The 56,652-nt window shown below is 70.8% G+C and carries 57 protein-coding genes (2 of these 57 only partly in view); 40 read left to right on the top strand and 17 right to left on the bottom strand.

Annotated features, from left to right (window positions below; translation table 11 throughout):
* The 9 genes from AC1MEY_RS19715 to AC1MEY_RS19675 form a co-directional block, all read left to right on the top strand.
* Positions 1-187 carry the end of an ABC transporter permease gene (locus tag AC1MEY_RS19715; protein WP_480227105.1) on the top strand. The gene continues 803 nt to the left of window position 1, outside the view, so only the last 187 of its 990 coding nucleotides appear in the window; its start codon lies off the left edge, out of view; it ends in the stop codon at positions 185-187.
* Between the two features lie 2 nt (positions 188-189).
* Entirely contained in the window at positions 190-1,212 is a 1,023-nt protein-coding gene (locus AC1MEY_RS19710; RefSeq protein WP_480227104.1) for an ABC transporter ATP-binding protein, read from the top strand.
* A 2-nt stretch (positions 1,213-1,214) separates the two neighbouring features.
* Positions 1,215-2,252, top strand: coding sequence for an ABC transporter ATP-binding protein (locus AC1MEY_RS19705; protein WP_480227103.1), 1,038 nt, complete (start codon positions 1,215-1,217; stop codon positions 2,250-2,252).
* Between the two features lie 22 nt (positions 2,253-2,274).
* On the top strand, positions 2,275-2,997 hold the full coding sequence (locus AC1MEY_RS19700; protein WP_480227102.1) for a sulfite exporter TauE/SafE family protein: 723 nt from the start codon (positions 2,275-2,277) through the stop codon (positions 2,995-2,997).
* A 37-nt stretch (positions 2,998-3,034) separates the two neighbouring features.
* Positions 3,035-3,859 carry an IclR family transcriptional regulator gene (locus AC1MEY_RS19695; protein WP_480227101.1) on the top strand — a complete coding sequence of 275 codons (825 nt, stop codon included), beginning with the start codon at positions 3,035-3,037 and terminating at the stop codon, positions 3,857-3,859.
* Between the two features lie 91 nt (positions 3,860-3,950).
* The gene (locus AC1MEY_RS19690) at positions 3,951-5,303 is read left to right on the top strand and encodes an enolase C-terminal domain-like protein (protein WP_480227100.1); all 1,353 of its coding nucleotides are present in this window, start codon (positions 3,951-3,953) and stop codon (positions 5,301-5,303) included.
* Positions 5,304-5,305: 2 nt separating this feature from the next.
* The gene (locus AC1MEY_RS19685) at positions 5,306-6,286 is read left to right on the top strand and encodes a 2-hydroxyacid dehydrogenase (protein ID WP_480227099.1); all 981 of its coding nucleotides are present in this window, start codon (positions 5,306-5,308) and stop codon (positions 6,284-6,286) included.
* Between the two features lie 35 nt (positions 6,287-6,321).
* Complete coding sequence (lhgO, locus tag AC1MEY_RS19680) at positions 6,322-7,512, top strand: L-2-hydroxyglutarate oxidase (protein ID WP_480227098.1); 1,191 nt, start codon at positions 6,322-6,324, stop codon at positions 7,510-7,512.
* A 439-nt stretch (positions 7,513-7,951) separates the two neighbouring features.
* Positions 7,952-9,277, top strand: coding sequence for an acyltransferase family protein (locus tag AC1MEY_RS19675; protein WP_480227097.1), 1,326 nt, complete (start codon positions 7,952-7,954; stop codon positions 9,275-9,277).
* Between the two features lie 28 nt (positions 9,278-9,305).
* Here AC1MEY_RS19675 and AC1MEY_RS19670 read toward each other — a convergent pair whose 3' ends face one another.
* The gene (locus tag AC1MEY_RS19670; protein ID WP_480231572.1) at positions 9,306-9,821 is read right to left on the bottom strand and encodes a 2-oxo-4-hydroxy-4-carboxy-5-ureidoimidazoline decarboxylase; all 516 of its coding nucleotides are present in this window, start codon (positions 9,819-9,821) and stop codon (positions 9,306-9,308) included.
* A 157-nt stretch (positions 9,822-9,978) separates the two neighbouring features.
* Positions 9,979-10,467 carry an inorganic diphosphatase gene (locus AC1MEY_RS19665; RefSeq protein ID WP_480227096.1) on the bottom strand — a complete coding sequence of 163 codons (489 nt, stop codon included), beginning with the start codon at positions 10,465-10,467 and terminating at the stop codon, positions 9,979-9,981.
* Between the two features lie 160 nt (positions 10,468-10,627).
* Here AC1MEY_RS19665 and dacB point away from each other — a divergent pair, with 160 nt between their 5' ends.
* From dacB to AC1MEY_RS19640, 5 genes are read left to right on the top strand one after another with little or no spacing between them, the layout of a single operon-like run.
* Positions 10,628-12,001, top strand: a complete 1,374-nt coding sequence (gene dacB / locus AC1MEY_RS19660) for a D-alanyl-D-alanine carboxypeptidase/D-alanyl-D-alanine endopeptidase (RefSeq protein ID WP_480227095.1) — start codon at positions 10,628-10,630, stop codon at positions 11,999-12,001.
* A complete protein-coding gene (locus AC1MEY_RS19655; RefSeq protein WP_480227094.1) occupies positions 11,998-13,047 on the top strand; it encodes a zinc-dependent metalloprotease in 1,050 nt (349 codons plus the stop codon). The genes dacB and AC1MEY_RS19655 overlap by 4 nt, the downstream gene beginning before the upstream one ends.
* Positions 13,026-13,988 carry a tRNA lysidine(34) synthetase TilS gene (gene tilS / locus AC1MEY_RS19650; RefSeq protein WP_480227093.1) on the top strand — a complete coding sequence of 321 codons (963 nt, stop codon included), beginning with the start codon at positions 13,026-13,028 and terminating at the stop codon, positions 13,986-13,988. The genes AC1MEY_RS19655 and tilS overlap by 22 nt, the downstream gene beginning before the upstream one ends.
* Positions 13,989-14,048: 60 nt before the next feature.
* Complete coding sequence (hpt, locus tag AC1MEY_RS19645) at positions 14,049-14,636, top strand: hypoxanthine phosphoribosyltransferase (RefSeq protein ID WP_480227092.1); 588 nt, start codon at positions 14,049-14,051, stop codon at positions 14,634-14,636.
* A gap of 16 nt (positions 14,637-14,652) precedes the next feature.
* The gene (locus tag AC1MEY_RS19640; protein ID WP_480227091.1) at positions 14,653-16,917 is read left to right on the top strand and encodes a molybdopterin-dependent oxidoreductase; all 2,265 of its coding nucleotides are present in this window, start codon (positions 14,653-14,655) and stop codon (positions 16,915-16,917) included.
* A gap of 87 nt (positions 16,918-17,004) precedes the next feature.
* On the opposite strand, the gene AC1MEY_RS19635 is transcribed toward AC1MEY_RS19640, so the two are convergent.
* Complete coding sequence (locus AC1MEY_RS19635) at positions 17,005-17,751, bottom strand: SIMPL domain-containing protein (protein ID WP_480227090.1); 747 nt, start codon at positions 17,749-17,751, stop codon at positions 17,005-17,007.
* Positions 17,752-17,936: 185 nt separating this feature from the next.
* On the opposite strand from AC1MEY_RS19635, the gene ftsH reads away from it, so the two are divergent.
* The 10 genes from ftsH to AC1MEY_RS19585 all read left to right on the top strand — a co-directional run bounded on the left by ftsH (position 17,937) and on the right by AC1MEY_RS19585 (position 27,598).
* Positions 17,937-20,345 (top strand): ATP-dependent zinc metalloprotease FtsH, encoded by a 2,409-nt coding sequence (gene ftsH / locus AC1MEY_RS19630; protein ID WP_480227089.1) that lies wholly within the window; start codon positions 17,937-17,939, stop codon positions 20,343-20,345.
* 17 nt (positions 20,346-20,362) lie between these two features.
* Positions 20,363-20,974 carry a GTP cyclohydrolase I FolE gene (folE, locus tag AC1MEY_RS19625; protein WP_480227088.1) on the top strand — a complete coding sequence of 204 codons (612 nt, stop codon included), beginning with the start codon at positions 20,363-20,365 and terminating at the stop codon, positions 20,972-20,974.
* 50 nt (positions 20,975-21,024) lie between these two features.
* Positions 21,025-21,825, top strand: a complete 801-nt coding sequence (folP, locus tag AC1MEY_RS19620) for a dihydropteroate synthase (protein ID WP_480231571.1) — start codon at positions 21,025-21,027, stop codon at positions 21,823-21,825.
* On the top strand, positions 21,822-22,199 hold the full coding sequence (gene folB / locus AC1MEY_RS19615; RefSeq protein ID WP_480227087.1) for a dihydroneopterin aldolase: 378 nt from the start codon (positions 21,822-21,824) through the stop codon (positions 22,197-22,199). The genes folP and folB overlap by 4 nt, the downstream gene beginning before the upstream one ends.
* On the top strand, positions 22,196-22,714 hold the full coding sequence (gene folK, locus AC1MEY_RS19610; RefSeq protein WP_480227086.1) for a 2-amino-4-hydroxy-6-hydroxymethyldihydropteridine diphosphokinase: 519 nt from the start codon (positions 22,196-22,198) through the stop codon (positions 22,712-22,714). Before folB ends, folK begins: the two co-directional genes overlap by 4 nt.
* Complete coding sequence (locus tag AC1MEY_RS19605; RefSeq protein WP_480227085.1) at positions 22,711-23,187, top strand: DUF3180 domain-containing protein; 477 nt, start codon at positions 22,711-22,713, stop codon at positions 23,185-23,187. Before folK ends, AC1MEY_RS19605 begins: the two co-directional genes overlap by 4 nt.
* Before the next feature lie 77 nt (positions 23,188-23,264).
* Complete coding sequence (locus AC1MEY_RS19600) at positions 23,265-24,809, top strand: DUF6779 domain-containing protein (protein ID WP_480227084.1); 1,545 nt, start codon at positions 23,265-23,267, stop codon at positions 24,807-24,809.
* Positions 24,810-24,889: 80 nt separating this feature from the next.
* Positions 24,890-25,819, top strand: a complete 930-nt coding sequence (locus AC1MEY_RS19595; protein WP_480227083.1) for a Rossmann-like and DUF2520 domain-containing protein — start codon at positions 24,890-24,892, stop codon at positions 25,817-25,819.
* Positions 25,813-26,757: a pantoate--beta-alanine ligase gene (panC, locus tag AC1MEY_RS19590; RefSeq protein WP_480231570.1), complete on the top strand. Its 945-nt coding sequence runs from the start codon at positions 25,813-25,815 to the stop codon at positions 26,755-26,757. Before AC1MEY_RS19595 ends, panC begins: the two co-directional genes overlap by 7 nt.
* 37 nt (positions 26,758-26,794) lie before the next feature.
* Positions 26,795-27,598 (top strand): type III pantothenate kinase, encoded by an 804-nt coding sequence (locus AC1MEY_RS19585; RefSeq protein WP_480227082.1) that lies wholly within the window; start codon positions 26,795-26,797, stop codon positions 27,596-27,598.
* A gap of 16 nt (positions 27,599-27,614) precedes the next feature.
* On the opposite strand, the gene AC1MEY_RS19580 is transcribed toward AC1MEY_RS19585, so the two are convergent.
* Positions 27,615-28,853, bottom strand: coding sequence for an alanine racemase (locus tag AC1MEY_RS19580; protein WP_480227081.1), 1,239 nt, complete (start codon positions 28,851-28,853; stop codon positions 27,615-27,617).
* Between the two features lie 23 nt (positions 28,854-28,876).
* Here AC1MEY_RS19580 and lysS point away from each other — a divergent pair, with 23 nt between their 5' ends.
* The 6 genes from lysS (at position 28,877) to AC1MEY_RS19550 (ending at position 35,559) form a co-directional block, all read left to right on the top strand.
* A complete protein-coding gene (gene lysS, locus AC1MEY_RS19575; protein ID WP_480227080.1) occupies positions 28,877-30,385 on the top strand; it encodes a lysine--tRNA ligase in 1,509 nt (502 codons plus the stop codon).
* A gap of 108 nt (positions 30,386-30,493) precedes the next feature.
* Positions 30,494-30,835, top strand: coding sequence for a histone-like nucleoid-structuring protein Lsr2 (gene lsr2 / locus AC1MEY_RS19570; RefSeq protein ID WP_163795297.1), 342 nt, complete (start codon positions 30,494-30,496; stop codon positions 30,833-30,835).
* A gap of 265 nt (positions 30,836-31,100) precedes the next feature.
* Entirely contained in the window at positions 31,101-33,638 is a 2,538-nt protein-coding gene (clpC1, locus tag AC1MEY_RS19565; protein ID WP_480227079.1) for an ATP-dependent protease ATP-binding subunit ClpC, read from the top strand.
* Positions 33,639-33,955: 317 nt separating this feature from the next.
* Positions 33,956-34,171: a CbtB domain-containing protein gene (locus AC1MEY_RS19560; RefSeq protein WP_163795295.1), complete on the top strand. Its 216-nt coding sequence runs from the start codon at positions 33,956-33,958 to the stop codon at positions 34,169-34,171.
* 26 nt (positions 34,172-34,197) lie between these two features.
* Positions 34,198-35,001, top strand: a complete 804-nt coding sequence (locus AC1MEY_RS19555) for a CbtA family protein (protein WP_480227078.1) — start codon at positions 34,198-34,200, stop codon at positions 34,999-35,001.
* Between the two features lie 6 nt (positions 35,002-35,007).
* Positions 35,008-35,559: a histidine phosphatase family protein gene (locus AC1MEY_RS19550; protein ID WP_480227077.1), complete on the top strand. Its 552-nt coding sequence runs from the start codon at positions 35,008-35,010 to the stop codon at positions 35,557-35,559.
* Here AC1MEY_RS19550 and AC1MEY_RS19545 read toward each other — a convergent pair.
* The gene (locus AC1MEY_RS19545; RefSeq protein WP_480227076.1) at positions 35,549-36,853 is read right to left on the bottom strand and encodes a serine hydrolase; all 1,305 of its coding nucleotides are present in this window, start codon (positions 36,851-36,853) and stop codon (positions 35,549-35,551) included. The two genes, AC1MEY_RS19550 and AC1MEY_RS19545, sit on opposite strands and share 11 nt — an antisense overlap.
* An 89-nt stretch (positions 36,854-36,942) precedes the next feature.
* Entirely contained in the window at positions 36,943-37,263 is a 321-nt protein-coding gene (gene mhuD, locus AC1MEY_RS19540) for a mycobilin-forming heme oxygenase MhuD (protein ID WP_480227075.1), read from the bottom strand.
* A gap of 41 nt (positions 37,264-37,304) precedes the next feature.
* On the opposite strand from mhuD, the gene AC1MEY_RS19535 reads away from it, so the two are divergent.
* Positions 37,305-38,075: an alpha/beta fold hydrolase gene (locus AC1MEY_RS19535; protein ID WP_480227074.1), complete on the top strand. Its 771-nt coding sequence runs from the start codon at positions 37,305-37,307 to the stop codon at positions 38,073-38,075.
* Here the strand turns inward: AC1MEY_RS19535 and AC1MEY_RS19530 are convergent.
* Positions 38,049-38,270 (bottom strand): hypothetical protein, encoded by a 222-nt coding sequence (locus AC1MEY_RS19530; protein ID WP_480227073.1) that lies wholly within the window; start codon positions 38,268-38,270, stop codon positions 38,049-38,051. The genes AC1MEY_RS19535 and AC1MEY_RS19530 overlap by 27 nt on opposite strands.
* Positions 38,271-38,341: 71 nt before the next feature.
* Between AC1MEY_RS19530 and AC1MEY_RS19525 the strand changes: the two genes are divergently transcribed.
* Entirely contained in the window at positions 38,342-39,307 is a 966-nt protein-coding gene (locus tag AC1MEY_RS19525) for a GlxA family transcriptional regulator (RefSeq protein ID WP_480227072.1), read from the top strand.
* Positions 39,308-39,314: 7 nt separating this feature from the next.
* Here AC1MEY_RS19525 and AC1MEY_RS19520 read toward each other — a convergent pair whose 3' ends face one another.
* Together AC1MEY_RS19520 and AC1MEY_RS19515 are read right to left on the bottom strand one after the other, a co-directional pair.
* Positions 39,315-40,667 (bottom strand): adenylate/guanylate cyclase domain-containing protein, encoded by a 1,353-nt coding sequence (locus tag AC1MEY_RS19520; protein ID WP_480227071.1) that lies wholly within the window; start codon positions 40,665-40,667, stop codon positions 39,315-39,317.
* Positions 40,668-40,707: 40 nt separating this feature from the next.
* The gene (locus AC1MEY_RS19515) at positions 40,708-41,577 is read right to left on the bottom strand and encodes an HhH-GPD family protein (RefSeq protein ID WP_480227070.1); all 870 of its coding nucleotides are present in this window, start codon (positions 41,575-41,577) and stop codon (positions 40,708-40,710) included.
* A gap of 37 nt (positions 41,578-41,614) precedes the next feature.
* Between AC1MEY_RS19515 and AC1MEY_RS19510 the strand changes: the two genes are divergently transcribed.
* Positions 41,615-42,235 carry a carbonic anhydrase gene (locus AC1MEY_RS19510; protein WP_480227069.1) on the top strand — a complete coding sequence of 207 codons (621 nt, stop codon included), beginning with the start codon at positions 41,615-41,617 and terminating at the stop codon, positions 42,233-42,235.
* 59 nt (positions 42,236-42,294) lie between these two features.
* Positions 42,295-43,077, top strand: a complete 783-nt coding sequence (locus tag AC1MEY_RS19505) for a hypothetical protein (RefSeq protein WP_480227068.1) — start codon at positions 42,295-42,297, stop codon at positions 43,075-43,077.
* Positions 43,078-43,185: 108 nt separating this feature from the next.
* Here the strand turns inward: AC1MEY_RS19505 and disA are convergent, their stop codons facing one another.
* The 3 genes from disA to AC1MEY_RS19490 are packed head-to-tail and all read right to left on the bottom strand — an operon-like array spanning position 43,186 to position 46,361.
* Positions 43,186-44,322, bottom strand: a complete 1,137-nt coding sequence (disA, locus tag AC1MEY_RS19500; RefSeq protein WP_480227067.1) for a DNA integrity scanning diadenylate cyclase DisA — start codon at positions 44,320-44,322, stop codon at positions 43,186-43,188.
* Between the two features lie 37 nt (positions 44,323-44,359).
* Positions 44,360-45,748: a DNA repair protein RadA gene (gene radA, locus AC1MEY_RS19495; RefSeq protein ID WP_480227066.1), complete on the bottom strand. Its 1,389-nt coding sequence runs from the start codon at positions 45,746-45,748 to the stop codon at positions 44,360-44,362.
* Positions 45,749-45,791: 43 nt separating this feature from the next.
* Positions 45,792-46,361, bottom strand: a complete 570-nt coding sequence (locus tag AC1MEY_RS19490; protein ID WP_480231569.1) for a copper chaperone PCu(A)C domain-containing protein — start codon at positions 46,359-46,361, stop codon at positions 45,792-45,794.
* Positions 46,362-46,763: 402 nt separating this feature from the next.
* Between AC1MEY_RS19490 and carD the strand changes: the two genes are divergently transcribed.
* The 4 genes from carD to rlmB are packed head-to-tail and all read left to right on the top strand — an operon-like array spanning position 46,764 to position 50,250.
* Positions 46,764-47,252 (top strand): RNA polymerase-binding transcription factor CarD, encoded by a 489-nt coding sequence (carD, locus tag AC1MEY_RS19485; protein ID WP_480227065.1) that lies wholly within the window; start codon positions 46,764-46,766, stop codon positions 47,250-47,252.
* Between the two features lie 46 nt (positions 47,253-47,298).
* A complete protein-coding gene (gene ispF, locus AC1MEY_RS19480) occupies positions 47,299-47,841 on the top strand; it encodes a 2-C-methyl-D-erythritol 2,4-cyclodiphosphate synthase (RefSeq protein ID WP_480227064.1) in 543 nt (180 codons plus the stop codon).
* 29 nt (positions 47,842-47,870) lie between these two features.
* Positions 47,871-49,280 carry a cysteine--tRNA ligase gene (gene cysS, locus AC1MEY_RS19475; protein WP_480227063.1) on the top strand — a complete coding sequence of 470 codons (1,410 nt, stop codon included), beginning with the start codon at positions 47,871-47,873 and terminating at the stop codon, positions 49,278-49,280.
* A 28-nt stretch (positions 49,281-49,308) separates the two neighbouring features.
* Complete coding sequence (gene rlmB / locus AC1MEY_RS19470) at positions 49,309-50,250, top strand: 23S rRNA (guanosine(2251)-2'-O)-methyltransferase RlmB (protein ID WP_480227062.1); 942 nt, start codon at positions 49,309-49,311, stop codon at positions 50,248-50,250.
* A 207-nt stretch (positions 50,251-50,457) separates the two neighbouring features.
* Here rlmB and AC1MEY_RS19465 read toward each other — a convergent pair whose 3' ends face one another.
* From AC1MEY_RS19465 to bluB, 4 genes are read right to left on the bottom strand one after another with little or no spacing between them, the layout of a single operon-like run.
* Positions 50,458-51,696 (bottom strand): SLC13 family permease, encoded by a 1,239-nt coding sequence (locus AC1MEY_RS19465; protein WP_480231568.1) that lies wholly within the window; start codon positions 51,694-51,696, stop codon positions 50,458-50,460.
* On the bottom strand, positions 51,693-52,613 hold the full coding sequence (locus AC1MEY_RS19460; RefSeq protein ID WP_480227061.1) for an MBL fold metallo-hydrolase: 921 nt from the start codon (positions 52,611-52,613) through the stop codon (positions 51,693-51,695). The genes AC1MEY_RS19465 and AC1MEY_RS19460 overlap by 4 nt, the downstream gene beginning before the upstream one ends.
* Complete coding sequence (locus AC1MEY_RS19455; protein ID WP_480231567.1) at positions 52,610-53,368, bottom strand: LamB/YcsF family protein; 759 nt, start codon at positions 53,366-53,368, stop codon at positions 52,610-52,612. The genes AC1MEY_RS19460 and AC1MEY_RS19455 overlap by 4 nt, the downstream gene beginning before the upstream one ends.
* 14 nt (positions 53,369-53,382) lie before the next feature.
* Complete coding sequence (gene bluB / locus AC1MEY_RS19450) at positions 53,383-54,045, bottom strand: 5,6-dimethylbenzimidazole synthase (protein WP_480227060.1); 663 nt, start codon at positions 54,043-54,045, stop codon at positions 53,383-53,385.
* A 30-nt stretch (positions 54,046-54,075) separates the two neighbouring features.
* Between bluB and AC1MEY_RS19445 the strand changes: the two genes are divergently transcribed.
* Both AC1MEY_RS19445 and AC1MEY_RS19440 read left to right on the top strand, forming a co-directional pair.
* A complete protein-coding gene (locus AC1MEY_RS19445; RefSeq protein ID WP_480227059.1) occupies positions 54,076-54,903 on the top strand; it encodes a sulfurtransferase in 828 nt (275 codons plus the stop codon).
* Positions 54,904-55,097: 194 nt separating this feature from the next.
* Complete coding sequence (locus tag AC1MEY_RS19440) at positions 55,098-56,321, top strand: sensor domain-containing phosphodiesterase (RefSeq protein ID WP_480227058.1); 1,224 nt, start codon at positions 55,098-55,100, stop codon at positions 56,319-56,321.
* A gap of 3 nt (positions 56,322-56,324) precedes the next feature.
* On the opposite strand, the gene AC1MEY_RS19435 is transcribed toward AC1MEY_RS19440, so the two are convergent.
* On the bottom strand, positions 56,325-56,652 hold the 3' portion of the coding sequence (locus AC1MEY_RS19435; protein WP_480227057.1) for a histone-like nucleoid-structuring protein Lsr2. The gene runs 50 nt beyond the window's last position; only the last 328 of its 378 coding nucleotides appear in the window; the start codon falls outside the window, past its right edge; the stop codon is at positions 56,325-56,327.

Here is a 56,652-nt window from a genome sequence, read left to right as displayed (position 1 = left end):
CCGCACCTACCTGCACACCGCCTGGTGGCTGTCGTTCTTCCCCGGCCTCGCCATCGTCATCACGACGGTGTCCGCCACGATCCTCGCGGCGTGGGCCCGCATCGCCACCGACCCGGCGCAGCGCTGGCGCCTCACCGTCCCGCAGAAGCGCCTGTCCCGCTTCGCCAAGACCGGAAAGGCCCTGTGAAGATGACCGCCGTTGCCGAGCACCCGCGATCCGAACGAGTCGACGCCGATCCCGCACTTCGGGTGGCGGGCCTCACCGTCGACATCCGCACCATCACCGGCACCGTCCGCGCCGTCGACCACGTCTCGTTCTCCGCGCACCGCGGGGAGACGCTGGCGCTGCTCGGCGAGTCGGGCTGCGGCAAGTCGATGACGGCCACCGCGCTCGTCGGCCTGCTCGAACCCGTCGCCGAGGTCACCGACGGCACCGCGTACCTCACCGGACACGACGAGACCGCAGACCTGCTGGCCGCCGATCGCAAGACGCGCAGGAAGATGGCGGGCACCGAACTCGCCATCGTGTTCCAGGACGCGCTGACGGCGCTCAACCCGCTGTACACCGTGGGAACCCAACTCGCCGAGCCGTTCCGCATCCACCACGGCATGAAGGCCAAGGAGGCCAAGGCCAAGGCCGTCGAACTGATGACGCGCGTGGGCATCCCGCAGCCCGAGGAGCGGCTGAACAGCTACCCGCACCAGTTTTCCGGGGGCATGCGCCAGCGCCTGCTGATCGCGATGGCCGTCGCGCTGAACCCGCGGGTGCTGATCGCCGACGAGCCCACCACCGCACTCGACGTCACCGTGCAGGCGCAGATCATGGCGCTGCTGAAGAGCCTGCGCTCCGAGTTCGACATGGCGGTCGTGCTGATCACCCACGACCTCGCGCTCGTCGCCGAGGAAGCCGACAAGGTGGCCGTGATGTACGCGGGCACCGTCGTCGAGACCGGCCCCGTCGCGCAGGTGTTCGCCGACCCGAAGCACCCGTACACCAAGGGGCTGCTGGACTCGGTCCCCGTCAACGCCGAGCGCGGCGCGCACCTCAAGTCCATCGGCGGCTCCCCACCGGACCTGCACTCGGTGCCCACGGGCTGCGTCTACCAGGCGCGGTGCCCGTTGGCCGCCGAGATCTGCGTGACGACGCGGCCTCAGCTGCAGTCGGTCGGCGCCACGCGGCAGTCGGCGTGCCACTTCCCCAAGGAGGTCTGAGAATGTCCGATCCCACCCAGCAGGCAGACCAGCTGCTCACCGTGCGCGACCTGGAGAAGCACTTCCGGGTGCCCGGTGGACGCAAGGGGCACGGGGGCGGCAAGAACGTGCTGCGCGCGCTCGACGGCATCAACCTCGACCTGGCCCGCGGCGAGACACTCGGACTCGTCGGCGAATCCGGTTGCGGCAAGTCCACTCTGGCCCGGACGCTGATGATGCTCGAGCGTCCCGACGCCGGCACCGTGACGTTCGACGGCATCGACCCGTTCGGCCTCCGCGGCAAGGACCTGCTCGAGTTCCGCCGCCGCGTGCAGATGGTCTTCCAGGATCCGTACGCCTCGCTGAACTCCCGCATGTCGGCCGGCGACCTCATCGCCGAGCCGTGGCGCACGCACCGCACGCTGCACGCGTCGAAGTCCGACCGCGACAACCGCGTTCGCGAACTGCTCGACCTCGTCGGCCTCGGCGCCAAGGCCGTCGACAAGTATCCCCAGGAGTTCTCCGGCGGTCAGCGGCAGCGCATCGGCATCGCCCGCGCACTCGCCCTGAACCCCGACGTCATCATATGTGACGAGCCGGTGTCCGCGCTCGACCTGTCGGTGCAGGCGCAGGTGCTCAACCTGCTCAACGACCTGCAGCAGCAGCTCGGGATCAGCTACGTGTTCATCTCCCACGACCTCTCGGTGGTGCGGCACGTCGCCGACCGCGTGGCCGTGATGTACCTGGGCCGCATCGTCGAATCCGGGCCCACGGAGGCGGTGTTCGAGCGGCCCGAGCACCCGTACACCGCGGCGCTGACGTCCGCCGCGCCCAAGCTGGACGCCGCCAGCCGCGGCGATCGCATCCTGCTCAAGGGCGAGGTGCCCTCGCCGATGAACCCGCCGTCGGGCTGCCGGTTCCGGACCCGCTGCTGGAAGGCGACCGACGTGTGCGCCCAGGAGCGGCCGCCGCTGTCGCTGGACCTGGCGGCCGCCGGACACGTGGGGGAGTGTCACCACCCGCTGTCCGAGGACCGGGCCGCCCTGTCCCACACCGCGTGAGCACCGACCGTGACAGCCCCCGATGAGCGTCGCCGCGTACGCCGTCATCGCGACCGCCGTCCTGCTGGCGTCCTGTCTGCAGGCCTCCATCGGCTTCGGCATGGGGATGCTCGCGGCGCCGGTGGTGGCCATCGTCGACCCCGGCCTGATCCCCGGCACGTTGATCATGCTGGCGACGCTGGTCACCCTGATGGTGGTGATCCGCGAACGCACGGCGATCGACGTGTCCGGCACCGGGTGGGCGCTGCTCGGCCGGGTGCCGGGCACGGTCGCGGGGGCGCTCCTGCTGGCCGCCATTCCCGAACGGGCGCTGGCGATCCTGATCGCCGCCGTCGTCCTGGGCGGCGTGCTGATCACCAGCCTCGGCTGGGTGCCGGAGGTGCGCCGCCGCAACCTCGTCCTGGCCGGGGCGACGTCGGGCGTCCTCGGTACCGCCACGGCGATCGGCGGCCCGCCGATGGCGCTGGTGTGGCAGCGCAGCACCGGTCCGGAGCTGCGCGGCACGATGAGCAGCTTCTTCCTCATCGGATCGCTGCTGTCGCTGGGGATGCTCTGGCTGACCGGATCGGTGGACGGGCACACGTTCTCGACGTTCGCGATGCTGCTGCCCGTCTGCGTGGCCGGTTACGTCCTGTCGCGGTGGGCCAATCGGCTCCTCGATCAGCGCAGGCAGCGGTGGACCGCGATCACCGTGTCGGCGCTGGGCGCCGCGGTGCTCGTCGTGCAGCAGGTCTGGGCCACGTGACGCACCGTCGGCCCCGGCTTCGCACGAGGGTGGCGTGATGGCCGCGCCCGACCCCCTGCCGCGGGCCGTGCCGGCACCGGCCTCGCGTTCGGGCGTCAAGTCGGCCGTGCGCACCGTCGAACTGCTGGAGTTCCTGGCCGCCCGGCAGGACCGGCCCACCCGGATCCGCGAGATCAGCGAGGCGCTCGACATGCCGCGCAGCAGTGCGCACGCGCTGCTGCGCACCCTCATGGCCGAGGGGTGGGTGCGCGCCGACGACTCGGGGACGCTGTACGGCATCGGCATCCGGGCGCTGCTGGTGGGCACGAGCTATCTCGACAGCGATCCGTACCTGCCGATGATCACGCCGTTCCTCGACGAACTGCGCCACGACCACGACGAGACGTTCCACCTGGGGCGGCTCGACGGCACCGACGTGGTGTACCTGGCCACCCGGGAGTCGCGCCAGTACCAGCGCACCACCAACCGCGTGGGCCGTCGACTGCCCGCGCACGCCACCGCGCTCGGGAAGGCGCTGCTCGCCGATCGATTCGGCGACGAGCGGGACCGGCACCTGCCCGAGGTGCTCGAGGCCGTCACGCCGAGGACGCTCACCGATCGCGCCGCACTCGACGACGCACTCGGCACCGCGATGGTGCGGGGCTACGCCACCGACGACGAGGAGAACACCGCCGGCGTCCGGTGTTTCGCGGTCGCGCTGCGGTACACCCGGCCCGCCCAGGACGCGATCAGCGCCTCGGTACCGCTCGCGCGACTCGCGCCCGCCCGGGAGCGGGAGATCGTCGACGCGCTGTGTGCGGTGGGCGACAAGGTGACCCGCGTCCTGCGGCCGGTGGCCAACGGCGACAAGTGGTTCCGGTGATGACACCGTCCGTTGCGGCGATGCGCCGTCGGCATCAATCCATGCCAGATCAGTGTTGGACGTGCATTGATCCCGATCGTAGGGTGGCGCCATGAGCAGCTCGAACCCCCGCACTCCCGTCGTCACCGAGATGCGGGTCGTCCCGGTCGCGGGACACGACGACATGCTGCTGAACCTCAGTGGCGCGCACGGCCCCTTCTTCACGCGGAACCTGGTGATCCTCACCGACTCCGAGGGCCGCACCGGCGTCGGCGAGGTCCCCGGCGGCGGCGCGATCCAGCGCACGCTCGAGGACGCCCGCACCATCGTCGAGGGCCGCAGCGTCGGCGCCCACCACGCCGTGCTCGCCGACATGCGCACCGCGTTCGCCGACCGTGACGCCGGCGGCCGCGGCGCCCAGACCTTCGACCTGCGCGTCGCCGTGCACGCCGTCACCGCGGTCGAATCGGCACTGCTCGACCTGCTCGGCCAGCATCTCGAGGTGCCCGTCGCGGCACTGCTCGGCGAGGGCCAGCAGCGCTCGCGCGTGCAGGCGCTCGGCTACCTGTTCTTCGTCGGCGACCGGACCAGGACCGACCTCGCCTACCGGTCGGCCGCCGACGAAGCCGCCGACGCCGACGACTGGATGCGGGTGCGCCACGACGAGGCGCTGACGCCCGAGGCGGTGGTCCGCCTCGCCGAGGCCGCCCGCGACCGCTACGGCTTCCGCGACTTCAAGCTCAAGGGCGGCGTGCTGCCCGCCGCCGACGAGGCCAAGGCCGTCATCGCCCTCGCCGACCGCTTCCCCGACGCCCGGATCACCCTGGACCCCAACGGGGGATGGCTGCTCGCCGACGCGATCACGACGTGCCGCGAACTCGCCGACGTGCTCGCCTACGCCGAGGACCCGGTCGGCCCCGAGGCGGGCTTCTCCGGCCGCGAGGTGATGGCCGAGTTCAAGCGCGCGACCGGCCTCCGGACCGCCACCAACATGATCGCCACCGACTGGCGCGAGATGGGTCACGCGATCCGGTCCGGCGCCGTCGACATCCCGCTGGCCGATCCGCACTTCTGGACCATGGCCGGCTCGGTGCGGGTGGCGCAGCTGTGCGATGCATGGGGACTCACCTGGGGATCGCACTCCAACAACCACTTCGACGTGTCGCTCGCCATGTTCACCCACGTCGCGGCCGCCGCACCGGGGGACGTGACCGCCATCGACACGCACTGGATCTGGCAGGACGGCCAGCGCATCACCACGGCGCCCTACGAGATCGTCGACGGCTACCTCGACGTCCCCGACGCGCCCGGCCTCGGCGTCGAACTCGACGAGGACGCCGTCGCGGCCGCCCACCAGCTGTACCTGGCCGAGGGGCTCGGCGCGCGGGACGACGCCGCCGCCATGCAGTACCTCGTCCCCGGCTGGACGTTCGACTCCAAGCGGCCCGCGCTGCAGCGGAACTGACCGTGAAGATCCTGGTCGCCGATACCAACCTGGTGCCCCACCGCGGCCGTCTCGAGGCCGCGCTGCCCGCCGGGTGCACCACGGTGTGGCGACCGGGCGCCGAGCCCGCGACCCTGCCGGCCGACCTCCGCGACGCCGAGGTCTACGTCGGCGGTCGCTTCACCGCCGACATGGCCGCCGTGGCGGAGAAACTGCGGCTCGTCCACGTCGCCGGCGCGGGCACCGACCGGGTCGACTTCGCGGCGCTCCCCGACGGCGTCGAGGTGGCCAACACCTTCCACCACGAGCGATCGATCGCCGAGTACGTGCTCGCCGCGGCGACCATGCTGCGTCGCGACTTCCTCGCCCAGGATCGGGCACTGCGCCGCGGGGTGTGGGCGACCCCGGTCTACGACGACGCCATCCCCCAACCGATCACCCTGCGCGACAGCCGGATCGGGTTCGTCGGGTTCGGGCACATCGGCCAGTGCGCGTGGGAACTGTTCCGCGCGGTCGGTTCGTCGGGCGCCGCGGTCACCGGATCCGGACGGCTGGATCCCGCGGCCCACGGCCTGGACTGGGCGGGCGACGTCTCGAGGCTCGACGCACTGCTCGCCGAGAGCGACGTGGTGGTGGTGTCGGCCCCGCTCACCCCGGCGACCACCGGCATGATCGGCGGCGCGCAACTGCGGGCGCTCGGTGCCGACGGAGTCCTGATCAACGTGGGACGGGGCGCACTCGTCGACGAACGAGCGCTCTACGACGCACTGGTCGACGGCACCGTCAAGGCCGCCGCGATCGACGTCTGGTACCGCTATCCGACCGGCCCGGGCGCGACCACGCCACCCGCCAACCTGCCGTTCACCGAACTCGCGAACGTGCTGGCGACGCCGCACTCGTCGGGCATCACCACCGACACGTTCCGGGGCCGCGTCGACGACATCGCCGCCAACGTCGGACGGCTGACGCGCGGCGAGCCGCTGCGCAACCTGGTGACGCGCTGACCCCCGAGCCGCGACGCCACTAGAGTTCACCGGCGATGGCCCACTACGGATACTGCGTGATCGGCGCGGGCATCGTCGGCCTGGCCACCGCCCACCGCCTGCTCTGCGACGAACCCGACGCGACGGTCGTCGTCCTCGAGGCCGAGGACGAGGTCGCCCGGCACCAGACCGGCCACAACAGCGGCGTCATCCACTCGGGCATCTACTACGAGCCCGGCAGTCTCAAGGCAACCCTCTGCAAGGCGGGGGAGCGGGCCACCAAGGACTTCTGCGCCACCAACGACATCCCGTTCGACGAGTGCGGCAAGCTGATCGTCGCGACCGAGCCCGCGGAGGTCGCCCGGATGGACGCGCTGGCCGAGCGCGCCGTGGTCAACGGCATCGAGCACCAGCGGGTGACCGCCGCCGAACTCGCCGACCTCGAACCCAGAATCACCGGTCTCGCAGCGCTGCACCTGCCCCGGACCGGCATCGTCGACTACCGCCTCGTCTGCCGCCGCCTCGCCGAACTGGTGATCGCGGCGGGTGGCGTGATCCGCACCGGCCAGCGCGTCGTCGCGATCTCCGAGGGCTCCGCACGGGTGACGGTGACCACCTCGACCGACCAACTCGCGTGCGACCGGCTGGTGGCGTGCGCGGGCCTGCAAGCGGACCGCATCGCCGCGATGGCGGGCGTCACCTCCGACGTCCGCATCGTGCCGTTCCGCGGCGAGTACCACCAGTTGCCCGACGAGCGCGCCGGCTTCGTCCGGCGGCTCATCTATCCGGTTCCCGATCCCACGCTGCCGTTCCTGGGCGTGCACCTCAGCCCGACCATCGACGGACGCATCACCGTCGGGCCGAACGCGGTGCTCGGCCTGTCGCGCGAGGGCTACCCCAAGCTGTCGGTGGACCTGCGTGACGTCGCCGACATGGCCGGCTTCCCCGGCACCTGGCGAGTGGCCCGAGCGAACGTCGCGCTCGGGTTGCGGGAGATCCGCAACTCCGCGTTCAAGGGCAGCTACCTACGGGAATGTCGCAGGTACGCCCCGGAGCTGACCAAGGCGGACCTCCTCCCTCATCCCGCGGGGATCCGGGCGCAGGCGGTTCGGCGTAACGGCACGCTCGTCCACGACTTCGTGGTCGAGCGCACCGACCGGATGGTGCACGTGCTCAACTCCCCGTCGCCCGCCGCCACCGCCGCACTCCCGATCGCACGCCACGTCGCCACGTTGGTGACGACGTGACGCTGAACACCCTCAGCTGATCTGAGCGTGCGTCGCCGAACTTCGCTGGTTACTGTCGAAGTCAATGAATCCGCAGGTCGGACGCGCCAAATGCGGGATTCGCCGAATTCGCTATCGCTCGCAAATGGCAATAATGGCAATCGGTGTCACCATTCGGTCCCCCGAAATGCTTACGGAATCGTCTCGGGACTGTGTTGACACAGACTCATCAGCTATCGTCTGACGGGTGCGGCGAAACTTAATTTGACGTGCTGGTCACGCATTGTCGCGTGATTCGCAGGCAAGCTAGCAAATGGTTATACGTAGGTTATGGAAAATTCACACGCTTCATACCTTCGGTTCGATCCGTACGATCAGCAGTGATATCCCCCGTGAAGACCCACCAGACATTCCCCTAATTCCGGTGTGGTCGGCGTTACAGCAGCAGGAGGCCCGGCCGATGACCCGAAACCTGGAAGCGCAGGCCGCGGCCCCGCGCGCCGCGACGGGTGCTCCCGGCCGAGTGCGCGCCCGCATCATCGGTCTCGACGGCGTCCGTGGGCTGCTCTGTCTGTCGATCGCCATCACCCACGTCACCGGGCACTACTCGCCGAACACCGCCGAGACGTGGATGACCAGCCTGCTCGGCTTCTCCTTGGTCTACTTCTTCGTCCTGAGCGGCTTCCTGCTGTTCCTGCCCTACGTGCGCAACCTCGCCGACGAGCGTTCGGTCGCCAAGATGCCGAACACCGGCGACTACGCGGTGCACCGCATCGCGCGCATCATGCCGGTCTACATCGTCATCTTCCTGATCGTGAACTTCCTGCTGCGGGTGTCCTACGTGGAGAACCCGGCGCTGCAGCCGCTGGGCACCGACGACGGCACCGGCATGATCACCGACCCCGGCCAGCTGCTCGCCAATCTCACGCTGACCCAGTCCTACTTCCCGCAGTACATCCAGACCGGCATCAATCCGGCGTGGTCGCTGACGCTCGAGTACGCGTTCTACGCGTCGCTGCCGCTGCTCGGCTGGGCCCTGTTCGCACTGCGCAAGCGGATCTCGATGAACCCGCTGGTGCTGGCGGCACTGGCACCCGCGCTGCTCCTCGTCATCGGATTGGCGGGCCGAACGTTCATCCCGCTGGTGTTCGCCCAGGCCGGGACCACCGACTTCATGCTGCTGAACTGGGGCCCCAACTGGGCCGCCGTGTTCACCAAGAGCTTCCTCACCAACGCCGACAACTTCGCCCTCGGCATGTTCGCGGCAGTCGTGTTCGTCGCGATCGAACGCGGCGCGCTGCGCGAGGGGATCAGCCGCCGGGTGCGCGTGCTGTCCGCCGCGGGCATCGTGCCGATGCTGGCCGTCTCCGCGGTCCTGCTGGTGGTCGCGAACCAGTTCACCACCGCGGGCGTCGGCGTCGTCGCGGCGCTGATGATCCTCGCGATCGTCGCCCCGCTGGCCCGCGGGGAGAAGACCCGGCTCGCGGTCTGGCTCGACGCACGACCGATGCGCTACGTCGGCGAGATCTCGCTGTCGGCCTACCTCTGGCACTTCCCGCTGATCCTGCTGCTGGGCCGCCTCGGCCTCATGGCCGGCGACACCACGTGGGGCATGTGGCGCAACGTCGTGCTCCTGCTGGTCGCGACCATCGCGGTCGCCTCGATCACCTACTACGGCGTCGAGAAGCCGGTGATGAAGTGGGCGAAGAAGTTCCGCAAGAAGAAGGTCGCGGTGCCCCACGATCCCGAGCTGGCCACCGCGGGCAGCCTGCCGAAGACGAGCTAGACGGGCGCGGGCGTCCCGCGACCGGCGGCTACCAGTTCTGGTAGCCACCCTCCGGGCCGAGCATGCGCTCCAGGCGGGTGCGGTTGATCCGCGCCAGCTCGTTGCGGACCACCTTGCGCTCGGTCTCGACGTCGTTGTGCATGCGGTCGGACACCGTGCGCAGCACGTCGCTCGCGCAGGCCCCGTCGACGAACATGACGAACCCGAAGCCGAAACGGGTGGCGTAGTCGCGGGCACCGTCCGACAGCGCCGACATCACCGACTCGTCGTCGTCCCAGACCGAGCACTGCTCGGCCTGGCTGCGCGGGCTGCGAGGCCGTCGCCCCACGTGCGGGCAGGCGTCGAGGATCTGGTCGACGGCGGATTCCGCCATCGAGAACAGCAGCGCGTCGGCGTGGCGGAACAGCGCCAGGTGGCTGTCGTAGGGACGGCCCGCGGCGAGGCTGCGCGCCATCGGCATGCTGTTGCAGCATTCGTACAGGGCGTGCACGGCCTTGCGCTCGGGCCACGCATTGAACGCGTCGAGGCCGATCCCCTGATGCATGAACACGACTACATGATCGAAGGTGGATGGGGCGTACGCGTTACCCCGTGTTACGCGGGTGCTAAATCACCCGACTGGATGCGCCGAGCCGGAAGCCGGTGTCGTGATCGCGGCCGGAGAACGACGTGACTCTCCGGTTCGGCGTGGCGGACGGCGGTCAGTGACCGGTGGTCTTGAACCGCTCGATCGACGCGGTGACCTCGGCCTCGGCCTCGGCACGGCCGACCCAGTCGGCGGCCTTGACGTACTTGCCCGGCTCGAGGTCCTTGTAGTGGACGAAGAAGTGCTTGATGGCGTCGAGTTCGAACTGGTCGACGTCGCCGACGTCCTGGACGTGGTCCCAGCGCGGATCGCCGGCGGGCACACACAGCACCTTGTCGTCACCGCCGGCCTCGTCGGTCATCCGGAACATCGCGACCGGGCGCGCGTCGAGCGCGGCGCCGGGGAACAGCGACTCCGGCAGCAGCACCAGCGCGTCCAGCGGGTCGCCGTCCTCGCCGAGGGTGTTCTCGATGAAGCCGTAGTCGGCGGGGTAGCCGAACGCCGTGTACAGGTAGCGGTCCAGCTTGACCTTGCCGGTCTCGTGGTCGACCTCGTACTTGTTGCGCGAACCCTTGGGGATCTCGATGACGACCTCGAACTCCACGGTCGCGGCTCCTTCGTCTCTCACAGGTGAATGCATCGGCGCGGACGTCGCCTGACGTCGCGGGGTCAACCATAGACGAGCGATACCCTGTCAATTCAGGGCGCTGCTCCGCGGAATCCGACCGCGACCCACCGCGGGCGCCCACGAAACCAGGAGTGTCATGCGGCCCACCCGGTGGCGTCGGTCCACCCACGTCCTGCTCGGCGTGGCGGTGCTGCTCGTGGTGGCCGCGGTCGTCGCGGTGGGTGCGGTCTTCGCCGCGGGCGGCCGGTCCACCGAGGCGCAGTCCGTGCGGCCGCAACCGGAACCCGCCGTCGTCGAACCCGCGCTGTTCCCGCTCGGCGACGCCGCGCCCAAGCCGTCCGCCGCGAAGCTGAAGGCCACGCTTGCCCCGTTCGTCGCCGACCCGAACCTCGGCCGGCTGACGGGTCGCATCACCGACGCGATCACCGGCGAGGAACTGTGGGCCCAGGCGCCCGGGCTGCCGATGCAGCCGGCGTCGACCAACAAGGTGGTGACGACCGCCGCTGCACTGCTCGCGCTCGATCGGGACGCGACGCTCGAGACCACCGTGCTGACCGACCCCGACGTCCCGGGGCTGGTGGTGCTCAGGGGCGGCGGGGATCCGACGCTGTCGGCGGCGGGCCCGAAGACGCCGACCTGGTACCGCGGTGCCGCCCGCATCAGCGATCTCGCCGACCAGGTGCGCAAGGCCGGTGTGCGGGCCACCGTCGTCAAGGTCGACCTCAGTGCCTACAGCGGACCCACGCTGGCACCGGGCTGGGATCCGCTCGACATCCAGTACGGCGACATCGCGCCGATGGAGTCCGTGATGCTCGACGGCGGCCGTACCCAGCCGGTCAGCTACGACTCGGTCCGCTCGTTCACCCCCGGCCTGGACGCCGGCCGCGCGCTGGCCGTCGCACTCCGGGTCGATCCGGCCACCGTCGCACCGGTCCGGACGCCGCTGCGCGACGGCGTGCGGGTCGCCTCGGTCGAGTCGCCACCCCTGATGGAACGGTTGCGCGACATGATGAACGCCTCCGACAACGTGATGGCCGAGAGCATCGGCAGGGAGGTCGCGATGGCCCGCGACAAGCCCGTCAGCTTCGACGGCGCCGCGCGCGCCGTGCTCGACGAGGTGGGCGCCGCGGGCGTCGACACCCGGGGTGCCGTGCTGCGCGACGCGAGCGGCCTGTCGGTCGACGACCGTCTGACCGCCGAGACGCTCGACGAGGTGGTCACCGCCGCCGCCGGTCCCGACGAGCCGAGACTGCGCCCACTGGTCGACCTGTTCCCGATCGCGGGCGGCAGCGGCACGCTGTCCAACCGCTACCTCGACACCGACGCCGCGGGCCTGCTGCGCGCCAAGACCGGCTCGCTCACCGGCACCAACGCGCTGGCGGGCATCGTGACCGACGCCGGCGGCCGGGTGCTCGCCTTCACCTTCATCTCCAACGCGGCCGGGCCCACCGGACGCACCTCGCTCGACGCCCTGGCCACGGCGCTCAGCTCGTGCGGGTGCAGCTCGTGAGCGGGTCGACGCCGACCGTCGGGCGCACCGTCGACTGGGACTTCGCGGCGACCGTCGGACGCAAGCTGGTCCGGCCGGTGCCACCCACCACCGAGTACACCCGCCGCCAGGCGATCGACGAACTCGCCGAGTCGGCGCGGCGTGCCGAGCAGCCCGTCCGCGAGGTGACGGGGCTCAACGAGGGCGCCGCCGTCACCGAGGCCAGGATCATCGACCGCGGCGAATGGGTCGGTGCCGCAACGCAGTCCATGCGGATCATGACCGGTGGCGACGAGGGGGCGGCGAGCGGCTTCCTGACCCGCCGCGTCACCGGCGCGCAGACCGGGGCGGTGCTCGCGTTCGTCTCGTCGGGGATCCTGGGGCAGTACGACCCGTTCGCCGCCAATGGTGGCGAACTGCTGCTGGTCTATCCGAACGTCATTGCGGTCGAGCGCAACCTGCGCGTGAACCCGTCCGACTTCCGGCTGTGGGTGTGCCTGCACGAGGTCACCCACCGAGTGCAGATCCGCGCCAATCCGTGGCTCGCCGACCACATGTCGGGCGCGCTGGCCGTCCTCACCGACGATGCGGGACAGGACGTCGGCGCCGTCGCGGGACGGCTGAGCGAGTTCGTCAGGGAGCGGCGCGCGGGCGGCGATGCGGCACAACCGAACTCGGAGGGAATCATCGGGATCATGCGGGCCATCCAGTCGGAGCCGCAGCGCGCGGCCCTCGACCGGCTGCTCGTCCTGGGCACCCTCCTCGAAGGCCACGCCGACCACGTGATGGACGCCGTCGGACCGGCCGTGGTGCCGTCCGTCGCGACCATCCGGCGCCGGTTCAACGACCGTCGCCAGCGCAAACAGCCACCCCTGCAACGGGTTCTGCGCGCCCTGCTCGGCTTCGACGCCAAGATGAGCCAGTACACCCGGGGCAAGGCCTTCGTCGACGAGGTGGTGTCCACGGTGGGGATGGACCGCTTCAACACCGTCTGGACGAACGCCGACACCCTGCCGCTGCCCGGCGAAGTCGACGAACCGCGGAAATGGATCGACAGGGTTCTCTGACCGCGCTGCGACGGGCGGTCCTCGACTTCGAACGTGCACACGGCATCGGCCCCGACCCCTGGTGCGTCGCACTCTCCGGTGGCGCCGACTCGCTCGCGCTGACCGCCGTCGCGGCGCGGCTGCGCCCGACCACCGCGCTCATCGTCGACCACGGTCTGCAGCCGGGCTCGGCCGCGGTGGCCGCCGACGCCAGGGACCGCGCCCTCGGGTTCGGCTGCGTCGACGCCCGCGTGATCGCCGTGACCGTCGGATCGGCGGGCGGCCCGGAGGCCGCGGCCCGGACCGCCCGGTACGCCGCGCTGGACGAGGCCCGCGGCGACGCCGTGGTGCTGCTGGCGCACACGCTCGACGACCAGGCCGAGACCGTCCTGCTCGGTCTGGGTCGCGGGTCCGGCCCGAGATCGCTGGCCGGCATGCTGCCGTACCGCCCGCCGTGGGGCAGGCCTCTTCTGGGGGTGCGTCGCGCCGCGACGCGCGCGGCGTGTGCCGAGCTGGGGGTGTCACCGTGGCAGGACCCGCACAACTCGGACCCGCGCTTTACCCGCGCCCGTCTGCGCGCCGAGGTGCTGCCACTGCTGGAGGACGTGCTGGGCGGTGGCGTCGCCGAGGCGCTGGTCCGTACCGCCGCCGCCCTGCGCGAGGACACCGACACCCTCGACGAGCAGGCCGGCCTACAGCTGGCCGACATCGCCGAGCACGGGACGCTCGAGACGGCCCGGCTGACCGGGCTGCCCGCGTCGATCCGGCGCCGCGTCATCCGCGGCTGGCTGCTCGACGGCGGCGCGACCGGCCTGACCGACAAGCAGATCCGTGGCATCGACGTCCTGATCACCGACTGGCGCGGACAGGGCGGGGTGGCCGTCGGATCCCGGCTGCGGGGCCGCCGCCTGTTCGCCGCGCGCCGCGCCGGCCGGCTCGTGCTGCACGACGAACCGGTGTGACGCCACGCGAGATCCGGCGTCGGTGTGGTCGCGGCGATCCGGACGTGGCACGCTGAACCCGTGCCAGCCCATAGTGCCGACGAGCAGTATCCGGGTGACATCCAATCGGTCCTGCTGTCCGAGGAGGACATCCGGATCCGGACCGGGGAACTCGCCCAGGAGATCGCCGAGTCCTACCGCGAGACGATCGGCCCCGACGGGCAGGACCTCCTGCTGGTCACCGTGCTCAAGGGTGCGGTCATGTTCGTCACCGACCTGTCGCGCGCCATCCCGATGCCCACCCAGCTCGAGTTCATGGCGGTCAGCTCCTACGGTTCGGCGACGTCGTCGTCCGGTGTGGTGCGCATCCTCAAGGACCTCGACCGCGACATCAACGACCGCGACGTGCTGATCGTCGAGGACATCATCGACTCGGGGCTCACGCTGTCCTGGCTGCTGCGCAACCTCGCGACCCGGCACCCCCGGTCGCTCAAGGTCTGCACGCTGCTGCGCAAGCCGGACGCCGTGCGCACCGAACTCGACGTCGACTACGTGGGCTTCGACATCCCCAACGAGTTCGTCGTCGGCTACGGCCTCGACTACGCGGAGCGCTACCGCGATCTGCCCTTCATCGGCACCCTCGACCCGAAGGTGTACGAGAACCCCTGATCGTCAGGAGCGTGACGTGACCTCAGCCCCAGTCGCCGAGACCGGTTCGGCCGCCGCGGACCACACCCACACCGCGTTGCGGATCTGTCCGTTCTGCGAGGCCACCTGCGGCCTGGTGCTGACGATCGACGCCGGCACGGTCACCGCCGCCCGCGGTGACCGCGACGACGTGTTCAGCGCGGGCTTCGTCTGCCCCAAGGGCGCGAGCTTCGGCGAACTGGACGGCGACCCGGACCGGCTCACCGCACCGCTCGTCCGCCGCGACGGCAAACTCGTCGAGGCCACCTGGGACGAGGCCTTCCAGGCCGTCGCCGACGGATTGGGCGCCGTGCTGCGCGACCACGGCGGACCGTCGGTCGCGGTGTACGTCGGCAACCCCAACGCCCACACGATCGCGGGCGGCCTCTACGTCCCGCTGGTCATCAAGGGCCTCGGCACCCGCATGACGTTCTCGGCGAGCACCCTCGACCAGATGCCCAAGCACGTGTCGCTGGGCATGATGTTCGGCAACCCGCTGGCCTTCACCGTGCCCGACGTCGACCGCACCGACCACCTCGTCGTCATCGGCGCGAACCCGCTGGTGTCCAACGGGAGCCTGGCCACCGTCGCGGACTTCCCCGGCAAGCTCAAGGCGCTGCGCAAGCGCGGCGGCCGGTTGGTGGTCATCGACCCGGCGCGGACGCGCACCGCCGACCTCGCCGACCATCACATCGCCCCGCGGCCCGGAACCGACGCCGCCCTGCTGCTCGCGGTCGTCCACACACTGTTCGACGAGGACCTCGTGACGCTCGGCGCGCTCGCCGACCACGTGGTGGGCGTCGACGAGGTGCGCGCGCTGGCCGAGGACTTCTCGCCCGAGGCCGTCACCGACTACTGCGGCGTGCCCGCCGACGAGATCCGCACCCTGGCACGCGAACTCGCGGCCGCGACGTCGGGCGTCGTGTACGGCCGGATGGGCACCTCCACCGTCGAGTTCGGCACCGTGGGCAGCTGGCTCGTCGACGTCGTCAACGTCCTCACCGGCAACCTCGACAGCCCCGGCGGCGCCATGTTCCCCCAGTCCCCGGTCTCGGCCGCGCCGCGACCGCCCAAGCCGGGCAGGGGCTTTCGCACCGGCCGCTGGCAGAGCCGGGTGTCCGGTCACCCCGAGGTGCTCTCGGAACTGCCCGCGACCGCGCTGGCCGAGGAGATCGAGACGCCCGGCGAGGGCCAGGCCCGGGCCGTCGTCACGATCGCGGGAAACCCGGTGCTCTCCGCACCCGACGGCGACCGGCTCAGCCGGGCGCTCGAGGGGGTCGACTTCATGCTCAGCATCGACCCCTACCTCAACGAGACCACCCGCCACGCCGACGTCGTGCTGCCGCCTCCGCCGCCGTCGCAGAGCGCGCACTTCGACGTGGCGCTGAGCAGCACGCCGGTCCGCAACAACGCGCGCTACTCGCCGCCCGCGGTCGACCTGCCGCCCGGCCGGCCCGACGAACCCGAGATCCTGTCGCGCATCGCGCTGATCCTGTACGGCCTCGGACCGTTCGCCGACCCCGCACTCGTCGACGAGCAGGTGATCGCGGCGACGCTGGCCAAGGAGACCGCCGACCCGGATTCACCCGTCGCCGGCCGCGACCCGGCCGAGCTGGTGGAGCTGCTCGCACCCGGCCGTGGCTACGAGCGCCGGCTCGACATGATGCTGCGGGTGGGACCGTACGGCGACTGGTTCGGCGCCCGCCCGGACGGCCTGACGCTGCAGCGGCTCAAGGACACCCCGCACGGCATCGACTTCGGCGCGCTGCGGCCGCGACTCACCGAGGTGCTCCGCACTCCGTCGGGCAAGGTCGAACTGGCACCGCCGTCGATCGTCGAGGACGTCGCCCGGCTGCGCTCGGCCCTGACCCGCGGCGCCGACGACTTCGTGCTGATCGGCCGCCGGCACCTGCGCTCCAACAACAGCTGGATGCACAACCTGCCCGCCCTGTCCGGCGGCACCAACCGGTGCACCCTGCAGATCCACCCCGACGACGCGGCCGACCTCGGCGTCACCGACCGCGCCCGCATCAAGGGGCCCGGCGGCGAACTCGAGGCGCCGGTCGAACTGACCGATGCGCTGCGCCGCGGCGTGGTGTCGCTGCCGCACGGCTGGGGCCACGACCGCGACGGTGTGCGGCAGACCGTCGCCGCCGGTCATCCGGGCGTCAACGTCAACCAGCTCAACGACGGCACGTCGATCGACCCGCTGTCGGGCACCGCGGTGCTCAACGGCATCCCGGTGCAGATCTCCCCGGCCTAGTTCCCTGGCAATTCCACCCGCGAGCAGACGTAAAGTTCCCTGTTTCGGCCGAAAAGAGGGAACTTTGCGTCTGCTCGCGGGGAGAAGTTAGGCGAGTTCCCAGATGACGGTGACCGAGAAGCCGACGGTCTGCTGACCCGGCTCGAGCGGGGGAGCCGACGCGGCCTCCATCGCGCCGTAGCGCGGCATCGGCATGGGCGGCGGCGTGTCGGCGCCGGCCTCGGTGATCGAGATGACGTTGCCCAGGTTCAGACCGGACAGGTCGGCGTACTGCCGGGCGCGGTCCTTGGCGTCGTCGAACGCGCGGGCGCGGGCGTCCTTCACCAGCTGCGAGTCGTCCTCGATGGAGAACTCGACCGAGTTGATCCGGGTGGCGTTGCCGCCGGCGGTCTGGACTGCGGCGATCGTCGGCGACGCCGACTCGACCTTGCGGACTTTGACCGCGATCGCGTTGCTCGCCTGGTAGGCGGTGATGACCGAGTTGTCCGCGTACTGCGGGTTCAGCGTGACCTGCGTGGTGCTGACGTCCTTGCGGTCGATGCCCTGGGCGACCACGGCGTCGATCACCGCGGTCATGCGCTCATTGGTCTGGTTCAGCGCGGTGGTGGCATCCGACGCCGTCGACTCGATCGCGGCGTTCACGGTGACCGTGTCCGGGGTGCCCTGCACCTTGCCGGACCCGACCACGGTGACCTGCCGCGCGGCGGGCCCGTCGGGCCCCGCGACCGGCCCGGACGGTGCCGAGTCACATCCCGCCAGCGCGGCGACGACGACCCCCGCCACCGCGACGACGAGGACTCCGGCCGGCTTGTTCGCCCACGCTCGCATTGACATGGGAGGCACCCTACAGAGACGGCCCGTCGCGTCGGGGCGTCCTCGAGCACCCCGCCGGCGACCAGCCCGACGGCTCGGGAACAATCGTTCGTTGGTCTAGCGGTAACCTGGAACACTCACCTGTGCGTATCGGAAGGACCTGGCCTACCTGCTCGTGACCGAGCCTCTCGCTGGCCGATGAAACGATGAATCGAAAGAACGTCATCCGCACCCTCACCGCGATAGCGGTGGTGCTGCTCCTGGGTTGGTCATTCTTCTACTTCAGTGACGACACCCGCGGTTACAAGCCCGTCGACACGTCGGTGGCGATCGCCCAGATCAACGGCGACAACGTCAACAGCGCGCAGATCGACGACCGCGAGCAGCAGGTCCGCCTCGACCTCAAGAACGGCAACGGGGACACCGAGGACAGCAACCAGATCATCACCAAGTACCCCACCGGGTACGGCGTCGACCTGTTCAACTCGCTCAACGCCAAGAACGCCAAGGTCAACACGGTGGTCAACCAGGGCAGCGTGTTCGGCTCGCTGCTGATCTACCTGCTGCCCCTGCTGCTGCTCGTCGGCCTGTTCGTGATGTTCTCCCGCATGCAGTCCGGCGGCCGGATGGGCTTCGGCTTCGGCAAGTCGAAGGCCAAGCAGCTCAACAAGGACCTGCCCAAGACCACGTTCGCCGACGTCGCAGGCGTCGACGAGGCGGTCGAGGAGCTGTACGAGATCAAGGACTTCCTGCAGAACCCGGTCCGCTACCAGGCGCTCGGCGCCAAGATCCCGAAGGGCGTGCTGCTGTACGGCCCTCCCGGTACCGGTAAGACGCTGCTGGCCCGCGCGGTCGCCGGTGAGGCGGAGGTGCCGTTCTTCACCATCTCCGGCTCGGACTTCGTCGAGATGTTCGTCGGCGTCGGCGCCTCCCGCGTGCGCGACATGTTCGAGCAGGCCAAGCAGAACAGCCCCTGCATCATCTTCGTCGACGAGATCGACGCCGTCGGCCGCCAGCGTGGCGCCGGTCTCGGCGGCGGTCACGACGAGCGCGAGCAGACCCTCAACCAGCTGCTGGTCGAGATGGACGGGTTCGGCGACCGCCAGGGCGTCATCCTGATCGCCGCCACCAACCGCCCCGACATCCTCGATCCCGCCCTGCTGCGGCCCGGCCGCTTCGACCGCCAGATACCGGTGTCGGCACCCGACATCGCCGGCCGTCGTGCCGTGCTGCGTGTGCACTCGGCGGGCAAGCCGATCGCGCCCGACGCCGACCTCGACGGCCTGGCCAAGCGCACCGTCGGCATGTCCGGCGCCGACCTGGCCAACGTCATCAACGAGGCGGCGCTGCTCACCGCCCGCGAGAACGGCACCGTCATCACCGGCGCCGCACTCGAGGAGGCCGTCGACCGCGTCGTCGGTGGTCCCCGCCGCAAGGGCCGCATCATCAGCGAGCACGAGAAGAAGATCACCGCCTACCACGAAGGCGGCCACACCCTCGCGGCCTGGGCGATGCCCGACATCGAGCCCATCTACAAGGTGACGATCCTGGCCCGCGGCCGCACCGGCGGTCACGCCGTCGCCGTGCCCGAGGACGACAAGAGCCTGATGACGCGCTCGGAGATGATCGCGCGCCTGGTCTTCGCGATGGGCGGCCGCGCCGCCGAGGAACTCGTCTTCCGCGAGCCCACCACCGGCGCCGTGTCCGACATCGAGCAGGCCACGAAGATCGCCCGCGCGATGGTCACCGAGTACGGCATGAGTTCGAAGCTCGGCGCGGTGCGCTACGGCACCGAGCACGGTGACCCGTTCCTCGGTCGCTCGATGGGCAACCAGGCGGACTACAGCCACGAGGTCGCACAGATCATCGACGACGAGGTGCGCAAGCTCATCGAGGCTGCCCACACCGAGGCGTGGGAGATCCTGACCGAGTACCGCGACGTCCTCGACGTGCTCGCCGGCGAGCTGCTGGAGAAGGAGACGCTGCACCGCGTCGAACTCGAGGCCATCTTCGGCGACGTGGCGAAGCGTCCCCGTCTGACGATGTTCGACGACTTCGGTGGCCGCGTGCCGTCGGACAAGCCGCCGATCAAGACGCCCGGCGAACTGGCCATCGAGCGCGGCGAGGAGTGGCCCCGGCCGGTACCCGAGCCCGCGTTCAAGCTGGCGATCGCCGAGGCTAGCCGCGCCGCCGAGGCACGGGCCCGGCAGAACGGCAGCAACGGGCACGGCCCGGGGCAGAACGGCAACGGCAACGGGTCCCATGCGAACGGGGCACCGGTCAACGGCGCACCCAACGGCGCGGTGGCACCGGACTACGGCGCCCCCGCCGGCTGGCACGCCCCCGGCTGGCCGCCCCGCCCGGACCAGCAGCCGCCGTACCCGCAGCAGCAGGGCGGCTACCCGCCGCCGCAGCAGGGCTACTGGTATCCGCCGCCGCCCCCGCCGCACCAGCAGTCGGGCTGGCCGCAGCACCCGGGTGCGCCCATGCCGTACCCGCCGCAGCAGTACCCGCAGCCCGGGCCGCAGGGCGGGGCTCCGTCGCCCGCACCGCACGACGAGCAGGAGCGCGGCGACCGCGCCGAGGACCGACCCACCCCGCCGCCTCCCGGCTGACCAGGAAAGAGCACCGTATGACGCAGGCGGAAGTCGACCCTGTCGTGCGCAGTCCGATCGCCGAGTTCGATCAGGAGCGCGCCGAGGCGGCGGTGCGGGAACTGCTCATCGCGGTGGGCGAGGATCCCGACCGCCACGGTCTGATCGACACCCCGGCGCGCGTGGCGCGGGCGTACAAGGAGATCTTCGCCGGGCTGTACACCGATCCGGACACCGTGCTCAACACCACCTTCGACGAGCAACACGACGAACTGGTGCTGGTCAAGGAGATCCCGATGTACTCCACCTGCGAGCATCACCTGGTGTCGTTCCACGGGGTCGCGCACGTCGGCTACATCCCCGGCATCGACGGCCGGGTGACCGGACTGTCGAAAATCGCCCGCCTGGTCGACCTGTACGCCAAGCGGCCGCAGGTGCAGGAGCGGCTCACCGCGCAGATCGCCGACGGTCTGATGCGCAAGCTCAATCCGCGCGGCGCCATCGTGGTCATCGAGGCCGAACACCTCTGCATGGCGATGCGCGGCGTCCGCAAGCCGGGTGCCACCACCACGACGTCGGCGGTGCGCGGTCAGTTCAAGACCGACAAGGCATCTCGGTCCGAGGCGCTGGATCTGATCCTGCGGCGGTGAACGCGCCACGCCCCACCCCGAGTCCCGTCGCGTCGACCGCCCCGGTGGTGATGGGGGTCGTGAACGTCACCGACGACTCCTTCTCCGACGGTGGGCTGTTCCTCGACCGCGACCGTGCGATCGAACAGGGACTGCGACTGGTCGCCGAGGGCGCCTCGGTCGTCGACGTCGGCGGTGAGTCGACCCGACCGGGTGCCGTCCGCGTCGACGCGGCGGTGGAATTGGATCGCGTGCTCCCCGTGGTCAGGGCGCTCGCGCAGGAGGACGTCGCGGTCAGCATCGACACCATGCACGCCGACGTCGCCCGCGCCGCACTCGAGAACGGCGCACGGATCGTCAACGACGTGTCGGGCGGGCGGGCCGATCCCGCGATGGCCCCACTGCTCGCCGATGCCGGCGTCCCGTGGGTGCTCATGCACTGGCGCTCCGTGGCCGCCGACCGTCCGCACCACGTCCCCGAGTACGCCGACGTGGTGACCGACGTCCGCACCGAGCTGCTCGCGGCCGTCGACGCCGCGGTGGCCGCCGGCGTCGACCCCGCCAAGCTGATCATCGATCCCGGTCTCGGCTTCGCGAAATCGGCCGACCACAACTGGGCGCTGCTGCACGCACTGCCGGAACTGGTCGCCACCGGCGTCCCGGTGCTGGTGGGCGCGTCCCGCAAGCGCTTCCTCGGGACGCTGCTCGCCGACGACGAGGGCGAGATCCGGCCACCCGACGGCCGCGAGACGGCGACCGCGGTGATCTCGGCGCTGGCCGCACGGCACGGCGCCTGGGGGGTGCGGGTGCACGACGTCCGTGCCACCGTCGACGCACTGAAGGTGCTCCAGGCCTGGGAAGGGGACCGATGACCGATCGAATCGAGTTGCGCGGGTTGAAGGTTCGCGGCAACCACGGCGTCTTCGAGCACGAGCGCACCGACGGTCAGGACTTCGTGATCGACCTGACGGTGTGGGTGGACCTCGTGAAGGCCGCCGCCAGTGACGACCTCGCCGACACCCTCGACTACGGCGGGCTGGCGCAGCGCGCGGCCGCCATCGTCGCCGGCCCGCCGCGCAACCTGATCGAGACCGTCGCCGCCGAGATCGCCGACGACGTGATGACCGACGAACGGGTGCACGCCGCCGAGGTGGCGGTGCACAAGCCGCACGCGCCGATCCCGCTGACGTTCGACGACGTGGCCGTGGTCGCGCGCCGGTCGAGGCGAGGCGAACGCGGCGCGTGAGTCTCGTCGTGCTGTCGATCGGGTCGAATGTCGGCGACCGGGCGGCTCATCTTCGATCGGTGGTCGACGGGCTCGGCGCCGCCGTCCGCGCGGTGTCGCCGGTGTACGAGACCGACGCGTGGGGCGGGGTCGAGCAGGGTCCCTTCCTCAACGCGGTGCTGATCGCCGACGACCCGGACCTGGACTGTGCCGGATGGTTGCGGCGGGGACAGGAACTGGAACGCGCCGCCGACCGGGTGCGCGAGACGCACTGGGGTCCGCGCACGCTCGACGTCGACGTCGTGACCTGCCATGACGTGGGCGGCGAGGTGCGCTCGGACGACCCGACGCTCACCCTGCCGCACCCCCACGCCCACGAGCGGGCCTTCGTCCTGGTGCCGTGGCTCGCGGCCGACCCGGCCGCGTCGCTCACCGTGGACGGCGTGCCGACCCCGGTGGCGGACGTGCTGGCGGCCCTCGATCCGGCCGAGCGTGCCGGGGTGCGACCCACCGACCTGACGCTGAGCCGCCGATGACGCCCACCCGCAGACGCGACCTGGCCGCCGCGACGGCACTGGTCGCGGTGGTCGGCTACATCGCGGTGATGGCGCTGTACCGGTGGTTCCCGCCGCTGACGGTGTGGACGGGCCTGTCGCTGCTGGGCGTCGCCGCCGCCGAGGCGGGCTGGGGCTTCCACGTCCGCTCGAAGATCGCGGCGGGCGAGATCGGCGCGGGCCAGGGCCGGGTGCACCCGATCGCCGTCGCGCGCTCGGTCATGATCGCCAAGGCGTCGGCATGGGTGGGCGCGCTGGTCTTCGGGTGGTGGCTGGCCGTCGTCGTCTACCTGCTGCCACGACGGGACGTGCTGAGGGTCGCCGCCGAGGACACCGCCGGCGCGGTGGTCGCCGCGGCGAGCGCGCTGGCGCTGGTGATCGGGGCGCTGTGGCTGGAGCATTGCTGCAGGTCGCCCGACGAACCGCCCGACGATCCCGACGCCGTCCGCGACTAGCATCGGCCCTGCGTCGGGCCCCCGAATCGCCGCGACGGTCGACACGCGATCCGACCGGTGAACGGTACAGTCGGCGCATGACCGATCCGACCCGTGGCGTGCGCCCTCGGCGCGCCAGCCGCAGGCCGGGCGGAGCGCTCCTCACGGCGTTGCTGGTGCTGGCGATCGTGGCCAGTTCCGCACTGGTTTTCACCAATAGCGTTGAGTTGCTGAAGCTTGCGGTGATCGTCGCGCTGTGGGCGGCCGTCATCGCCGCGTTCGTGTCGTTCATCTACCGCCGACAGGCCGACGTCGACTCGGCACGGGCACGCGACCTCAAGCTCGTCTACGACCTTCAACTCGACCGGGAGATCTCCGCCCGTCGCGAGTACGAGTTGGGCATCGAGGCGCAGCTGCGCCGCGAACTCAGCTCCGAGCTACGAGCCCAGTCCGCCGACGAGGTGGCCAGTCTCCGCGCCGAACTCGCCGCGCTGCGCGCCAATCTCGAGATCATCTTCGACACCGACCTGCAGCACCGCCCGGCGATCGAGACCGAGCGCACCAGCGTGCACCGATTCCCCGACTGGGACCGACTCGAGGAGGGCAGGTCCAACCGCGAGCGGTCGTCCAGTCCCGGCCGGGTGGTCAGCAGCCGGATCGACACCGAGGATCGCGACGAGCCGGAACCCAACACCGAGGAAAGCCCGATCATCGACGTGCCGATCGAGGCGCCACCCGAGCCCGAGTGGATCTCACCGGACGCGGGCGGTGCCCATCGCCGGGCGTCCGAGGCGGCATCCGCCCGGGCGTCCGAGCCGGTCCCGCCGCGCGAACCGATCGCCCCGCCGCCGCCGCCCCCTCCCGCGGCCCGGCCCGCACCGGTACCGGAGCCGGTCCCCGCCGCCGAGGTGCGCCAGCCCTGGATCCCAGCGCCGCCACCACCCGTGTCGGCCTCCGCGCCGCCGCCGCGGACGCCGCCCCCACCGACTCCCACAGCCCCGCCGCCGCCCGTCGCACCACCGCAGCAGCCGCCCGCCGCCCGCTCGCCGTGGCAGGACCCCGAGCGCCCGGGGCGCCACACGTCGTCCGACGACGCGGTGCCGCCGGCCCCGCCGCCGACCCCGGACTGGCGGCCCGCGCCCGCCGAGGGCGAGTTCATCCCGGCCGGCGTCCCCGGCAGCAACTGGGTGTCGCCGACGGTGGAGAACGGCCACGCCGCCCCGGACCCCGCGGTCGCCGAGGCCGTGAAACCCACGCCGCCGGAGCCGGACCCCACGCCGCCGGAACCGGTGGCCTCGCCGCCACGCCCGACGGCCCCGCCCGCCATGGCGCCACCGTCGACCGAGACCCGCGCCGCACGTCACGCGGGATCCGCTGCCGAGGAAGCCGAGACCTCCCGCCGCGCCCGGCACTACGCCCCCGGCGTCGACCCCGGCAAGGGGCCGAACCCGACACTGGCCACCCCACCGGCACCCCCTCAGGACGAGGCTCGCGCGGCGCGGCACCGGCCGCCGACGGACGAGCCCGAACAACCCGACGAGCCCGAGGGCCAGCACGCGGACGGGCAACCGATCTCCGAACTGCTCGCCCGACTGCAGGCGGGTGGCACCGGAGGCGGCCGACGCAGGCGCCGCGAGGAATGAGCTAATCTCGTCTGCGTCCGTCCGGTACCCGAGCCACGGGACCGGAACGTGAAGTCCATGACGTCAGCGAGGTCGTCTACGTGGGGACGCCCAGCGGGTTCCGCCCGGCGCGCCTGACCATCGGCATCATCTCGGCCGGTCGGGTCGGTACCGCCCTCGGAGTCGCACTCGAACGCGCAGAGCACGTCGTCGCGGCGTGCAGCGCGATCTCCCGCGCGTCGATCCGACGGGCCGAACTGCGACTGCCGGAGACGCCCGTGTTGCCGGTGCCCGACGTCGCCGCCCGGGCCGAACTCCTGCTGCTGGCGGTGCCCGACGCCGAACTGTCGGGACTGGTGGCGGGCCTCGCGACCACCGGCGCCGTGCGGCCGGGGACCATCGTCGTGCACACCTCCGGCGCCAACGGCGTCACTGTGCTCGCCCCACTCACCGAACTGGGGTGCATACCGCTGGCCATCCACCCCGCGATGACGTTCACCGGGGCCGACGAGGACGTCGCCCGCCTGTCCGAGTCCTGCTTCGGCATCACCGCCGCCGACGAGGTCGGCTACGCCATCGCCCAGGCCCTGGTACTCGAGATCGGCGGCGAGCCGTTCCGGGTCCGCGAGGACGCCCGCGCGCTCTATCACGCCGCACTGGCGCACGGCGGAAACCACGTCACCACCGTCGTCCTCGACGCCGTCGAGGCGCTGCGGACCGCGATCCAGGGCCAGGAACTGCTCGGCCAGGAGATCGTCGGGGACGGCCCCGGCGGCATCGCCGAGCGCATCCTCGCCCCGCTCGCCCGCGCCTCGCTGGAGAACGCGCTGGCCCGCGGTCAGGGTGCGCTGACCGGTCCGGTCGCACGCGGCGACGGCGCTGCGGTGGCGACTCATCTGCGGGCGATGTCCGAAGTGAATCCCGAACTGGCGCAAGCTTATCGGGCGAACTCCCTGCGCACCGCCCAGCGCGCCCACGCGCCCACGGAGGTGTTCGCCGTGTTGGACCGAGAACCGGAAGGGCCATCGTGAAGAGTCGACCACCGAAGTTCGTGCGTAACGAACTCAACGTCTACTCGAAGCCGGCGGACGTATCGGCGGTGACGCGTGCGCTGCGCACCACCGGTCGTCGCGTCGTGCTGGTGCCGACCATGGGCGCACTGCACGAGGGGCACCTGACGCTGGTGCGGGCCGCCAAGAGCGTGCCGGGCGCGACCGTCGTCGTCTCGATCTTCGTCAACCCCCTGCAGTTCGGCGCCGGGGAGGATCTCTCGGCCTACCCGCGGCCGCTCGAGGACGACCTGGAGGTGCTGCGCGCCGAGGGCGTCGAGATCGCGTTCACGCCGACCGAGCACGACATGTACCCGGCGGGCCGGCGCACCACCGTGCACCCCGGTCCGCTCGGCGCCGAACTCGAAGGCGGTTCGCGCCCAACGCACTTCGCGGGCATGCTGACCGTCGTCCTCAAGCTGTTCAACGTCGTCGGACCGGACAGCGCGTACTTCGGCGAGAAGGACTACCAGCAGCTGGTCCTGGTCCGGCAGATGTCCGACGACCTCGACCTCGGCGTGCGGATCGTCAACGTACCGATCGTGCGGGAGGCCGACGGGCTCGCCATGTCGTCGCGCAACGTCTACCTGGACCCCGAGCAGCGCGAGCAGGCCGGTGCGCTGTCTGCCGCGCTGCTCGCCGGCATGTACGGCGCCTCCCGTGGCGCCGAGGAGGCACTCGAGGCGGCCCGCGCCGTGCTGGTCGAGGTGCCCGCGCTCGACGTGGACTACCTCGAGATCCGGGACCCCTGGCTGGGTCCGACCCCGGCGCAGGGCCCCGCGCGCATGCTGGTGGCCGCCCGGCTCGGCAACACCCGGCTGCTCGACAACATCGCCATCGACGTCGGCGCCTCCGCGGGCATCGACGGTCACTCCCGCGTGGAGGCGGACGGCACCGGCGAACTGCCCTGGAGGAATTGATGTTCCGTACATCTGCCGGGTCGGCGCGGTAGAGCCGGTGCTCCTCGCGATCGACGTCCGCAACACCCACACCGTCGTAGGGCTGGTCTCCGGCTCCGGCGACCACGCGAAGGTGGTGCACAACTGGCGGATCCGCACCGAGGCGGCGGTCACCGCCGACGAACTCGCACTCACCATCGACGGGCTCATCGGTGACGACGCCGAACGGCTGACCGGGGCGACGGCCCTGTCGACGGTGCCGTCGGTGCTCCACGAGATCCGGATGATGCTCGACCAGTACTGGCCGTCCATCCCGCACGTGCTGATCGAACCCGGTGTGCGAACCGGCATTCCGCTCCTGGTGGACAACCCGAAGGAGGTCGGGGCCGACCGCATCGTCAACTGCCTCGCGGCCTACCAGCGGTACCACCGGCCGGCGATCGTCGTCGACTTCGGCTCGTCGATCTGCGTCGACGTCGTGTCCCGCAAGGGCGAGTTCCTCGGCGGTGCCATCGCGCCGGGCATCCAGGTGTCGTCGGATGCCGCCGCCGCGCGCTCGGCCGCCCTGCGCAGGGTCGAGCTGACCCGGCCGCGGTCGGTGATCGGCAAGAACACCGTCGAGTGCATGCAGGCCGGTGCGGTGTTCGGCTTCGCGAGCCTCGTCGACGGCCTGGTCAGCCGGATCCGCGAGGACGTCGACGGCTTCGGGGGTGACGACGTGGTGGTGATCGCGACCGGGCACACCGCGCCCTTGGTGCTGCCCGATCTGCACACCGTCGAGCACTACGACAAGTTCCTGACCCTCGACGGCCTGCGGCTGGTGTTCGAGCGCAACCGCGTCGAGCACCGCGGCAAGCGCTGAACACACGGTCGGCCGGTCAGAAGAAGGTGCGGACCAGGTCGACCACGCGGCGGTCGTCGTCGAGCACCGGGATCAGCTGCCACTTGTCGAACGTGGTGCACGGGTGCGAGACGCCGAACTGGATCCAGTCGCCGACCGCGACGCGCGACGCGTCCGCCGCGCCGAGCGACAGGAACGCGTGCTGGTCGTTGAGCGCCGTCACGCGGCTGTCGGCCAACCCGTAGGGCACCGGCAGGTCGGCGTCGTGTGAGACGTCGCGGCGGCCCATCGTCAGCAGTGCGAGATCCGGTTCCGGCCGCGACGTCACCTGCGCCCACACCGTCAGGGCCGCGTGCAGGTCCAGCGGCGACGTGCGGCGGTACAGCCCGTCGTCGTGGGTGAGGTAGCAGCCGCTGCGCAGTACCGTGCGCACGGAGACGCCGCCCGGCCAGTCGGTGAGCTCCTCGGCGACCGCGTCGGGGAACGTGCTGCCGCCGGCCGTGGCGAGCACCTCGTCGGAGTCGATCAGCGGCTGCAGCGCGATCACCGCCGCCCGCATCTCACCCAGGTAGGCGCGGACGCGTGCGTAGGACTCGGGTGACACGTCGTGGCCGAGCGCGGCCTCGTAACCCGCGACGCCCACCAGCCGCAGCCGAGGCGACCGGTCGACCGCGCGGGCGACGTCGTCGAGCGCGGCGGGTCCGCGGCAGCCGGTGCGGCCGCCCGCGACGCCCACCTCCACGCAGACGTCCAGCGGCCGGGTCGCGCCCGCGTCCCGCAGTGCCGCGGTCATCAGGTCGACGCCCGCGACCGAGTCCACCCAGCAGACCACCGTCGCGTCGGGGTGCGCGGTGAGGTCGGCGGCCAGCCATCGCAGTCCGGCGGTGTCGACCAGTTCGTTGGCCAGCAGGATCCGCCGCACGCCGAAGTGCCGGAAGGTCCGCACCTGCGAGATCGTGGCGGCCGTCGCGGCCCACGCCCCGGCCGCGAACTGGCGCGCCAGGAGCTGCGGTGACATGTGGGTCTTGGCGTGCGGGGCGAGGTCGACGCCCCGCTCACGGCACCACCGTGACATCGTCGACAGGTTGTGGGCCAGGGCCGTCTCCGACAGCACGCACACGGGCCCGAGGGCGCCGTCGTCGAACGGATCGGGCCTCAGAGCGCACACCTGGGCGGGCGTGCGATCCGACCAGGACGGCGGGATGCCCTTGTGCCACCAGCCGATGGGCTGGTCTGCGAGGGCCGCCACGGCGGTCGCGTCGATGGGGACGGTCACCGACTCATTTAAGCTGGCACGTCGTGAGCACTGCTGATGAAACCGAGTCCGACGTCCCCGAGCAGTTCCGGATTCGTCAGGCCAAGCGGGAACGGTTGCTCGCCGAGGGCCGCGACCCGTATCCGGTCGAGGTGCCCCGCACCCACACCCTGGCCGAGGTCCGGGCCGCCTACCCGGCCCTGGAGGCGGCGGTCGAGACCGGCCAGTTCGTCGGCGTCGCAGGCCGGGTCGTGTTCGCGCGCAACTCCGGCAAGCTGTGCTTCGCGACGCTGCAGGAGGGCGACGGCACGCAGCTGCAGGCCATGATCAGCCTCGACAAGGTGGGTTCGGACTCACTCGAGGCCTGGAAGTCCGACGTCGACCTCGGCGACATCGTGTTCGTGCATGGCGAGGTGATCAGTTCCCGGCGCGGTGAATTGTCTGTGCTCGCCGATTCGTGGCAAATCATTTCCAAGGCGCTGCGTCCCCTTCCGGTCGCGCACAAGGAAATGAGCGAGGAGTCCCGGGTCCGTCAGCGGTACGTCGATCTGATCGTGCGTCCGGAGGCCCGTTCGATCGCGCGCCAGCGAATCGCCGTGGTGCGCGCATTGCGGTCCGCTCTGGAGCGCCGGGACTTCCTGGAGGTGGAGACGCCGATGCTGCAGACGCTCGCCGGTGGTGCCGCGGCGCGTCCGTTCGTCACGCACTCCAATGCGCTCGACGCCGACCTCTACCTCCGGATCGCGCCGGAGTTGTTCCTGAAGAGGTGCCTCGTCGGTGGTTTCGAGCGGGTTTTCGAACTGAATCGGAACTTTCGCAACGAAGGTGCCGATGGCACGCATTCGCCGGAATTCGCGATGTTGGAGACATATCAGGCCTACGGAACGTATGACGATTCCGCGATCGTGACGCGTGAGGTTATTCAAGAAGTCGCGGACGAGGCGATCGGCACGAGAAACGTGCCGTTGGCCGATGGCAGTACCTACGATCTCGACGGCGAATGGGCGTCGCTGGAAATGTACCCGTCGCTCTCGGAGGCGCTGGGCGAGGAGATCACCCCGGACACCGGCGTGGAACACCTCTGGGCACTCGTCGACAAGCTGGGCGTGGAGGTGGCCCGGGATCGCGGGTACGGGCACGGGAAGCTCGTCGAGGAACTGTGGGAGCACACCGTCGGCGAGACGCTGTGGGCTCCGACGTTCGTGCGCGACTTCCCGGTCGAGACGTCGCCGCTCACCCGCGCTCACCGCAGCATTCCGGGTGTCACCGAGAAGTGGGACCTCTACATTCGCAAGTTCGAATTGGCCACCGGATACTCGGAATTGATCGATCCCGTGATCCAGCGTCAGCGGTTCGAGGCGCAGGCGCGCGCGGCGGTCGCCGGCGACGACGAGGCAATGGTGCTCGACGAGGACTTCCTGGCCGCCCTCGAGTACGGCATGCCGCCGACGACCGGAACGGGAATGGGCGTCGATCGTCTTCTCATGGCACTGACGGGATTGTCCATTCGAGAAACGGTTCTGTTTCCGATTGTGCGTCGCGCCGGAAACTGAACTCCGGTAATCATACTTCTTGAATGATTCGTCTTTTCGTGTCAACATTGCGGCAGGGGTTCACGCTGAACCCGCGATGTGCTCATGCAGAAGGGTCAGTGTGAACTGATGGCGAAGAAGGTTACCGTCACCTTGGTCGACGATTTCGATGGAGAGAATGCCGCCGACGAGACCGTTGAATTCTCACTCGATGGCGTCAGCTACGAGATCGACCTTTCCGCGAAGAATGCCGCAAAGCTTCGGAACGATCTGAAGGGTTGGGTCGAGGCGGGTCGTCGCGTCGGCGGCCGCAGGCGGGGCCGGTCCGCCGGCTCGGGTCGCGGTCGCGCGTCCATCGATCGCGAGCAGAGCGCCGCGATCCGGGACTGGGCCCGGCGCAACGGCCACAACGTGTCGACGCGGGGCCGGATCCCGGCCGACGTCATCGACGCGTTCCACGCGGCAACGTAGCCGGAGGTTGCCATCGCCGTTCTCCGTCACCGGGGCGCAGGCGGTCCGTTCGCTAGCGGCATAGCGATCGGAGGCCGATTCGGTGCCGATCCCGGAACTGTTCCTGCCTGGCACCGCGTTGCATGAGTGCAGTAGCGGGTAGCTCCAGACAGGCGGGGCGTCCCGAGCCTCCGACCACTACAGTGGGCGGTAGGTGCAGAGCGTGGTCTACCACGCCGTCGAGTTTCACGAACTGCGCTATTTGATGGAGAGCAGGTAACCACCGATGTTCGAACGCTTCACAGACCGCGCACGGCGCGTCGTCGTCTTGGCTCAAGAAGAGGCCAGGATGCTCAATCACAACTACATCGGCACCGAGCACATCCTCCTTGGCCTCATCCACGAGGGCGAAGGCGTTGCCGCCAAGTCGCTGGAGTCGTTGGGCATCTCCCTCGAGGGCGTGCGCAGCCAGGTCGAGGAGATCATCGGCCAGGGCCAGCAGGCGCCGTCCGGACACATCCCCTTCACCCCGCGTGCCAAGAAGGTGCTCGAGCTGTCGCTGCGCGAGGCGCTGCAGCTCGGCCACAACTACATCGGCACCGAGCACATCCTGCTCGGTCTGATCCGCGAGGGCGAGGGCGTCGCAGCCCAGGTGCTGGTCAAGCTCGGGGCCGAACTGACGCGGGTGCGTCAGCAGGTCATCCAGCTGCTGTCCGGCTACCAGGGCAAGGAGACCGCCGAGGCGGGCACCGGAGGTCGCGGAGGCGAGTCCGGCAACCCCTCCACGTCGCTCGTGCTCGACCAGTTCGGTCGCAACCTGACCGCAGCCGCGATGGAGGGCAAGCTCGACCCCGTCATCGGCCGCGAGAAGGAAATCGAGCGGGTCATGCAGGTCCTGAGCCGCCGCACCAAGAACAACCCGGTGCTCATCGGCGAGCCCGGCGTCGGCAAGACCGCCGTCGTCGAGGGCCTCGCGCAGGCGATCGTGCACGGCGACGTGCCCGAGACGCTGAAGGACAAGCAGCTCTACACCCTGGACCTCGGTTCACTGGTGGCCGGCAGCCGGTACCGCGGTGACTTCGAGGAGCGCCTGAAGAAGGTGCTCAAGGAGATCAACACCCGCGGCGACATCATCCTGTTCATCGACGAGTTGCACACGCTCGTCGGCGCGGGTGCCGCCGAGGGTGCCATCGACGCGGCCTCGATCCTGAAGCCGAAGCTGGCCCGCGGCGAGCTGCAGACCATCGGTGCGACCACCCTCGACGAGTACCGCAAGTACATCGAGAAGGACGCCGCACTCGAGCGCCGCTTCCAGCCGGTGCAGGTCGGCGAGCCGACCGTCGAGCACACCATCCTGATCCTCAAGGGACTGCGCGACCGGTACGAGGCGCACCACCGGGTGTCGATCACCGACGGTGCCATCGCGGCGGCCGCCACCCTGGCCGATCGCTACATCAACGACCGGTTCCTGCCGGACAAGGCGATCGACCTGATCGACGAGGCCGGTGCCCGGATGCGCATCCGCCGGATGACCGCTCCGCCGGACCTGCGCGAGTTCGACGAGAAGATCGCCGATGCCCGCCGGGAGAAGGAGTCCGCGATCGACGCGCAGGACTTCGAGAAGGCAGCCAACCTGCGTGACAAGGAGAAGACCCTCGTCGCGCAGCGGGCCGAGCGCGAGAAGCAGTGGCGCTCCGGTGACCTGGACGTCGTGGCCGAGGTCGACGACGAGCAGATCGCCGAGGTCCTCGGCAACTGGACCGGCATCCCCGTGTTCAAGCTGACCGAGGCCGAGACCACGCGTCTGCTCCGCATGGAGGACGAGCTGCACAAGCGGATCATCGGCCAGGAGGACGCCGTCAGGGCGGTGTCCAAGGCGATCCGGCGTACCCGCGCCGGCCTGAAGGATCCGAAGCGGCCGTCCGGCTCGTTCATCTTCGCCGGCCCGTCCGGTGTCGGTAAGACCGAGCTGTCCAAGGCGCTCGCCGAGTTCCTGTTCGGTGACGACGACGCGCTCATCCAGATCGACATGGGCGAGTTCCACGACCGCTTCACCGCGTCGCGGCTGTTCGGTGCCCCTCCCGGGTACGTCGGCTACGAAGAGGGCGGCCAGCTCACCGAGAAGGTGCGCCGGAAGCCGTTCAGCGTGGTGCTGTTCGACGAGATCGAGAAGGCCCACCAGGAGATCTACAACAGCCTCCTGCAGGTCCTCGAGGACGGTCGTCTCACCGACGGCCAGGGACGCACGGTCGACTTCAAGAACACCGTGCTGATCTTCACCTCGAACCTCGGCACGTCCGACATCAGCAAGGCGGTCGGTCTCGGCTTCACCCAGGGTGGCGGCGAGAACAACTACGAGCGGATGAAGCAGAAGGTCAACGACGAGCTGAAGAAACACTTCCGCCCGGAGTTCCTGAACCGCATCGACGACATCATCGTCTTCCACCAGCTGACGCAGGAGGAGATCATCACGATGGTCGACCTCATGATCAACCGCGTGGGCAACCAGCTCAGGGCCAAGGACATGACCATGGAGCTGACCGACAAGGCGAAGGCGCTGCTGGCCAAGCGTGGCTTCGATCCGGTGCTGGGTGCGCGGCCGCTGCGTCGCACCATCCAGCGTGAGATCGAGGACCAGCTCTCGGAGAAGATCCTCTTCGACGAGATCGGCGCGGGTCAGGTCATCACCGTCGACGTCGAGAACTGGGACGGCGAGAGCAACAACGTCGAAGACGCCGTCTTCACGTTCGCCGGCGCACAGCGCGCCGTCGTCGAACCCGATCTCGCCGGAGCCGGCGCGGCCGGAGCCTCGACCACCGAGTAACCCTTCGACACCACATGGACGCCCCCGACGCGAGTCGGGGGCGTTCGTGCGTTCGGGGGAGGCGCGTGACGGGTGCCCAACGTGCGGGTACGGCGGCGGATCGGCCCGAATCCCGCCGTACCCGCACGTACGACGCGGTGCCGCAGTCGAAGCGGATATCGGACAGCGCGCTCGGATCCCGGGTTGACGGTTTAGGATGCTGATGTAATCGACGGACAGCGGAATCCGGTGCAAGTCCGGAACGGTCGCGCCACTGTGAGAGTCAGACCCGACGCCGTCACCCCGACACGGGACGCGAAATCCCGAAAGGACCCGACATGACATCTTCCGAGGCTCGCAAGAGCGCCGCTCCCGCACTGGATCTCTCCGCCACCCGCGCCGCGGTGTGGCTCTCCGCGACGGCGTTCCTGGCGCTGCTCGTCCTGTACTTCGTCGGCATGGACCAGGGCGCCACGTCGGTGTTCGGCAGCGACACCCACATCCACGAATTCATCCACGACGCCCGCCACCTCCTCGGCTTCCCCTGCCACTGATCCAGCGGCCAGGAGAAGAAGAGAACATGGAGAAGCAGATCATCGGGCGCGGCCTTCTGGCCGGCGCCCTGGCCGGGGTGTTCGCCTTCGTCTTCGCACGGATCTTCGTCGAGCCTGCGATTCAGGCGGCCATCGGCTACGAGGACGGCATCGGCGCGGCGCACGAGGCGATGGAGTCGGCGGCGGGAGTCGCGGGCCACAGCCACGGCGCCGACGGCGGCGGGTTCTCCCGGACCATCCAGATGAACATCGGCATGGGGCTGGGCGTGCTCGCGTTCAGCGTGGCGATCGGCGCGCTGTTCGCCGTCGTGTTCGCTGTGACCTACGGCCGGGTCGGCAGCGTGTCGGCCAAGCTGCTGTCGCTGTACGTGGCGGGCGGCATGCTGCTGAGCCTCTACGTCGTGCCGTCGCTGAAGTATCCGGCCAGTCCGCCGGCGCTGAGCCTGGACGAGACCATCCGGCAGCGCACGCTGCTCTACCTGCTGATGGTGGTGCTGTCCGCGGCGCTGCTCGTCGGAGCGGTGTACCTGGGCAGGCAGCTGCGCGGCAGGCTCGGCGCCTGGAACGCGGGTGTGGCGGGTGCGGGTGCCTACCTCGTGGCGGTCGGGCTGCTGATGCTGGTGCTGCCCACCATCGACGAGACGCCGGGCCCGCTGGTCGACGACGGGGGAACCATCGTCTACGAGGGGTTCCCGGCCGACGTCCTGTACGACTTCCGGCTGTACTCCCTCGGCACGCAGGTCGTCGTCTACGCGACGATCGGTCTGGCCTTCGCGGCGCTGGTGTCGAAGCTGCTGGACGGCAGGCGCCAGGAGAGCGTCTCTGCGTGACCGCACGTGAGTGAGGTCGTCCGGCTGACCATGGTGAGTCACGCCATGACCGATGCCATGGCAGCCGGGCGATTTCCGATCGACGAACCGCTCAACGCCCTCGGGCGGCGGCAACTCGACGCCACCGTCGAACTCGGTCCGATCGACGCCGCCACGTGCGGCCCGGAGAAGCGGACGCGTGGGACCGCCGAACTGCTCGGCCTGCGCGCCGAGGTGGATCCCGCGCTCGCCGATCTCGACTGCGGGGCGTGGAAGGGCAACGTGCTCGGTGGCGTGCCGCCGGCCGACCTGGCGATCTGGTTGACCGACCCCGCCGCGGCACCGCACGGCGGTGAGTCGGTGGTCGCCGTCGTGGCCCGGGTGCGCGCGTGGCTGGACGGGCTCGCCGGCCGGCGCGGACGGCTCGCCGCCGTGACCCATCCGGCCGTCATCCGGGCTGCGGTCCTGGTGGCGCTCGACGCGCCGCCGAAGTCGTTCTGGCGCATCGACGTGGCACCCGCGAGCCACACGGTGATGCACCTGCGCGGGCAGGCGTGGACGCTGCGGTCTACCGGTTAGGTAGATCCACCGGGAGCAGGTCGAAGCCCTGGGTGGCGATCGACTGCAGCCACGTGGCGGCCGCCAGGCTGCGGTACTTGGGCCAGACGAGTTGGAAGCTCATGACCCAGCCCTGGCCGCTGCGGTCGCGGGCATACCAGCTGAACGTCAGGTCGCCGGGCAGGTTGCCGCCCTTGGCGGCGATGTAGGGGAACGTGGCGCGGTCGAGGTCGATGCCCGGTGTGGCCGAGAGGATGTCCGCCACCGGCGCGGCGCGTCCGACGGCCGTCGCCTGCAGGGCGGCGTGCACCCGGCAGATGTCCATCGCGCTGCCGTACCACTCCACGCCGTAGGGGGACGCGGGCGTGCGCGTGCGCATCGGATCTGGTTCGTAGGGAAGGATGTTCGTCTTCCGCAGCATCTCTGCGCGCTGCTCCGGCGGGGCGGTCTTCCAGTCCTCGCGTACGTCCGGCTTGCCCCAGCCGATCGAGAAGAGTTCGTGGGTGTTGGGGAACGGCGTCATCGACGCGGGGTCGTGATGACCGGCCGCGGCCAGCGCACGCTCGACCGCACCCGGGCCCAGGGCGGCCATCAGCAGGTCGGTGGCCATGTTGTCGCTCGCCGAGATCATCTGCTGCGCAGCGTCTCTGACCGAGACGTGCGATCCGGGCGGCAGCTTGTCGAAGCCCGCCGAGCCGACGGCCTTGGACTCCTTGGTGATCAGCAGCGGATCGTCCCAGTCGAGCGTGCCCGCGTTGACGGCGCGGCCGACGGCCAGCAGCACGTAGAGCTTGAATATCGATGCGAGCGGCAGGGATTCGTCGACGTTGGTGCCCGCCACCTTGACGCACCGGCCGTCGGTCACCTTGGACGCCTGGTAGGCGTAGTGGGCGCCGGACCCGGTGATCTCGGCGTCGACGTCGGACCACTGCCGGATCTTGGGCTTGACGACCGTCACCTCGAAGCGGTCCACCAGGCCGGATTCGCCGGTGCGCAGCTTGACGTCCTCGGACACCGCGTAGGAGGTCCGGACGTGCAGCGTGGCGTGACCCGCGCCCACGTCGACCCCGGTGACGGTGATGGGTCGGTCGGCCCACAGCCGGTCCATCGCGCCCGTGACGGCCTCGACGATCTCGGGGTCGGCGAGCGTGCCGACCGTGACGGTGCCGAGCGGCCAGTCGGAGTTGACCATGTCCAGGAGTTGCTTGGCCCGCAGCCCCTGCGGTGTGTTGGTGCCGATGTGTGCGCCGTACGCGGCCTCGGCGGGTGCCGGGCCGGTGTGGGCGCATCCGCAGGCCAGGGTCACGACGAGCATCGTGGCGATCGAGGCTCCGATCGACCGACGCCGGACCCGGCCTGCGCTGTTACGCAGCGCCGTTCCAGGCACTACGGATCCCCAAGTCGCTAGGCCTCCGAGCGCTGGACGTCGAGCACGACCTCGAACTCGAGCAGCGACGCGCCGGTGGCGACGGGGTTCGCCCGCTGACCGGCGTGCGCCTCGACCGCCGGGCCGCTGGCCCAGGCCTGGAAGGCCTCCTCGGACTCCCACTGCGTGACCACGAAGTAGCGGTTCTCGCCCTTGATCGGGCGGAGCAGCTGGAAGCCGAGGAAACCGGGCTGGCCGTCGACGGCGTGGGCACGGTTGGCGAAGCGCTTCTCCAACTCGGGGCCTGCGTTGGGCGGAACGTCGATCGCGTTGATCTTCACCACTGCGTTGACGGGCATGGGCCTAGGTTACCGCGAGGGAGCGAGGCAGTATTACGGCCATGGGTGCCCCACTTCTGACCGATCGGGGCGGCCGGGGCGAGCCGGTGATCCTGGTGCACGGCCTGATGGGCCGCGGCAGCACCTGGGACCGGCAGGTGCCGTGGCTGGCCGAACTTGGGCGGGTCTTCACCTACGACGCCCCGTGGCATCGCGGGCGCGAGGTGGCCGATCTCCGGCCCGTGTCCACCGAGCGGTTCGTCGCCGACCTGGCCGACGCGGTGTCCGAGGTCGGCGGGCCGGTGACGCTGGTCGGCCACTCGATGGGGGGACTGCACGCGTGGTGTCTCGCCGCGGCGCGCCCCGATCTCGTCAGCGCGCTCGTCGTCGAGGACATGGCGCCCGACTTCCGCGGCCGGACGACGGGCCCGTGGGAGCCGTGGGTGTACGCGCTGCCGGTCGAGTTCACGTCGGAGGAGCAGATCGTCGAGGCCTTCGGCGACGTCGCCGGCCGCTACTTCAGGGAGGCGTTCGACCGGACGGGGACGGGGTGGCGGCTGCACGGCCACCCCGAGCGCTGGATCGAGATCGCCGCCGAGTGGGGGACCCGGGACTACTGGGAGCAGTGGGCCCGGGTCCGCGTCCCGACGCTGCTGATCGAGGCGGCCGACTCGGTGACGCCGCCCGGGCAGATGCACAGGATGCACGAGACCGGCTTCGACACGACCTACCTCCGGGTGCCGGACGCCGGTCACCTGGTGCACGACGACGCGCCCCGCGAGTACCGCGAGGCGGTCGAGGGCTTCCTAACGACGCTCGCCCGTCGCGCCTGAGGCCGGCCACGACGGGTTCTGCTCGAATCGCGTGCGGGCGGCGTCGGCGTCGTGCTGGATGCGGTGCCAGTCCGCGTCCTCCTCGACGCCGGCCAGGTATGAGCGGACCGGGTCGCCCCGGTGCGACGCCCAGCTCAGGAGTGCGGCCACCGCGAAGGGTGCCGCGAGGATGAGGACGGTCAGTAACAGGTTCATGGCAGTAATGATTCGCGCATCGAATTCCTGCCACTAGTGGCAGGACGGACGGCAGGGGATAAGATGCTGCCATGATCAAGACCGTGTCAGCGCTGGTGATGGACGGCCTGGCCGTCTTCGAATTCGGCGTGATCTGCGAGGTCTTCGGCATCGACCGCTCAGACGACGGCGTGCCCAACTTCGACTTCAAGGTCTGCGGCCCCGAACCCGGCAGGCCGGTCCGCACGTCGGTGGGTGCGTCGCTCACCCCCGACCACGGCTTCGACGACCTGATCGGCGCCGACCTGGTCGCCATCCCCGCGATCGGTGGCGGCCACTACCCGGAGGAGGCCCTCGACGCGATCCGCCGGGCCGCCGCCTCCGGATCGATCATCCTCACCGTCTGCTCGGGGGCCTTCGTCGTCGGCGCCGCCGGCCTGCTCGACGGGCGCGAGTGCACGACGCACTGGATGCACGCCGACGAGCTGGCCCGCATGTATCCCACCGCCAAGGTCGACCGCAACGTCCTCTACGTCGACGACGGCAACCTCATCACCAGCGCGGGCACCGCGGCGGGCATCGACGCGTGCCTGCACCTGGTGCGTCGGGAACTCGGCAGCGAGGTCACCAACCTGATCGCGCGACGCATGGTCGTCCCGCCGCACCGCGACGGCGGTCAGCGGCAGTACATCGAGCAGCCGATTCCGATCCGCTGCTCCGAGGGCTTCGCCCCGCACCTGGACTGGATCCTGGCCAACCTGGAGAAGCCGCACACCGTCACCACGCTGGCGCGGCGGGCGAGCATGTCGGCCCGGACGTTCGCGCGGCGGTTCGTGGAGGAGACGGGCCGCACCCCGATGCAGTGGGTCACCGACCAGCGCGTGCTCTACGCCCGACGCCTGCTCGAGGAGACCGATCTCGACATCGACCGCGTGGCCGACCGGTCCGGCTTCGGCACCGCGACGCTGCTGCGCCACCACTTCCGCCGCGTCATCGGCGTGACGCCGTCGGACTACCGGCGACGGTTCTCCTGCACGGATTGCGCTGCCACGGCCTAGGTTCGGCTCAGAGCGAGTACACGTGCCACGATCCCGGCACGCCCTTCAGTTCGTGCTCGCCACGCGAGGTGAAGTCCCGGCGCGACCCGGTCACGATGTCGCGCACCGTCGAGGACACCAGCACCTCGCCGGCGCCCGCCAGCCCGGCGACCCGAGCGCCGATGTGGACGGCCATGCCGGCGATGTCGTCACCGCGCACCTCGACCTCGCCGGCGTGCACGCCGACGCGCACCTCGAGATCGAGTGAGCCGACGGCGGCGACGATGGCCTGCGCGCAATCGAGCGCCCCGCTCGGACTGACGAACGTGGCCACGAATCCGTCACCGGCGGTGTTGATCTCGCGGCCGCGGAACCTGTCGAGTTCGCGGCGGACGGTCGCGTCGTGGTAGTCGAGCAGATCGCGCCACCGGTCGTCGCCCATCGCCGACGCGCGCGCCGTCGAGCCGACGATGTCGGTGAACACGATCGTGGTCAGCACGCGTTCGGCCTCGGCCTCGCTGCGCGCGCCGGTCACGAACTCCTCCACCTCGTCCAGGATCGGCGTGGTGTCGCCGATCCAGTACAGGGCGTCGGCGCCGTCGATCTCGACGTAACGCGCGCACGGGATGTGCTCGCCGAGGTAGCGGCCGTGTCTGACGTCGACGAACGCCGACTCGCTGCGGTGGATCACCAGGGTCGGCACGTCGATGTCCGGAAGCTTGTGCCGCACATCGGCTTCGGTGAGCACCTGGCTGGCCATCCGGGCCATGCTCGGCGAGGCGGCGCGATTGCCCGCGTGGTCCCACCAGTTGCGGAACGCCCGGTCCGAGGCCACCGAGGGAGCCACCAGGCGCAGCATGTCGAAACCCCGTTCCACCGCGTCGGGTTGCAGCGCCACGGTGGTGAACGGGGTCACCCCGCCGAGCCGCGTGCCCGCCTCGTAGTCCGGCGCCCAGCCGGCACGCGCGCTGCCGTTGACGATCACCAGGTGGCTCACCCGGTCGGGGTGGTCGGCCGCGAGCAGCAGCGCGCTGACCGCCGTGTATCCCGAGCCCAGGACGGCGACGCGCTCGCACCCGAGTGCGTTCAGCACCGTGATCGCGTCCTCCGCCCAGCAGGACGGGGTGATGGTGTCGGCAGAGCCGATCCGCGACGACATGCCCATGCCGCGCTGGTCGAAGCGGATCACCCGGCAGAACGCCGACAGCCGCCGGTAGAACCGGTACATGGCCGGTTCACTGTCGATGGAGTCGATCGGGACGAACGGGCCCGGCATGACGATCAGGTCGACGGGGCCGTCGCCGAGCACCTGGTAGGCGATGTCGAGATCGCCCCGCGAGGCGTACTGAGTCCGCGGCGCCGCTGAACCCCGTCCTGCCACGGGTCAAGGCTAGTGCTCCCGCGACCGGACCGCGGACGAACTAGCCGCCTTCTCCACTCAGGGCGAACAACCCGTCGGCGGTCTGCTCGACGAGGCCGTCGGTCAGTAGCGACAGCAGCGCGCGGTCACGCTGCACGGTGTCGGTCAGCCACACCACGTCGAGTTCGGCGCGCGTGACGGGAGCGGCGTTGCCGCGCAACACGTCCAGCAACTTGCCGCGCACCTGCCGGTCGGTGCCGGCGAACCGCTGGACCTTGCGTGCCGGTTCGGTCGCGGCCGGGTACCCGAGCGACCGCCACCGGCACGAACTGAGCGGGCACAGTCCGCACTTCGGGGATCGCGCCGTGCACACCACGGCGCCCAGTTCCATGAGTGCCACCGAGAACTCCGGTGCGCGAACGTCGTTGGGCAGCACGGCGTCGACGTCGGCAAGGTCGCGGACGCTGGCCGGGGAGTCCGCGCGGCCGTGCACCACGCGTGCGATCACCCGCCGCACGTTGGTGTCGACGACGGGCACCCGCCTGCGGTAGGCGAAGCACGCGACGGCCCGCGAGGTGTAGGTGCCGACGCCGGGGAGGGTGAGCAGCGTGTCGACGTCGTCGGGCACCACGTCGCCGTGCTCGGTCGCGATGGTCGTCGCGCACTCGTGCAGCCGCTTCGCCCGGCGCGGGTAGCCCAGCTTCCCCCAGGCCCGCAACACGTCGGCGGTGGATGCGGCGGCGGTCGCCGACGGGGTCGGCCAGCGTGCGACCCAGTCGCGCCAGATGGGTTCGACGCGGGCGACGGGGGTCTGTTGCAGCATGAACTCGCTCACCAGGATCTGCCATGCGCTGACGCCCGGTCGGCGCCACGGGAGGTCCCGCTGCTCGCGCCGGTACCAGTCCAGCAACTCCTCGGCGTCCAGGGTCACAGTGAAACCTCAGCGGCGCTCGGGCAAGATGACAGCCATGCCGAACTCGAATCCAGTGAGCGCTTGGAAAGCACTACGCGAGGGTAACGACCGCTTCGTCAGCGGCACCCCGCAGCATCCGAGCCAGGGGGTGGCCGACCGCGAGCGTCTCGTCGACGGTCAGAAGCCGACCGCTGTGCTGTTCGGCTGCTCCGACAGTCGGGTCGCCGCGGAGATCATCTTCGACCAGGGTCTCGGCGACATGTTCGTGGTCCGCACCGCCGGCCACGTCATCGACTCCGCGGTGCTGGGATCGATCGAGTTCGCGATCGGCGTGCTCGGCGTACCGCTGATCGTGGTGCTCGGCCACGACAGCTGCGGCGCGGTCAAGGCCACGCTGTCGGCGATCGACGACGGCAGTGTGCCCGGCGGATACGTCCGTGACGTGGTCGAACGCGTCACGCCGTCGATCCTGGTGGGCCGGCGCGAGGGGCTGTCCCGGATCGACGAGTTCGAGACCAAGCACGTCAACGAGACGGTCGCGCAGCTCAACGAGCGCTCCACGCTGATCCGCGACGCCATCACCGCGGGCACCGTCGCCGTCGTCGGCGCCACCTACCATCTGTCCGACGGACGGACCGAACTGCGCGACCACATCGGCGACATCGGCGAAGTCTGAGGGGCGACACGCCGCGCGAGGTCGGACGATAGGGCATGACCTGCCCTTACCGTTGAAATGTGCTGGAAGTAGAACCGCATGCCCCGCTCCCGCCGGAGATCTACCGGCGTCGTCGGATGCTCGCAATCGGGTTGGCCACGCTTGCCGTCGTAGTCGTCGCGGCGATCGTGTTCGGCCTCGTCTCGGCGTTCTCGGGCGACTCGAGCAGCGAACCGGCTTCCACCGATACCTCGGCCGCGGCCGGGCCGACGCCCCTGCCCGGGGAGAACCCCGAGGTCAAGACCCCGGTGCAGCCGCCTGCCCAGCAGGCGCCCGCGCCGACCCCCACGCCGTCGGCTGCCGTGGTGCCGCCGCCGGTGCTGCAGGCCGGCGAGGACTGCCCGGACTCCACGCTGGCGGTCAAGGGCATCACCAGCCAGCCGAACTACGTGATCGGTGATCAGCCGAAGTTCACGATGGTCGTCACCAACATCGGCCTGGTCGCCTGCCAGCGCGACGTCGGCGCCGCGGTCCTCGCGGCCTACGTCTACTCGCTGAACAACGACCGGCTGTGGTCGAACCTGGACTGCGCGCCGTCCAACGAGACGCTGGTGAAGACGTTCAACCCCGGCGAGCAGGTCACCACCGAGGTGACGTGGACGGGCATGGGCTCCGGCCCGAACTGCCCGCTGCCGCGTCAGGCCATCGGACCCGGCACCTACAACCTGGTGGTGCAGCTCGGCAACCTGAGGTCGGCCGCCGTGCCGTTCATCCTCGCCGAGGCCGCACCCGTGGCGCCCGGTGAGGCGCCGCCGGTGGATGCGCCCGCACCCGCCGGCGAGGTCCCCGCGCCCGTCGGCTGAGGCCCTACTCGGCCTGACCCTGACCTCGTCGAGCCGGAGCGTAGCGTCGCTGCGCGGCCGCTGGGACGACGTGACTCTCCGGTTCGGCGAAGAGATTCGCGGGGCCGGTCAGGCCAGCTGATTGGCGATGGTCGACTCGGCCAGCGCCGACAGACCCTCGCGGATGTGGCGGGCCCACATCGACCCGATGCCGTCGACCGACTGCAGGTCGCTGGCGCTCGCGGCAAGTACTCCCTGCAGCGACCCGAACGACCGCACCAGCAGGTCGACGTGCGCGAACTGCAGGCGCGGGATGCCCGCCATCGCGCGGTAGCCGCGTGAACTCATCGCCGAGTCCTGCGCCTCGAGCGTCGACGGGTAGCCGAACACGCGTGCCAGCGTGGTGAAGTCGAGCAGCTCGTTGTCGGACAGCGCGTCGAGTTCCTCGAGCGTCGACGACACCTGCGCGGCGGTCGGCGGGTCGGGGTTGGCGTGGTAGTCGCGGACGATCAGCTCGCGGGCCGTGTCGTTGTCGCCGACGAGTTCCTCGAGCTGCAGCTTGAGCTGGCGGCCGTCGGTGCCCAGTTCGACCACGTCCGCGTCGATCTCGAGGCTGATCCGACGGACCATTTCGAGACGCTGCACCACGGTCATCACGTCGCGCAGCGTGACGAAGTCCTCGATCTCGGCCGTCGACAGCTGGCGATTCACCTCGTCGAGGCGGGTGGTGTATCGCTCGAGCGTCGCGATCGTCTGGTTGGTGCGCGACAGGATGGCCGCCGAATCGGGCACCACGTGCCGCTCGCCGGCGACGTAGACCGTCACGATGCTCATCGAGTGGCTGACCGAGATCACCGGGTAGCCGGTCTGGACGGCCGCGCGTTCCGCCGAGCGGTGCCGCGTGCCGGACTCCTCGGTGGGGATCGACGGATCCGGCACCAGCTGCACGTTGGCGCGCAGGATGTGCGTGCCGTCGCTGGAGAGCACCACCGCGCCGTCCATCTTCGACAGCTCGCGGAGCCGGGTGGGTGCGTACTGGACGTCGAGCGTGAAGCCGCCGTCGCAGATCGCGTCGACGCTGTCGTCGTAGCCGAGGACGATCAGGGCGCCCGTGCGGCCGCGCAGGATGCGTTCCAGACCGTCGCGAAGCGGCGTCCCCGGGGCGAGCCTGCCGAGCGTCTCGCGCAGCGTCGGACGTGCCAACTGCACCACGTTTCCCGTGGTGGTGCGGCCCGCCGCCCGTGCGCTGGTTGCCTTCACGGCCATCGGCCCCTCCTCGGTCCAGCCGCGTCGTCAGCCGCCGTCAGGCACCATTGTGGGCGATCTGGCGCATCGCGTGCAACGCCGCGCCGAGGTCGTCGACGGCCTTGAGTCGCAGACCAGGGGGTGCCTTGGTCACCCCGGACGGCACGACGGCACGCTTGAAGCCGAGCCTGGCGGCCTCGGCGAGCCGCCGGTCCATCCCGGTCACGCGGCGGATGTCACCGGCCAGGCCCACCTCGCCGATTGCGATCGCGTCGGCGGGCATGGGCAGATCCTGGGCCGCGGACGCGATGGCCACCGCGATGGCCAGGTCCGCGGACGGGTCGGTGAGCTTCATGCCGCCGACCGTGGAGAGATAGACGTCGGACGAGCCCAGCGGGAAGCCCGCGCGCTTCTCGAGGACCGCGAGGATCATCGCGCTGCGCGACGAGTCGATGCCGCTGGTGGCGCGTCGCGGGATGCCGGTGGTGGCCTTGGCGACGAGCGCCTGCACCTCGCCGACGAGCGGCCGCTTGCCGTCGAGCGTCACCGTGACCGCCGTGCCGGGCACCGGCGCCGGTCGCAGGTCGCGGAAGAGCCCGGACGGATCGGCCACGCCCTCGATCCCGTTGTCGTGCAGCTGGAAACAGCCCACCTCGTCGGCCCCGCCGAAGCGGTTCTTGACCCCGCGGACCAGTCGCAGCGTCGATGCGCGGTCGCCCTCGAAGTGCAGGACCACGTCGACGAGGTGCTCGAGGGAACGCGGCCCCGCGATGGCTCCGTCCTTGGTGACGTGGCCGACCAGGATGATCGCGACGCCGGTGGTCTTGGCCGCCATCGTCAGCGCCGTGGTCACCGCGCGGACCTGCGTGACGCCGCCGGTGACGCCGTCGGTCTCGGAACTGGTCATCGTCTGCACCGAGTCGACGATCACGATGCTGGGCCGCACCTCGTCGATGTGTCCGAGCGCGGTCTGCAGGTCGGATTCGGCGGCGAGGAACACCTCGTCGTGGCTGCAGCCGATCCGCTCGGCCCGCAGCCTGATCTGGCCCGCGGACTCCTCGCCGGACAGGTACAGCGCGCGGCGGCCCGCACAGGCCCAGCGGTAGACGACGTCGAGCAGCAGCGTGGACTTGCCGACGCCGGGGTCGCCGGCGAGCAGCGTCACCGACCCGGGTACCAGCCCGCCGCCCAGGACGCGGTCCAATTCGCCGATGCCGGTGGGGAAGTGGCGGGTCTTGCCGGGATCGATCGAGCTGATCGGCACGGCGGGGGAGGTGGGCGCGACGGACCGGCGGGCGGGTGATCCACCGATCGTGGACAGCACCGCGACCTCGTTGACCGTGCCCCAGGTGCCGCAGTCCGCGCAGCGACCGACCCACTTGGCCGTGACGTGGCCGCACTCCGAACACCGGTACTGCGAACGCGCCTTCGAACCGCCTCGTGTCACGTCGTGACGCTATCCGGCGGCACCGACAGAAGCGTCGATGCGGCTAGTGGCCGCCGCCCGTGTCGCCGCCCTCGCCGCCGGACGAGCCGCCCGGCTCGGCGTCGCGGCGCGGCTCCTCGCCCGCCGAGATCGGAACGGGGATGGTGGCTGAGCCGGCGCGCTCGAAGGTGAACGTGAAGTCGTAGTTGATGCCGTTGGAGATCGGCTTCGTCAGCGCGACGGTCGCCTCGGCGGTCTTGGCGCCCTCGACGGCGTCGAGCGGGCTCACCTGACCGTCGGGGGTGCCGACCACGAGCGAATCGCCCGCGGGCACCTCGCGGCTGCCCGACAGCGTCACCACGCCGACGTCGGAGGTGATCGACACCAGCCGGTCGACGTTGGCCGCGGATCCGTTGGCGGCGACGAAGATCAGCTCGGCCTGGCTGCCGGGCTCGACGGCGTCACTCGTCTGCGGGGCCCGCAGGTGCAGGTTGCGCAGCGCGATGCCGTAGGTCGGGTCGCCCACCGAGGCGGTGGTGCCGTTGACCGCGGGCATCTGCATCGCGGTCTGCGAGATCTGACCTGCGCTGCACCCGCTGAGGAGCACCGTCGCGGCGAGACCGCACGCGGCCATCCCCGACGTGACGACGGTCGTGAGGGATCGGGAGCGGTTCACTCAAGCCTCCTGCTCGGGCCACGGCGGCCATGGGACGGTCGTCCGCTGCTTCGACTATGCAGAGTAGTAGGTGGTGGTCGGCGGCGGTAGCCGAGGTCGGGTCCGGGCTCCAGCGGTACCCCCGAGGTGGTCGGTGGGGTCGGTGAAACCGTGGCGGGGCGACGGCAAGTGGCGTCCGCGGCGGTGGTCGATTCGCAATCGGAACCGTCGGCCCGAGTTTGCCCGGGGGGCTCGCGGTGGCACGGTTTCGTCGCCCTGTCAACCCCTTGTCTCCACCCACGGTGCCCCTGACCTGCACCGTTGATAAACACGCCCCCTGCCGACGTGTTAACATGGACACGTGAAAGGGGCTTCATTCTGATGATTTTCAAGGTCGGAGACACAGTCGTCTATCCACACCACGGTGCCGCGCTGATCGAGGCGATCGAGACCCGGACCATCAAGGGCGAGCAGAGGGAATACCTCGTCTTGAAGGTCGCGCAGGGTGACTTGACCGTCCGCGTTCCCGCAGACAACGCCGAGTACGTGGGTGTGCGCGACGTGGTGGGACAGGAGGGTCTCGACAAGGTCTTCCAGGTTCTGCGTGCCCCGCACACCGAGGAGCCGACCAACTGGTCGCGCCGCTACAAGGCCAACCTCGAGAAGCTCGCTTCGGGTGACGTGAACAAGGTCGCCGAGGTCGTTCGCGACCTGTGGCGTCGTGACCAGGAGCGCGGACTGTCCGCCGGTGAGAAGAGGATGCTGGCCAAGGCCCGGCAGATCCTCGTCGGCGAGCTGGCGCTGGCCGAGAACACCGACGACGAGAAGGCCATGAGCATTCTCGACGAGGCGTTGGCCGCAGCCTCCTGACGGAGTCATCCGTCCGGGGCGGCGCCACGCGCCTGCGCTGACCGACGTGACCTTCCGAATCGGACTGGGCACCGACGTCCATCCCATCGAGGTGGGTCGGCCGTGCCGATTGCTGTGTCTCGAGTTCGACGGCGCCGACGGCTGCGCCGGGCACTCCGACGGTGACGTCGCCGCCCACGCCCTGTGCGACGCGCTGCTGAGCGCGGCGGGACTGGGCGACCTCGGCTCGGTCTTCGGTACCGACCGCGTCGAATGGCGGGGAGTCAGCGGGGCCGACATGCTGCGTCACGTGCGGAGCCTCCTCGACGGGGAGGGTCTGCGCGTGGGCAACGCGGTGGTCCAGGTGATCGCCAACCGGCCGAAGATCGGTCCCCGACGGGAGGAGGCGCAACGCGTGCTGTCCGACCTGCTGGGGGCGCCCGTCTCGGTCTCCGCGACCACCACCGACGGGTTGGGCCTGACCGGCCGCGGCGAGGGGCTGGCGGCCATCGCGACGGCACTCGTGGTGACCGACGAGCGCTTGCGCGAGGAGTCGACAAGCACCGACGAGCCCCCGCCCGAGGGGTCGGCAACGTCCGATGACGATTAGTGGCGATCTGGCCGGTAAGCTGGCCCGTCGTGACTGATCGTGCCGGCTTGCGGCTCCACGACACCATGACCGGTGGCGTGCGGGACTTCGTGCCGCTGCGCGAGGGCCATGCCTCCATCTACCTGTGCGGCGCGACCGTGCAGGGGCTGCCCCACATCGGTCACGTCCGCAGCGGCGTCGCGTTCGACGTGCTGCGCCGCTGGCTCACCGCCACGGGATACGACGTCGCGTTCATCCGCAACGTCACCGACATCGACGACAAGATCCTCAACAAGGCCGCCGACGCGGGACGTCCGTGGTGGGAATGGGCCGCGACCTACGAGCGTGCCTTCAGCGCCGCCTACGATGCGCTCGGGGTACTGCCCCCGTCGGCCGAGCCGCGCGCCACCGGGCACATCACCCAGATGGTCGAGTTGATCGAGCGGCTGATCGAGCGCGGCCACGCCTACGCCAGCGGCGGCGACGTCTACTTCGACGTGCTGAGCCAGCCGGAGTACGGCGCGCTGTCCGGCCACCGCATCGACGACGTCCACCAGGGTGAGGGCGCCGCGACCTGCAAGCGCGACCCGCGCGACTTCACGCTGTGGAAGGGCGCGAAGCCCGGCGAGCCGTCGTGGCCGACGCCGTGGGGGCCGGGCCGACCGGGCTGGCACACCGAGTGCGTCGCGATGTGCGAGGCCTATCTGGGCTCCGCGTTCGACATCCACGCCGGCGGCATGGATCTGGTCTTCCCGCACCACGAGAACGAGATCGCCCAGGCGAAGGCCGCGGGCGACGACTTCGCCCAGTTCTGGCTGCACAACGGGTGGGTCACGCTCGGCGGCGAGAAGATGAGCAAGTCGCTGGGGAACGTGCTGTCGATTCCCGCTGTGCTGCAACGGGTTCGGCCGGCGGAGCTGCGCTACTACCTGGGCAGCGCGCACTACCGGTCGATGCTGGAGTTCTCCGAGAACGCCCTGCAGGACGCGGTCAAGGCCTACACCGGCATCGAGGATCTGCTGCACCGGGTGCGCAGCCGCGTCGGTGCGGTCGTGCCGGGTGAGTGGACGCCGAAGTTCGCCGCCGCACTCGACGACGATCTGGCGGTGCCCGCGGCGCTCGCCGAGGTGCACGCCGCACGCGCGGAGGGCAACCGGGCGCTCGACGCCGGCGACCACGCGACGGCCATGACCCATGCGCGATCGATTCGCGCCATGATGGGCATCCTCGGCTGCGATCCGCTCGACGAGCGGTGGGAGTCGCGCGACGAGACCTCGGCCGCGCTGGCCGCGGTGGACGAACTGGTGCAGTGGGCGCTGGTGCAGCGGGCCGACGCCCGCGCGAACCGCGACTGGGCGCAGGCCGACGAGATCCGGGACCGGCTGAAGGCGGCCGGTATCGAGGTCACCGACACCGCCGACGGTCCGCAGTGGTCGCTGGTGGATCCGAGCGACAAGTGACCGATGATGCAGGGCGACGGGACTGACGATGGCTGGTAACTCTCAACGGCGCGGTGCCATCCGCAAGGAAGGCACGAAGAAGGGCCCGCAGGTCGGTTCGGGCGGCCAGCGCCGCCGCGGCCTCGAGGGCAGGGGCGCGACGCCGCCGGCCAGCGCCCGGCCGCACCATCCCGCGGGCAAGCGCGCGGCGAAGGTGGCCCGGTCGGCGCAGGGCAGGCAGAAGAAGACCGACGAGACCGAAGTCGTGCTCGGCCGCAACCCGGTGGTCGAGTGCCTGCGGGCGGGCGTGCCCGCGACGGCGCTGTGGGTGATGCTCGGCGCGGAGTCCGACGAGCGCCTGACCGAATCCGTACAGCGGGCCGCCGATGCAGGCATCGCGATCCTCGAGGTGCAGAAGCACGATCTGGACCGCATGAGCAGCAACGGTCTGCACCAGGGCATCGCGCTGCAGGTGCCGCCCTACGAGTACGCGCACCCCGACGACATGCTGGCCACCGCGCTGGCCGACTCGACGCCTGCGATGCTCGTGGCGCTCGACAACATCTCCGACCCCCGCAACCTCGGGGCGATCGTGCGTTCGGTGGCGGCGTTCGGCGGCCACGGCGTGCTGATCCCGCAGCGGCGGTCGGCGTCGGTCACCGCGGTGGCGTGGCGGACCAGCGCCGGCGCGGCCGCACGTCTGCGCGTCGCGCGGGCCACCAACCTCACGCGCACGCTGCAGAGTTGGTCGGCCGCGGGCCTGCAGGTCGTGGGTCTGGACGCCGGTGGCGACACCGAACTCGACGAACTCGACGCGTCCGGTCCGATGGTCGTGGTCGTGGGATCCGAGGGAAAGGGGTTGTCGCGCCTGGTGCGCGAGAACTGCGACTCCATCGTGTCGATCCCGATGGCGGGCCCCACCGAATCGCTCAACGCATCGGTCGCGGCAGGCGTCGTGCTCGCCGAGATCGCCCGCCAGCGCCGCGCCTGACCCCGTTCCCGCCAGTCGGGCAGTGGCTACATTCCTTCGGCGAGCGTGCGTGTCTGCGGGCGACACGCCGGGCGGAAACACGACTCAACGCACGCTCGCGGCCGGATCTGACAGCGCCGCCGTCATCGAGTGAGCGCTGACGCGACAGAGGTGCGAGTGGCGTTGGCCGTGAGCGCTATCTGAACGTCACCGCGCAGGCGGCCACGGTCAGACCCCCAACACCTCGACCGACGCCCACAGCCCCGCCACGCCGAGCAGCAGCGTCGCAGGCACCGTGACGAGCCCGACGCGGCCGAACTCGAGGAACGGCGCGGGGATCCCCTCGCCATGAACCACGTTGCGCCACAGCAGGTTCGACAGCGATCCGGGATACGTCAGGTTGGGTCCGACGTTGACGCCGATCAGCACGGCCAGCACCGCGGCGGGCCCCGCCGCGACGACGAGCGGCAGCAGCACCAGCACCGCGGGCAGGTTGTTCACGACGTTCGACAGCAGCGCGGCGACCACGGCGATGCCGAGCAACTCCGGGAACGACGTGCCGAGCGGCAGCACGTTGCGCATGGCGGAGTCCAGGCCGTGGTGCATCACCCCGGCGACCACCACCCCGAGGCACAGCACGAACGCCAGGAACGGCACGTTGGCCGATCGCGCGAGGTCGACGACGGTGCTGTTCCGTCGGATCAGGGCGCGCACCCCGAGGACGACGGCGCCGCCGAGCGCGGCCCAGGCAGGCGACGCACCGAACAGCGACACGACCGCGAAGCCCACCAGCGTCAGCCCCAGCACGACGAGGACGAACACCGGCGTCTCGGCGGGCGGCGGTGCCACGTCCCCGGTCGGTACGGCAGCCAGTTCGCGCCGGAAGAACAGCCGCAGCAGCACGAACTCGCCGGCGATGACCAGCAGCCACGGCAGCGTCATGATCGCGGTGAAGTGCGCGAACGTCAGGCCCGCAGTGGTGAACGCCAGCAGGTTGGTCAGGTTGGACACCGGCATCAGCAGCGACGCGCTGTTGGCGAGGTGCGCCGTCGCATAGGCGTGCGGGCGGGACGGCACCCCCAGCGTGCGGGCGGTGGCCAGCACCACCGGGGTGAGTAGCACGACGGTCGCGTCGAGGCTCAGCACCGCCGTCGTGACCGCAGCGATCACGAACACGGTCACCAGCAGGCGCCGCGGGTCGCCCGCACTGCGCCGGGCCATCGCGACGCCCGCGGCGTGGAACAGGCCCTCGTCGTCGCACAGTTTGGCCAGCACCAGGATCGCGGCGAGGAATCCGACGACGGGCAGCAGGTCGCGCACCTCGGCCCACGCGTCGTCGACGGTCACCACGCCGGCGGCGATCAGCAGGCCCGCACCGGGTACCGCGGCGACGGCCTCGGGCAGGTTGCGGGGACGGACCAACGCGAACGCCAGCACCGCGGCGAGCGCCAGCAGTGCCAGCGTCAGGTCCACGGGTCGCAGCGCTCCCAGAGGGTCGGGAGATGCAGCGGTACGCCGTCCTCGCGTGCCAGCCGGGTCAGCACCCGCATGGAGACGTCGAGGTCGTCGCCCGCGTAGGGCAGCGCGCGCAGCGGCTGATGCAGCGGGCGGAAGAAGTCGTCCCAGTGGATCAGCACCACGCGTCGCGCCCCGACGGTGCGCACGGTCTCGGTCCAGTAGTCGACGATGTACCGCTCCGGCTGCAGACCGAGCTGCCCCACGCCGAGGTAGGCGACGTCGGCGCGGCGGCCGGCCAGCGCGCCGGGGACGAATCCGGCGCTGCCGATCACCAGCAACGTGCGGCCGCTCCGGCGGTGGTGCAGGAGAGTGGACCACGACTCGCCGCAGCGGTACGCCGCCGCCCTCACCGGCGGTACGACGGGAGCGACGATGGGGCCCGGGAACCGGTCGGGTGGGCAGTGGTCGCCGACGACCAGCGTCACGTCGAACGCCCCGAGGCTCAGCGGTTCTCCGGGCGTCGCGACCACGATCCGGTCGTCGGGCAGTCCGCCGCCGCGGCCCACGTTGGCGGTCGAGGCGCCCCCGACGAGCGTGGCGCCGGTCCGTGCGGCGACGACGGCGCTGTCCATCGCGTGGTCGAAGTGGGTGTGCACGGGCAGCACCGCGTCGAGTCGTTCGACGCCGAGCCGCGCGAGGCTGCCGTCGATGCGGGGCGCCGACGGCGCGAGCGTGCGCGTCCCGACGGCCAGGAGGCCGGGGCGGGAGAAGAAGCCGTCGGTCATCACCGCCGAGTCGCCGTCGTCGACGAGCAACGTGGTGACGCCGGCCCACGTGACGGTCACGGGTGCGCCATCCGTGGCGGCCGGGGCGTCGAAGTGTGCGGCGTGGTCGGCGAGGTCGGGCCGTCCCAGCTTGAGTCTCATCGGACGAACCCCTCGAGTCGCAGCCCATCGGCGAGCAGACGCTCGCGGACGGCGTGGGCAATCTGGACCGCACCCGGTGAATCACCGTGCACGCACACCGATTCCACGGTGATCGGGATGGTGGAACCGTCGATGGCAGTGACCTCGCCGCGGCCGACCATCGACGCGACGCGGTCGGCGATCTCGGCGACGTCGTGCAGGACGGCGCCGTCCTCGCCTCGCGACACCAGCGTGCCCTCGGGGGTGTAGGCGCGGTCGGCGAAGGCCTCCGGCACCGTGCGCAACCCGACGCGCTCGGCGGCGGCGAAGAACGCCGACCCGCTGAGCCCGAGGACGGGCAGCGCCGGGTCGACGGCGTGCACGGCCTCGGCGACGGCTTCCGCCTGGTCGGCGTGGTGCACGATCGTGTTGTACAGCGCCCCATGGGGTTTGACGTAGGTGACCGTGGAGCCGGCCGCGTGGGCTAGCGCCTGCAGGGCACCGATCTGGTAGATCACGTCGGCCACCAGGTCGTCGTGGGCGACGTCGATGAAGCGTCGGCCGAAGCCCGCGAGGTCGCGGTACCCCACCTGCGCACCGATCCGCACCCCACGCGCGGCGGCGGCCCGGCAGGTGCGGCCGAGGCCGGCCGGATCACCGGCGTGGAACCCGCAGGCCACGTTGGCGCTGGTGACCACGTCGAGCATGGCGTCGTCGTCGCCGAGGCGCCATGCGCCGAAACCCTCGCCGAGGTCGGCGTTGAGGTCGATGGTCACCGGAGGCACGCGGGTCAGCCTACGGTCGGCGTCCGGGTCCACCCGTTCTCGGTGACGAAGTCGGGGAGCGGACGCCCGTGGGTCCAGTCCTCGATCTCCAGGACCGGTCTGGTGGGGAAGGCGGGTACGGGGCCCAGGCACAGCACCGCAACGGGTTCCGCCTCAGCGGGCATGCCCAGCAATTCCGCGAGCCGGGCGGGATCGAAGATCGACACCCAGCCGAGGCCGAGTCCCTCGGCGCGGGCGGCGAGCCACATGTTCTGGATGGCGCACGACACCGAGGCCAGATCCATCTGCGGCATGGTGCGTCGGCCGAACACGTGCCGGCCGCGGTCGTCGCCGAGAGCCACCACGAGGAGTTCGGCGCAGTCGAGGATGCCCTCGACCTTCAACGCCAGGAATTCATCGCCGCGTTCGCCGAGCGCCTCGGCGGTGAGGCGTCGCTCGGCGTCGACGATGGCGTGCACCCCGCGGCGCAGGGCGCCGTCGGTGATCCGGATGAATCGCCATGGCTGCATCAGCCCCACGCTGGGCGCGGCGTGCGCGGCGGCGAGCAGGCGGGCCAGCACGGCGTCGTCGACGGTGCCGCCGACGACGAACTCGCGCATGTCCCGGCGCTCGGCGATCGCGCGGTAGACGGCGCGGCGCTCGTCGTCGGTGAAGGCGTGGACGGACATCGAGGCCAGCTTAGGTGGCAGCATGACGTGGTGACCTCGAGCCGTGCCGACGTTCTGATCACCGCCGCCGACCTGCGGACACTGCTCGCGCAGGGGCCCGTGACCGTCCTCGACGTCCGGTGGGAACTGGCGCGACCCGACGGTCGGGCCGAGTACGAGGCCGGTCACGTGCCCGGTGCGGTGTACGTCTCGCTGGACGACGACCTGACCGACCACGGAGCGGAGGGCCGCGGCAGGCATCCCCTGCCCTCGGGCCGGGCGGTCCAGGACGCGGCGCGGCGGTGGGGCGTACGCGACGGCGTCCCGGTGGTGGTCTACGACGACTGGAACCGTGCCGGATCGGCGCGGGCGTGGTGGGTCCTGACCGCGGCGGGCATCCCGGCCGTGCGGATCCTGGACGGCGGGCTGGCGGCCTGGCGCTCGATCGACGGTGAACTGGAGAAGGGAACGCCCACAACGGTTCCCGGTAACGTCGTCGTCCGTCACGACGACCTGTACGCCGGCGCGCTGCCCACGCTCACCGCCGACCAGGCTGCGGTGGCGGACGGTCTGGTCGACGCGCGCGCGCCCGAACGCTTCCGCGGCGACGTCGAGCCCGTCGATCCGGTGGCCGGGCACGTGCCCGGCGCCGCCAACGTGCCGAGCACGTCGCTGCTGGCCGCCGACGGCACGTTCCGCCCCGACGGCGAACTGGCCGCGAATCTGGCGGGAGCGGGTGCCGCGTACTGCGGATCGGGGGTCACCGCGTCGGTGGTGGTCGCGGCGTCGGCCTCGGTCGGGCGCCCGCTCGCGCTGTTCCCCGGGTCGTGGTCGCAATGGTGCTCGGAGCCGGGCCGGCCGATCGCCACCGGTGACTGAGGGGTGACGGACGGCGAAGTCGTGTTTGCCGCCGGTTTTCGTGGGCACCTGGTGGTCACCATGGCACTCGGACGGCGACGAGGCACGAAGTGGGATCCGCGTGCGCCGGTTGCGGGCATGGCAACGCACGCGGTCTTCGCCGGCGACGTCCGGACCGGCGGACGGGGCGTTCACCGTCCCCCGTGGGCCGCCTGGTGACGGCCGCCCTGGACGATGCCGCGCGGGGCGTGGGCCTGCAGACGGTGTTCCAGCCGATCGTCGCCCTGCCCAGCCAGCAGGTCATCGGCTACGAGGCACTCACCCGCTGGCCCGCCCTGCCCCGGGTGTCGCCGTCGAAGGTCTTCGCCCACGCCCACTCGGCTGGACTGCTGGACGGGCTCGACGCCCTGTGCATCGAACGGGCCGCGGCGACGGCGTTCGACGGCGAGTCGATCCCGGGCATGCTGCTGGCCATCAACTCCGAGCCCGAGGTGGGCGCCTGCGTCGACGCGAGCGGCGCGCTCGCGAAGGCGGCACAGGAGTTCACCGTCGTGTTCGAGCTGACCGAACGTGGGCTGCTGTCCCATCCGAATGCGATGCTGCGCAAGGTCGCTGCGCTGCGCGACGACGGGTTCGTGGTGGCGCTCGACGACGTTGGCGCGCATGCTGATTCGCTGGCGATGCTCGACGTGATCTCGCCCGAGATCATCAAGCTGGACCTGGCCCTGATCCAGCGGCAGCCCGACGGCGTGCAGACCCGGACGCTGGCGGCGGTGCTGGCGCATCACGAACGCACCGGGGCCGTCATCATCGCGGAGGGCATCGAGACCGACGAGCACCTCGAGCAAGCTCTCGCGTACGGCGCCGCGCTGGGCCAGGGCTACCGGTTCGGCGTCCCCAGCGCGCTCGACGTCCGGCCTGCGCCGTGGGAGGGCCCGGCGCCGACCTGCACGCCGCAGGTACCACTCGGCCCGTCGGTGTTCGATCTCGTCACCGCCGAGCTGCCCAGGCGCGTGGTGCGCAAGGAGACCCTGCTGGCGTTCACCCGGCAGATCGAGCGGCTCGCGAGCGCGGCCGACAGCCCACCGATCGTCCTGACGACGCTGCAGCACGTCCGGTACTTCTCCGGGGCCACCCTCGCGACGTACGGCGAGCTGGCCGAGACCAGTCCGCTGGTGGCGATCTTCGGTCAGCAGATGCCCGACGACATCCATCCCCGGATCCGCGGCGTCGACCTGGAGCCGGGGGACCCGCTGTGCCGGGAGTGGTCGCTGGTGATCCTCGGGCCGGACAGTTGCGCGGCGATCATCGCGCGGGAGGTGGACGAGCCCACGGACGGCCGCATCAGCGACGACGACCGGCGGTTCGACATGGCGATCACCTTCGACCGCTCGCGGGTGACGCTGGCGGCGCGCACGTTGCTCGACCACGTGCCGTAGGGGTCAGCGGCTGCGCTTGTGGGCCGTCTCGTAGGCGTCGATCACCGCGGCGGGGATGCGACCGCGGGCGCTCACGTCGTGACCGTTCTCGGTGGCCCAACCGCGGATCGCGGCGGTCGACTCACGCGCCGGTCGCGCCGAGCCGCGTCGGCTGGACTTGGACTTCTTGACACGTGTCGGCTTGCGTGTCGGTCCGGAGACCTGGGTCGCCGCGTCGAGGTAGGGCTTGAGCGCCTTCTCGAACTTCGCGATGTTCGCGTCGGTCAGATCGATCGTGTATTTCGTTCCCTGGAAGGCGAAGTCGACGGTTCCGCCGGCGCCGTCGAGGATC

The organism is Mycobacterium sp. PTI7 (assembly GCF_056679845.1).
The sequence above is the reverse complement of the archived record's forward strand: the minus strand, read 5'-3'. Positions and strand labels throughout refer to the sequence as shown.

What these genes read in the sequence shown, in the direction of transcription:
- AC1MEY_RS19710 (WP_480227104.1), top strand. Translation starts at nt 190, where the DNA reads ATGACCGCCGTTGCCGAGCACCCGCGATCCGAACGAGTCGACGCCGAT.
- AC1MEY_RS19705 (WP_480227103.1), top strand. Translation starts at nt 1,215, where the DNA reads ATGTCCGATCCCACCCAGCAGGCAGACCAGCTGCTCACCGTGCGCGAC.
- AC1MEY_RS19700 (WP_480227102.1), top strand. Translation starts at nt 2,275, where the DNA reads ATGAGCGTCGCCGCGTACGCCGTCATCGCGACCGCCGTCCTGCTGGCG.
- AC1MEY_RS19695 (WP_480227101.1), top strand. Translation starts at nt 3,035, where the DNA reads ATGGCCGCGCCCGACCCCCTGCCGCGGGCCGTGCCGGCACCGGCCTCG.
- AC1MEY_RS19690 (WP_480227100.1), top strand. Translation starts at nt 3,951, where the DNA reads ATGAGCAGCTCGAACCCCCGCACTCCCGTCGTCACCGAGATGCGGGTC.
- lhgO (WP_480227098.1), top strand. Translation starts at nt 6,322, where the DNA reads ATGGCCCACTACGGATACTGCGTGATCGGCGCGGGCATCGTCGGCCTG.
- AC1MEY_RS19675 (WP_480227097.1), top strand. Translation starts at nt 7,952, where the DNA reads ATGACCCGAAACCTGGAAGCGCAGGCCGCGGCCCCGCGCGCCGCGACG.
- AC1MEY_RS19670 (WP_480231572.1), bottom strand. Translation starts at nt 9,821, where the DNA reads ATGCATCAGGGGATCGGCCTCGACGCGTTCAATGCGTGGCCCGAGCGC.
- dacB (WP_480227095.1), top strand. Translation starts at nt 10,628, where the DNA reads ATGCGGCCCACCCGGTGGCGTCGGTCCACCCACGTCCTGCTCGGCGTG.
- tilS (WP_480227093.1), top strand. Translation starts at nt 13,026, where the DNA reads ATGGATCGACAGGGTTCTCTGACCGCGCTGCGACGGGCGGTCCTCGAC.
- AC1MEY_RS19635 (WP_480227090.1), bottom strand. Translation starts at nt 17,751, where the DNA reads ATGTCAATGCGAGCGTGGGCGAACAAGCCGGCCGGAGTCCTCGTCGTC.
- ftsH (WP_480227089.1), top strand. Translation starts at nt 17,937, where the DNA reads ATGAATCGAAAGAACGTCATCCGCACCCTCACCGCGATAGCGGTGGTG.
- folE (WP_480227088.1), top strand. Translation starts at nt 20,363, where the DNA reads ATGACGCAGGCGGAAGTCGACCCTGTCGTGCGCAGTCCGATCGCCGAG.
- folP (WP_480231571.1), top strand. Translation starts at nt 21,025, where the DNA reads ATGGGGGTCGTGAACGTCACCGACGACTCCTTCTCCGACGGTGGGCTG.
- folB (WP_480227087.1), top strand. Translation starts at nt 21,822, where the DNA reads ATGACCGATCGAATCGAGTTGCGCGGGTTGAAGGTTCGCGGCAACCAC.
- AC1MEY_RS19605 (WP_480227085.1), top strand. Translation starts at nt 22,711, where the DNA reads ATGACGCCCACCCGCAGACGCGACCTGGCCGCCGCGACGGCACTGGTC.
- AC1MEY_RS19600 (WP_480227084.1), top strand. Translation starts at nt 23,265, where the DNA reads ATGACCGATCCGACCCGTGGCGTGCGCCCTCGGCGCGCCAGCCGCAGG.
- lsr2 (WP_163795297.1), top strand. Translation starts at nt 30,494, where the DNA reads ATGGCGAAGAAGGTTACCGTCACCTTGGTCGACGATTTCGATGGAGAG.
- clpC1 (WP_480227079.1), top strand. Translation starts at nt 31,101, where the DNA reads ATGTTCGAACGCTTCACAGACCGCGCACGGCGCGTCGTCGTCTTGGCT.
- AC1MEY_RS19560 (WP_163795295.1), top strand. Translation starts at nt 33,956, where the DNA reads ATGACATCTTCCGAGGCTCGCAAGAGCGCCGCTCCCGCACTGGATCTC.
- AC1MEY_RS19555 (WP_480227078.1), top strand. Translation starts at nt 34,198, where the DNA reads ATGGAGAAGCAGATCATCGGGCGCGGCCTTCTGGCCGGCGCCCTGGCC.
- AC1MEY_RS19545 (WP_480227076.1), bottom strand. Translation starts at nt 36,853, where the DNA reads ATGCTCGTCGTGACCCTGGCCTGCGGATGCGCCCACACCGGCCCGGCA.
- mhuD (WP_480227075.1), bottom strand. Translation starts at nt 37,263, where the DNA reads ATGCCCGTCAACGCAGTGGTGAAGATCAACGCGATCGACGTTCCGCCC.
- AC1MEY_RS19535 (WP_480227074.1), top strand. Translation starts at nt 37,305, where the DNA reads ATGGGTGCCCCACTTCTGACCGATCGGGGCGGCCGGGGCGAGCCGGTG.
- AC1MEY_RS19530 (WP_480227073.1), bottom strand. Translation starts at nt 38,270, where the DNA reads ATGAACCTGTTACTGACCGTCCTCATCCTCGCGGCACCCTTCGCGGTG.
- AC1MEY_RS19525 (WP_480227072.1), top strand. Translation starts at nt 38,342, where the DNA reads ATGATCAAGACCGTGTCAGCGCTGGTGATGGACGGCCTGGCCGTCTTC.
- AC1MEY_RS19510 (WP_480227069.1), top strand. Translation starts at nt 41,615, where the DNA reads ATGCCGAACTCGAATCCAGTGAGCGCTTGGAAAGCACTACGCGAGGGT.
- disA (WP_480227067.1), bottom strand. Translation starts at nt 44,322, where the DNA reads ATGGCCGTGAAGGCAACCAGCGCACGGGCGGCGGGCCGCACCACCACG.
- AC1MEY_RS19490 (WP_480231569.1), bottom strand. Translation starts at nt 46,361, where the DNA reads ATGGCCGCGTGCGGTCTCGCCGCGACGGTGCTCCTCAGCGGGTGCAGC.
- carD (WP_480227065.1), top strand. Translation starts at nt 46,764, where the DNA reads ATGATTTTCAAGGTCGGAGACACAGTCGTCTATCCACACCACGGTGCC.
- rlmB (WP_480227062.1), top strand. Translation starts at nt 49,309, where the DNA reads ATGGCTGGTAACTCTCAACGGCGCGGTGCCATCCGCAAGGAAGGCACG.
- AC1MEY_RS19460 (WP_480227061.1), bottom strand. Translation starts at nt 52,613, where the DNA reads ATGAGACTCAAGCTGGGACGGCCCGACCTCGCCGACCACGCCGCACAC.
- bluB (WP_480227060.1), bottom strand. Translation starts at nt 54,045, where the DNA reads ATGTCCGTCCACGCCTTCACCGACGACGAGCGCCGCGCCGTCTACCGC.